Raw genomic sequence first — 53,840 nt, 5'->3', positions numbered from 1 at the left:
GTGGTGTCCGACGAGCATCCGGCGGCCGGCCTCCCGGTGGTGCGGGCGGCCGATCTGGATCGGGCTGCTCTGCGTCTGCCGGCCCGGGAGGAGGACCCGGCGTTGCACGACGCGGTCACCTCGGCCCTGAACCGGGTCGGTGGGGGAGGGTTGGGTCGGTCGGGCGGTTCGATCCTCAGCGTCTTGATCGAGGTGGGCGGTGGGCAAGGGGCTTGGACGTTGCTGACCGCGGAGCAGTTGGCCGGGTTCGCTGCGCGGCGGGTTCGTGCGTTGCCGCTTGATCCGCCGTTGAGCATCGACGGGCACATCATCGCGTCGCTGCGGACACCGCCGGACTGCGTGTCCTCGTTCGTGCGGGCGTTCACCGACACCCCCACCCCGGAAACCGAGACATGACGAGACGAGCCCAACACGCGCTCAGCGGCCCGGGCGGATATTCGGGGGAGATCACCGAGTCAGAGTGAGCAATTCGTCGATCGCCGAATCTGAACCGTCATTCGTGAGGTACGCGATGGCGAACATCGGTGCGATCACCCAAGCACGCCTTCGGGTCGATCGCGACCAGGCCGCGCGACGGACCGCCGTCCAGGACGTTGCCGAGGTGTAGATCTCCGTGCAGCAAAACGATTCTGGCCTGAGTGTCCAGCAATGCTTCACAGCGCTGGATCGCTCGCTGCCACGCGCGCCGGCCGATCCGCGCCCCGATGGCCGGTTCGGACAGTCTCCGGCCGATCCGGGCGAAGGCCTCGTCGCACCGGCCGCGCAGATCTCGCGACCAGAACGCGGGCGCAGGCACGCCGTGCAGAGCGGCAAGCAGCTCGCCCCACAGGCGCGGCAACGACTCCGGTGGCAGGTCCTCGGCCTCGGTGCCCGGCAGGATCTCTTCCAGCACCATCGCCCCGGCTTCCGCGTCCGCGGACAACACGGCCGGTACCCGGCCCGAAGCCGCGAACACGCGCAGCATCTCCACCTGCTCGGTCAGCAGCGCTCGATCCGGGCTGAGCTTGAGCACTGCCGGCGTTCCGTCACGCCATCGACAGCGCAGGACGACCGACGAGGCCCCGCTCGCGAACAGGTCCCCGAGCACGAGGCCCCACCGGGAGGCCAGCCGCGCGGCGAGGGCCGGGACGTCGGCCAGCCAGCCGGCAGCACCGGGGCCGAAACGATCCACCAACCGCGCGCCGGCGTCTCCGATGTCCACCTCGGCAGTCTGCCCCCGCGCGTGTCGGCACGTGCGTGCGCTGCGGTCGGCGCCACGAGAGGACGCCAGGCAGGGCTGCCCGTCACCGTCGGGTAGTTCCGGAGCGCGGTACTACCTGCCGGGGCGACGCGGCGCGTGGTCGAGCAGGGTTTCGGCGGCCTGGCGGGCGTGACGGCCGTAGTCGGGGTCGTTGAGCACCATCGCGCGGCTCGCGGCGCCGTCGGAGAGGGTGACGAGCTGCTCGGCCAGCGGTTCCGGCTCGTTGATGCCGAGTTCGTCCAGCAGGCCGGTCACCAGGGTGAGCATGAGGATTTTCTGCTCGCGCGCGAAGGCGTGCACGCGGCCGGCGGGGTCGGGGTGCTCGACCGCGGCGTGGATGAACGGGCACCCGTGGACGGTTCCGTCCGGCCACGGGTGCACCGCGAACATCGCGAGGAGCCGGTCACGCGGGGGCAGGTCGTCGCGCCTGAGGGTTTCGAGCAGCGAGTAGCCGGAGCGCAGGAGGTGGTCCAGCTGGGCCAGGACGAGGTCCTCCTTGGTGGGGAAGTGGGCGTACAGGGTCCGCTTGGACACCGGGGCGTGGGCGGCGATGTCCTCCATCGTGGTCGCGGTGATGCCGCGCGCCGCGAACAGGCTGATCGCGGCGGTCACCACGCGTTCCCGGCCGCCCCGGCCGGCTCGGCGTGCCGGTTCGTCGTTCATGCCGCCAACTATACGTCAGCGTTTACATAGCGCGGGATGTTCGCTACGGTCACCCAGGTAAACGTAATCGTGTACTTGAGGAGGAAGCGTGGCGACGGTGACGAGCTTGGCGGAGCGGCTCATCCGGGGTCGGCGCGCGACCAGGGCGTTCCTGCCCGACCCGGTTCCGGACGAGACGATCGAAGCTGTCTTCCGCCTGGCCGGCGCGGCGCCGTCGAACTCCAACGCGCAGCCCTGGCAGGTCGAGGTGGTCAGCGGAGCCGCGCGGGACAACCTCGCCGAAGCGCTCGTGGCCGCGGGCCGGGCAGGCCGGCAGACCGTCGATTTCCCTTACAGCGACGGCATTTACTCGCCGACGCACCAACGACGTCGCGCGGAGTTCGGTGCCGTGGTCTACGAGGCGCTCGGCATCGGCCGCGACGACCGCGAGTTGCGTGCCGCGTATGACACGAAGAGCTTGAGCTTCTACGGCGCGCCCCACGTCGCCCTGCTGTACGCGCCGGAGTCCGGCGACGCGCGGCTGACCGCCGACGTCGGCATGTACGCGCAGACACTGCTGCTGGCCATGGCGGCCTACGGGGTGGCCAGTTGCCCCCAGGCTCTGCTGAGCTTCTACGCCGACACGGTGCGCGAGACGCTCGACGTCACCGGCGGGAAGCTGTTGTTCGGTGTCGCGTTCGGCTACGCCGACCCGACGGCGGCGATCAACTCCGTGACCGTCGGCCGCGAGCCGTTGGAGAAGACGACACGCTTCCACCGCTGACCGTGGCCGCGGCGGTCACAGGGGGTCGTATTCGTCGCCGTTTTCGTGAGCACGTAGTCGGGCGACAGTTCGGCCAGGCACCTGCTCAGGGACGCCAGTAGTTTCCTCGACGGCGATCGAGGAACGACAGACCAATGCGCCACCGGGAAAACCCGGCGTGCCGGGACGCGCCCGCTCACCGGCGCAAGCGGACGTTGGCGTCAGTCGTCGTCGCCCATTACGTCCAGGAGCAGGTCACCCGGTATCGCGAGCAGCCGGCGAAGAAGCGGCCGGTCGAGCTCGATGGCGTGTTCGGTCGCATGTGATGCCGCCAAGCAGAACCAATCAGCCACGTACCCCTGACCGGTCAGCTGCCACAGGGCGTCGGCCTTCGGTTCAAGCCGGTCGAGAAGACGATGAAGATGATCGGCGAGCTCGCCGCCCGGCGGTAGGTCCGACGACAACAGCCACAGCGATCCCCGGCGGACAGCTCCCGAGCGGCGTCCTACCCGGTCCCCGGCTTCGAATTCGTGCGATGGCTTCAGGCCGAGGAGCCGGGTCACGGCTGCGGCGCTTCCGCCGTGATCGCCGGCGAGCCGAAACGTCGCACCGGTCCACACCAGGCCATCATGGCGCGCCAGGCCCCTCCACCGCGAGGCAAATACGGCGGACTTTCGCCGAAGACGTGGGCCGGGTGGAGAATGGGTCGGCGGGGTGTTGTTCCTGCGCCGGGAGGGATGGACGTGGACGACGGCGAAGCGGTGGCGGAGCTGATCGCGGCTCGGCTCCTGTCCTTCGGTGGCAGGGGCTTCACCGGAGCCGTCGACTCGAGTACGGTCGCCTACCGGCACCTGGGCGGCTGGGCGCACGCGCGCTCCCGCTGCTCGACCGCGTGATCGAGGAAGGGACGCCGGCAGGTCGGGCGTACGCGGCGACGCTGGTGAGCGAACTGGATGACCGAGCGGGCCGCGCGGCGTGGGAACGGCTGGCCGACGAATCCGGCTTGATCCGGTACTACCGGGGCTGCGTGTGCGAGGAACTGCCGCTGGGCGAGTACGCCCGTCGCCGCCTTCGGGCGTGCTGACCGGCGCACCCGGATCCTTCAGCCGGGGAAGTCCGCGGACTCGGCGTTCGGTCCGTACAGCGCGATTTTGACCGCTTCCAGCAGCTCCTCGAGGCCGGCCGGCGTGGCGACCCCGTCCGGGCCGGTGAGGGTCCAGGTGCCGGTCCAGGTGACCGTGTACACCTCGTGCCGGTAGTTCTCGAACTCCACGAACAGGTCGTCCCGGCCCTCGCCCCGGGTCACCGTGCCGACCATGGATTTGAGCCCGGCGAAACCGCGTTTCGCCTGGACGGAACCAGTGGCGCCGCGGTAGCGGTATTTCAGGTACGGGGACGGCGGGCGGTCCCAGCGGGTGCCGCGGATGCCGGCGCCGCGACTGTAGCGGTATTCGGCGTCTTGGAGGCTCTCGTCGCCGGCCACCTCGCAGCGGTAGACCGGGATGACCGCCCGGACGGCGTCGTTCATCTCGGCGTCGTCCGGGTACAAGCGGTGCAGGGGCGGGGCGGCCGCGGCTACCGCGTCGAAGCCGTATCCCGGAGGGGAGAAGCCTTCGGCAAGGGTCAGCGGGGCGTCGGTGGTCAGTTCGGTGCTGTGCGAGCGGGCGAAGGACAGCAGCGCGACGGCCAAGCCTTCGTCGTACGAATCCAGTGCGTATGCCTCGAACGCACGCTTGCCGTCGGCATACAGGGCCGCGCTGGAATCGAAGCCGGGGGCGGCCGCCCAGTGCCAGGCGTCGGGCAGGTCGTCGAGAGCGGTGACGCCGGATATCGCCGCGTAGGTTTCGCGTGGGTCCACTGTTCGCCTCCCGATCTGCCTTTGTCAGTGCAAGGTACACGGATGCCGAGGTCCCGGCTCCGTCTCCGCGTAACGGTCGGTGAGCTGCGCGCCTTCGGACGAGTTCTGCGATCGGCCCATGGCTTCCATGTCGTCGGTGTTGTTGTACCAGGCCTTGCGTTCCTCGTCGGTCATGTTGTGGCCCTCGTCGCGCCAGTGCTCCACGACCGGCGGAACGTGCTCGTAGGTCAGGTTCCGGTTGCCGTTCGCGTCGTAGTACGGAATCGGGCGTCTCTGTGCGTCGACCCAGCTCAGCTGGTCGTGTGGAATGCGGGCGCCGCTCGCGTCCCGCGGGACGCCGCCGAGGGCCCGGCCCTCCAGAGTCCACTTGGTCGCCATTTCGTCGTGTGTGGACTGCCAATAGCCGCCGGGGTATTCGGTGCCCCGGTTGTGGACGTGGTCGGCGGGCGGCAGCGCGGGGTCCCTGGCCCATTGCTGGCTCGCCGGGTCCCGGTAGCCGGCCAGGCCCAGTGGGTCGGCGACCGCCAGCGGGTTCGGGACGTAGGTGTAGTGGTTCGCGGACGGGGCCAGCCCGATCGGGTCCGGCGACAGGTAGCGCGCGGTGTGCGGGTCGTAGTAGCGGTGGACGTTGTAGTGCAGCCCGGTTTCGTCGTCGTGGTACTGGCCCGGGAAGCGGAGCGGGCAGCCCGTTCCGTCCGAAGTGGACATGACGATGGTGTTGCCCCACAGGCCGCTGGTCCGGTACCAGGCGACCCGGCCGGACGCGTCGACCAGTTCGGTCGGTGCGCCGATCAGGTCGGCGACGATGGCGTGGAAGCGGGTGTCGACGACCTCGGCGGGCGCGTCCGCCAGCCAGGAGCGGGTGGTTTGCGCGATCGGCTCGGCCGAGCCGCCGCGGTAGTCCCAGGACGTGACGGTGGTCTGGCCGTCGACGGTACGGACGGCTTCGGCCAGGACGCTGCCGTCCCAGGAGAACGTGGTTTCCTCGGCGACGCCGCCGTCGGGGGCGAGGCGCTGCTTGGCGATCCGGCGGCCGAACGGGTCGTAGCGGTACCGCCAGCGGGTGCCGTCCGGCGTGGTGACGCCGATCAGCTGGTCGCGGTCGTTCCAGGCGTACTCGCGGATCCGGCGCCGGCCGGACAGGCTGCGCCGGATTTCCCGGACGACCCGGCCGGCGGCGTCGTACGAGTAGGACGTCCGGCCCGCGCTGCGCAGCAGCACTCCTTCCACCACACGGGGACCGGCCACGTCCGAGGCGTCCTCAGTGGACGGACCGGGTTGTGCGGAGACCAGGTTTCCCAGCGCGTCGTAGGCGTACTGTTCGGTCCAGCCGGCGGCTTGCACGCCGGTGACCCGGCCGCCCGGGGTGAGCGCGAAGGCGCGCGGGCCGTGCACCCGGTCGTCGATCGCGAGCACCTGACCGTCGGCGCGGTAACGGAAGCCGCGTTCCTGCAGCGCGCGATCCGGTTCGCCGGCGGAGAAGAGCGTTTGACCGGTGAGCCGGCCCAGTTCGTCGTGCGTCTGGGCCAGGCTCGCGTTTTCGCCGAGGCGGCGGAGCACCTCCCGGCCTTCCCGGTACTCGAAGGCGACCGTTCCGGCGGTCCCGGTCATCGCGGTTTCCCGGCGCAGCTGGTCGTAGTGCCACCGCGCTTCGACGCCGGACGGGGTGATCCGGCGGACGCGGCGGCCGGTCAGGTCGTACTCGCTGAGCAGCTCCCGGCCGTCGACGGATTCAGCGACCGGGCGGCCGAGCAGGTCGCGTTCGTAGCTCACTTCGACGGCGTCGCCGGCGACCCGCCGCAACCGGCCGCCTTCGTCGTACTCGTAGGCGATGGCCGTTTCGCCGGACGCCTGCCGGATCACCCGGCCGCGGACGTCGCGGGTCAGTTCGGTCACCGCGCCGCCCGCTTCCGCGCGCGAGATCATCGCGCCCATGGCGTCGACCCGGTATTCGAGCGCGCGGCCGGTGAAATCCTGTTCGCCGACCAGGTTTCCGGCGGGATCGTAGCGGTAGGACCAGGTCTGCCCGGCCGGGTTGCGGACGCCGGTGAGCCGCAGTTCGGTGTCGTGGGTGAAGGTGTGCCTGCTGCCGTCCTGGCCGGTGCGCGCGGTGAGCAGGCCGAACGGGCCGCGTTCGAACACCGTGGTCGCGCCGGTGGCCGAGCGGGCCCGGACCAAGCTGCCTTCGAGATCGTAGAACCGTTCCTCGCGGTCGCCGTTGGCGGCGACGTGCCAGGCCAGCGCGCCTTCGCGGGTCCAGCCGTACCGGGTGGTGCGGCCGCGCGGGTCGGTCGCTTCGACCGCCCGGCCGAAGCCGTCGAGCCGGAACGTGGTGGTTTCGCCGTCGGGCGAGGTGATCGACAGCGGGCGTCCGGCGTCGTTGCTGGTGTAGGTCCAGCGGGCGCCGTCCGGTTCGACGGTGGCGGCCAGGTGGCCGCGCTCGTCCAGTTCGCTGGTCGCCACCGCGCCCAGCGGATCCACTGTGGACACGATACGGCCGGCGTCGTCGTAGGTGTGCCGCCAGACCGCGCCGTTCGGCTGGGTCACGGTGACCGGCAGCCGCCAGCGCGGGTCGTACTCGATGGTGAGCGCGGTGCCGTCGGGGTAGCTGATCCTCGTCGGGTCGCCGTTTTCGTCGCGTTCGTAGCGGGTGACCGCCCCGTTCTTGTCCGTGAACGACAGCAGCCGGTGGAACCGGTCGAACTCGGGGCGTTCGGCGCCGCCGTTCGGGTCGACGACCGCGCTGATGTGGTTGTGCTCGTCGTAGTGGTATTCGGTGCGCCGGCCGAGGCTGTCGGTGACGGTGGTGACCCGGGCGGCCAGGTCGTAGCCGAAGGTCGCGTCGAGGTAGCCGTCGAGGCCGGCGCCGCGCACGACGCGTCCGTCCGGGCCGTAATCGTAGGTGTAGCGGTAGCCGGTGCGGTCGGTCCAGGCGACGATCCGGTCCGCGTCGTCGTAGTCGTACTGGTAGGGCGCACCGGTCGAGTTCACGATGCCGGAGAGCCGGCCGCGCCGGTCGTAGCGGAACGACACGATCGGCACGTCTTCGCCGTTCTCACCGCCGCCGAGCAGGCGGTATCCGGCGATGCGGAGACCGTCCGCGCCGTCGACGGTGTCGACGGCGACCCGGTAGCCGCCGGAATGCGTGACCGCGAGCGGCCGCCCGGTTTCGTCGCGCCGGTAGTCGACGCGGTGCCCGCTGCGGTCCGACAGCGAGGCGATCTGCCATTCTCCCGGCACCGTGGGGTGCGCGGCGAACCGGCGGGTCCAGCCCGATTCCTCGTCGACGAGCAGGTAGGTTTCCGCGGCGGCGTCCCAGCTCAACGGCCAGCGGGCGCCGAAGCTCGGCAGCACCGGAGAGCCGTCACGGGCCGGGTGGATGTAGCTGAGCACTTCCGCGTCCGCGCCGTAGTACCGGACGAAGTCGTCGGTCAGCACCAGTCGCTGGTCCACTGTGGACGCCCAGCCGGGGCCGAAGGACCGGCCGTCGGCGTAGCCGGAGGCGTACGCGCGGTTCAGCACCAGCGGCAGCAGCCCGGGCAGCTCGACGTCGGTGCCCGCGGTGATCATCTGGCCGGACACCGTGTCGACCGGGTCGCCGCCCTTGCCGTCGCAGCCGCCGGTGCCCTCGGACTTCTGCCCGCCGGCCGCCTCCGGATCGTGCCCGCCGGGCGCGTTCGGGTCGGCGCCGTGGTTTCCGGGCGGCGCGCCGTCGGGGACGCCGCCGTCCGGCTCCGGCGCGGACGACGGCGAGGTGCTCTCGTGCGGGGCGCCCGGTTCGTGCGGGGCGGCGTGCCCGGGTTCGGCCGACGAGACGTGCGTGCCGCCTTCGCCGGGACGTCCGTGCAGCTCGGACATCACCTTCTTGACCGCGGCGAAGATCTCTTCGAGCTTCGACATCAGCGGCCGCAGCTTCTCGACCGAATTGATCAGCTTCTTGACCAGCGCGCCGATCTTCTCGATCCACGCCGAGACCTGCTCGACCACCTGCGCCACCACGACCGGCGTGCCGAGCCCGAGCGAGCAGACCTCCTCCAGCGCGTCCTGGATGAAGTCGCCGACCGCCTGGGTGATCATGTCGCGGACCATGGCGCGCACCGCGGCGGTGAGCACCCCGACGATCTCCACCACGGTGCTGATCCCGCTCGCGCAGGTCGCGGCCGCGTCGAGGTGGTCGATCTTGTTCTTGACGTTCGCGCGGTAGGCGTCCGCGGCCTGGCCGGTCCAGTGCGCGGTGTCCTTCCGCACGCTGTCGCCGAGGTCTTTGGCCGCCTTCTCCACGGCCTTGGCGATGTTGCCCCAGGTCTGCGCGTAAGCGGTGATCTGGTCGGCGTCGCCGGCCAGCTGGTTCAGCGCGTCCTGCAACGGCTGGACGTGCTCGATCAGCCAGTTGAGGCCGTAGGAGATGAGCGTGCCGACCGGGTTCATCGCGATGGTCAGCAGGTCCATCGCGGTGCCGAGCGCCGCGATGCCGCCCTCGATCCACGAACCGGACTTGATGCCGTCGTAGGCGCCGATCGCGTCGTCGAGGACGTTGACGCCGGTGTGCCAGGTCGTCGAGTCCTGTTTGGCGGCGACCAGCGGATTGCTCACGCCAGGTCCTTGCCGAGCCCGGTGATCCGCTGCGCGTGCGCCTGTTCGGCGTCCCGGTAGGTCTTCGCCGCCTGCCGGATCGACTGCGACAGCGTGCCCATGGCCTGCTGCGCGGCGCCGAGGGTGAGCAGGCCGGGAGCGCTGACCCCGAGCACCATCGGCACGAAGAGCGGGCCGCAGATCAGGCCGTACGCCTGCACACCCATGGTGACCTGCTCGGCCGCCGCGAGCGCCTGCCCCAGGGTCTGCCCGACCTGCTCCACCGCTTTCGCGTGGGTGAGCAGTTCGTCCGGGCGGACTTGGTAGCCGCCGCCGTTCGCCGCACCGTCCGGCATGGTCGCCTCCCCGTTCCGGCTATTCGCGGATCATGACCGGGCCGCCGAAGCCCTCGTCGTCATCGTCGGGCGGGGCCTTCGGGCGCGGCCGCGGTGGTGGCGGCGTGGCTTCGGGCTCGTCGGCGAGCCGGCCGAGCCGGGCGGCCGGCTCCGGCGGAGTCTCGTCCGGCTCGGGTTCCGGCTCCGGGAACTTCGCCCGGTAGCTGCCGACGATGGTCTCGCGGGTCTGCGGATCGTCGCCGATGGTGTCCGCCATGACCTCGCCGAGCCGGTCCGGCAGCTTCGCCTGCGCGGTGCGCAGCGCGGACAGCACGGCCTTCGCGACCTGACCGCCGGACATTTCCCGGACGCGGTCGGTGATCCGCAGGTCGGTGACGTTGCCGGCGGAATCGACGGTGACCGTGGCGGTGCCGTCCTTGCTGGCCGCCGAAACCGAGACCTGCTCGACGGCCTGCTGCATCGCGCGGTAGCGCTGCGCTTTCAGCTTCGCTCGCGCGACCAACTGGTCGACGCGAGCCTCCGCATTCTCCGCATTGTCCGATATCGGGTCGCTCATCCGGTTGTTCCCCCGCCGTCGCCGAGTCGGGTACGAGGTAACCATCGAAATCGAACCGGCGTGCGGCGGATGTTCCGGAATTAAGCCGAATGGCGCACGCGGAACGGGCGATGACTCCTTGCTCGATCGACGTCGAAAGTCCATTGCGCACCGTCTCGGCGGAGTGCGCCGAACTGCGGTTCAAGCGTTCGCTGGAAGGGCCACGCTTCGAGCGGACCCCGTGACTGACGGCGGGCCGTCTCCCCCGAACAGGGGAGACGGCCCGCCGGTGGGAACTCCGGGCTCAGCCGCGGGCCGCGGCCACCGCGGCCGCGGCCGGCTGGTCGGCGGCAGGCGGCATCAGCTTCGGGTACTCCTTCTGGAACTTCTCGATCATCGTGGCGGACGGGACGATCCGGTTCGGGTTGGCCTGGCTCGTCGCCTGCTTCTCGCCCCAGGCGCCGGCGGCCTTGCGCTGGTCGGGGGTGCCGTGGCTGTGGAAGCAGTCGCCGATGGAGGCGTCCAGGTAGGTGACCTCCTGCTGGGTGCGGGCGTCCCACCCGAAACCCTTGGCGTGCGCGACGAAATAGCCGCCGTAGGCGTCGGGACCCATCTCGGAGGACTCGTTGCGCGGGTAGTTGTCGTGGGCGAAGTCGACCTGGTGGCCGTACTCGTGGCCGACCACGGACTCCACCGAGACGTCGACGAACCCGAGGATGGCGACGGTGTCCAGCAGGCCGTCACCGAGCGCCACGCGCTTGCCGCCGAGGCTGCCGGCCGGGGCGGAGAACGCGTTCAGGGTGAGCAGCGGGTTGCGGCCGCCCTGCAGGGCCGGCACTTCGTAGAGCACCTTGGTGGCGAGTGCGGCGGCGTCCTTCACCTTCGCCGGCGCGAGGCCCAGGCCGAAGGTCTGCGCCATCTTCGCCTGGCTGCCGAGATCGGTGCCCTTCCAGGCGACGAGCTGGATGTTCCAGCTCTCGATGTCCCAGAAGGCGCGCAGCTTGTCGATCGTGGCGGTGGCGCGCGGGGAGTACTGGCCGTCGGTGCCGAAGACCTGCGGGGTCTTGTCGGACGCGACGCCCTGGACGTAGAGCTGGCTGAGCCCCGAAAGCGCGTCGAGCGCCCGCCCCTCGAGCGGGGTGAGCCGGGACGCGAGGTTGTTCGCGTAGGTCAGCAGCGAGCCCTCGGTGCAGCCCGGGATCGGGCCGTCCGCGGCCTGGCTCTGGGGGCCGATCTTCGGGATGGGCGACTCGATGAGCCGGTCGACGTCGCGCAGCGCGCTCGCGGGCAGGCCGTTGTAGAGGTCGATGACGTCCTGGTACAGCTGCGCGACGTCCTGTTCGACGGTGGATGGCGCGGCCGCGGCCGCGGGAACGGCCGTGGCGAGCGCGAGCGCCGCCACGGTGCCCGCTGCCATGAACGTTCTGCCGAGGAATCCGGTCCGGTTGGGCAAGGTGGTCCCCTCTTCTGTTCCGGTTCAAGATCACGAAGCACCGCCACAGTAGGGCGGTCGTTGACGGTGAAACCGGCGCCGGGACAGGAACCCCGAAATGGCTCACGTCTTTCGGAGGGTTTTCGCCGCGCCGGCATCGGCCGAAAGTACTAGGAGCGGCCGCGTATTGCGGTGGCTCGACTACCTCGCCGCAGGCCGGACGCTGGGGAAACGCGTCTGCCACGAAACAATTTCTGCCAGATCCATGGTGCGGCCGCGGAAACCGATCGCGCCCTGAACCGCTCGGCCCGGGTCGACGTCGAATTCCCTGCCCGGCGGTCGTTTCCCTCGCCCGGCTGGTGCCGGGTCGCCGGCTGCCGACCGGCCGCGCGGCAAAGCTCGCTCACTCCGGGACGCGCGCCGCCGCGGTGCACCTGGCCCGTTCGCACGGCAAACTGCGGAGCCAGGCGCGCGACGAGCGGCGCGCGAGCACCGGCTAGGGTGACCGCGTGAGCGTGCCTCGGCGTCCTTCGGCCCGGGTGGCCGACTTCCCGATGTTCCTGATCGAGAGCCACGGTGACGAGGCGGACGCCGGTGCCCGGGACACGATCGGGGGCCACCCGATCCTCCCGGCCACCGAGAGCTGGCCGACGTGCCGGTGCGGCGAGCGGATGGTCCTGTTCTTCCAGGTCGACATCCCGCCGGACGTCCCGGATTTCGGCGGTGACCACCTTCTGGTGTTCCAGTGCCCCTCGGACAACGAAGCGGTCGGGGTCGAGGGCGGCCGTGACCGGCTTCCGGAACGGTACTGGGACGTTCCGCCGGTCTGGGGCGAGCCAGGAGCGTTCTGGCGGATCCTGCTGCACCGGGACGGGACGGAGCCGGCCGGCGATGCCGAACCGCACCTTCGGCCGTACCGGCTCTCCCTCCGTCCCGGCACCGAAGAGGTCACCGTCTGGAAACCGGAGTCCGACCCCGTCGAGCGCCGGGTCGGCCGGTCCGAGTTCAAGATCGGCGGCGTCCCGAGCTGGGCGCAGGACCCGGAGTCCTATCGGTGCGCCTGCGGCGCCGAACTGGTGTACCTGTGCCAGATCCCGCTCGACCAGGGCTTCGAAAAGCACGCGGACCAGCCCGAGCAACCCGGCACGTTCAGCTCCGAGCACTACGGGCTGTTCCTCGGCAACGAGGTCTACGTCCTCGCCTGCCCGGCGCACTGCCACCCGGCGGCGGCCTGGCCGGTGACGCAGAACTGATCCCCGGGCTCGCGGGACCGGCTCCGAGAGATCGGATCGTTACGCAACTTCGCATGGGGGTAGGACGTCTTGGAGGGCGTGAGAGTGATCCGCATCGCCGGGCTCGGCCTGGTGGCCGTACTGCTGGCCGCATGTAGTGGACAAACCGAGACCGGGGGGACCGCACAGGCGGTCGGGGCCGTCGGCGCGGCCGGGACGGCGACACAGCCCGGGGTACCCGCCGCGACGGTGGCGTTCGGGGGCGGCGACCAGCTGAGCCCGAAGGACCCGATCGTCGTCAAGGCCTCAGGTGGCACGTTGCAGGCGGTCACGGTCACGAACCCGCAGACCGGCAACGCCGTCAAGGGCGAACTCTCGGCGGACAAGACGACCTGGACCAGCAACGATCGCCTCCGGTACGGGGCCACCTACCAGGCGGTCGCCACCGCGGTGAACCCGGCGGGCGCGGCGAGCGAGCAGCGCGGGGAAGTCCACACGCTCAAGCCGTCCGGGGTCGCCACCGCTTCGCTGTTCCAGCCGTCGTCGGGCGATTTCGGCGTCGGCCTGGTCCTCGGCCTGAAGTTCGACCACGACATCACCGACAAGGCCACGGTGGAGAAGTCCTTCAAGGTGACGTCTTCGCCCGCCCAGGACGGCGGCTGGTACTGGGTGGGCAAGCGCGAAGTGCACTTCCGGCCCAAGGAGTACTGGAAGGCCGGCTCGACCGTGAAGCTCGAGACCACGACCTTCGGCATGCCGATCGGGGGCGGCGTGTACGGCGGCCAGGACGTCTCGGCCACCTACAAGGTGCACGACTCCTGGATCGCCAAGGCGGACGGCAAGACGCACCAGATGAAGGCGTTCCACAACGGGCAGCTGGTGAAGACCGCGCCGATCAGCATGGGCAAGACCGTCGACACCCCGCCGCGGGGCCCGACGCCGACCTTCAACGGCACGCACACCGTGCTGTCGAAGGTGGACCACACGATCATGGACTCCTGCAGCTACGGCGTGTGCGAGGGCGACCCCGGCTACTACAAGGCGCCGGAGAACTGAGACGTCCGGATCTCCAACGACGGCGAGTACCTGCACGAGAACCTGAAGACGGTCGGCGTGCAGGGCAGCGACAACGTCTCCAACGGCTGCCTCAACATGAACACCGAGAACGCCAAGTGGTTCTTCGACAACTTCAACGCCGGCGACGTCGTCGAGGTCACCAACTCGGGCGGCCCGCAGCTGTCGATCAACAACGGCCATGGGGACTGGGCCATCAGCTGGAGCGCCTGGCAGGCCGGCAGCGCCCTGCGCGGCTGAGCCGCGACCACCGCCGCGGCGGTGGTCGCGGTCACCTTCACCTGACCGCCGGAACTCAGAGGCCCATGCCGGCGCCGAGGCTGTCCAACGCCTTCTGGACCAGGGCCTGGGCGTTGGCGTTCAGGGCGGAGTTCGCGCCGTTCACGACCCACGACGAGCCGGAGAAGATCACCACGGTCACGCCGTTGTCGACGCCGCCCGTGGTGCCGCTGCTGGGGATGCCGAGCGACGAGGCCGCCTTCACCGACGCCTCGCCGAGTTCGCGGGAGTCGTTGTCCGAAGTGGTCTGGTCGTTGCCCGTCTGGGTGTCGCCGAAGATCGCGCCGATCACCTTGCTCTTGTAGAACATCAGCGCGAACTGACGGCCCTTGATGCCGTGCTCCTTGTAGAAGAAGTGCGGGCACGGGCTCTTGCGGTCGTAGCAGTCGTCACCCAGGACGTAGAACGGCACGTGGTGCGCGGCCAGCTGGGCGCCGTTGCTGTCCTGGAAGGTCGTCTCGTCCTGGTGGTCCGGGTCGGAGTCGGGGTCACTGCCGTCGTCGTCCACGGCCAGCGACGAGCTGTAGGCGTAGACGCCCGACGACACCTGGAACACGTTCACGTTCTGGGACCGCGTCATGGTGTTGATGTGGGGCTTGGAGTTGACCTTGTGCGCGGTCGTGCTGTTCTTCTGGACACCGGCCAGTACCTCGGCGGCGGTGTACGTCTTGTCCGCCGTGGCCGGGGAAGTGGTGGCCGCGTCGGCGGCTTTGACGCCGAGCGGCGGCGCGATGAGCGTCAGAGCCGCGGCGGCTACCACGGCGAAGCGCTTGCGGGATGACATGGGCGGGACCCTCCACTCTTAGTTAGGAAAGTTACCTAACATAGGGAACCACCTGTGAGCCCGGACACGTGAGATTTTTACCAACATTTTGGAGAAATGTTCCGCTCTTCGGGGCACGCAGGCGCTTCCGGGTAGCCCGCGGGAATTCGGGTATCCGTCCGGCATGACTTCCCAAGAAGAGCGCCGCCCGGGTGACACCGGTATGTCCGAAGAAGACGAATCCGCCGAGCACCGGACCCTGGACCGGGGCCTCGCCCCGCCATCGGTGGAACCCGAGATCACCTCGACCGAGCCGCTCGACCGGGGGCTCGCCCCGCCCGACGAGGACCCGGTCGAGTAGGGATTCTCTTGTGGTGCACCGCAACGGCACCACGGGCACGTCCGGAGCGACGCGGTGGCGGTCACCCCGGCTGGGGTGACCGCACGCAGAACTCGTTGCCGTCCGGATCCGTCAGGACGACGGTGCCGTCTTCGCGGGCGTCGAGGCGAGCAGCGCCGAGGGCGATCAGCTCGTCGACCACTGCCCGCTGGTCGCCGTCCGCCGGGAGCAGCTCGAAGCGCGGCCGGTTCGGCTCCACGGGCGCACTATCCCACGTGTCCCATGCGACTTTCGTGCCGCCGCGCGGTGACTGGATGGCGGTCTGCTCGCCCCGGTCCCACACCAGGGGCCAGCCCAGCGCCCTGCTCCAGAACAGGCCGGCCTGCCGGGTGCCGGCGCAGGTGAGCTCGCCCAGCGGGCCGCACCCGGCGAGGTAGCCGTTGCCGGGCGCGATCACGCAGAACTCGTAGCCCGCCGGGTCCGCCAGGACGACGTGTCCCTCCTCGGGCCGCTGCCCGACGTCGACGTGGCGGCCGCCGAGCCTGACCGCCGTGGCCACCGTGTGCCGCTGGTCGTCGAGGTCGGCGCTGGTCAGGTGCAGGTGCATCCGGTTCGCGCCGAGCCGGCCCGCGCGGCCCGGGACGAACCGCAGGCCGAGCTGGGTGTCCCCGCCCGGTAACAGCACACCGCCGTCATCCTCGACGACCTCCCGGCCGAGCAGGCCGGCCCAGAAGCGTGCCGGCCCGGCCGGGTCGTCCGCCTCGAAGGTCACCGCCAGCAGTCGCGAACGCATCATCGGAACATAGACACCGCCCCGGTGGGCGGCAAGGCGATATCGAACGGGCGGAAAAGCGCTCGGCGGGCCTGAGCGGCTATCCGCGCTGGGCCAGCAAGAGGTCCCGGGTCAGTTCGAGGTGCCCGCGGTGCTGGGCGAGCTCTTCGTAGACGTGCAGCAGCGCCATGCCCTGGTTCGCGCCGATCGGGGTGTCGCGGTACTTCGGCGGGGCGTCCCGGCGGCACGGATCCGGCGGGACGGCCGCCGCCACGTCGTCCGCGAACCGGTCGCGGACGGCGTGCAGCCGCTCGAGCAGTGCGGAAACCGTTCCGGTGGCGGTGAACTCCGCCGCACGGTCGCGCGGCACGTCGCGGCCGCCGACGATCTGGCCGCCCCAGAAGGACATCACGCCGAGGCAGTGGTTGACGATCCCGTACGGCGAATTGGCGCCCGGCAGGTCCGGGCGCCGGTTCGCCAGGTCGTCGCCGAGGCCGGTGAGCACGGCGGCCATGCCGTCCAGCGCGCGGTCGACGAAGTGCAGGTACCCCTCCGCGGTGATCACGCGGGGGAGCGTACCGCCGGGTGGCCCAGCACCTCCGCGACAGCCGCTTCGACGACGGCAAGGTCCTGCTCGCCGGTACCGCCGCTCGCGCCGATGCCCCCGGTGACCACGCCGTCCTCGACGATCGGCAGGCCGCCCCGGCCGAGCATCACCCGGCCGCCGGTGGCCACGCTGATCGACGTCGTGAACTGGACCCGGCCGTCGAACACCGCGGCGACCTCGGCCGACGGGCGCGCGAACGGGGTGCCGTCCGCCTGCGCGAACGCCACCAGCGCGCCGCCGGTGTCGACCACGGCGATCGCCATCGGCACCGGCGCTTCCGCGCGGGCCGCTTGCACCAGCGCCAGCGCGACTTCGAGGCGCACTCCGGTCATGACGCGCTCCTCGTCAGGCCGCCGTCGACGTAGGTGGTCGTGCCCGTCACGTACGAGGCCCGCGGCGAGGCCAGGAACGCGGCGACGTCGGCGAACTCCCGGACGCTTCCCCAGCGCCGCAACGGAATCTCCGCGGCCAGGTGCGGCGGCACCCCGTCCGGGTACACGACGTCCCGGCGCGGGGTGGCGATGCGTCCCGGCGCCAGGGTGTTGACGGTGATCCCGTCCGGTCCCAGCTCGGCCGCCAGCGTCTTCAGGTACCCGTGGATCCCGGGCCGGACCGCGTTGGAGGCGGCCATCCGCGGGGTGGGCTCCCGGACCCCGTTCGTGGTGATCGCCAGGATCCGGCCGCTCGGACTGCGCCGCAGGTGCCCGACACCCGCCTGGACCAGGCGGACGAGCGGGAGCAGCACCAGTTCGGCGGCCTCGACGACGAGCTCGGCCGTCAAGCCGAGTGCGTTGACCGGACGCGGGCCGCCGCTGTTCCACAGCACTATGTCCAGCCCGCCGAACCGCGCCACGGTCTCCGCGACCACGCGCGCGGGTTCGTCCGGCCGGCTCAGGTCCGCCGGGACCGCGTGCGCGCCGAGCCTCGCGGCGTGCCCGGCGAGGACGTCGACGCGTCTCGCGGTCATGACGACGTTGGCGCCCTCCGCCGCCAGGACCTCCGCGACGCCCAGGCCCATTCCGGACGACGAGCCGCTGACGAGGGCGGTCTTGCCCGTCAGTTCCAGGTTCACGGCGCTTCTCCTTCGACCCGCTCCCTCATGCGGGCGAAGGTATCTTCGGGAGGTCGGTATCTTCAACGAAACCCGGAGGAACCAGGCATGGGCACAGCTCACGACCTGCTCGCCGCCCGGTGCCCGAGCCGGGACGTGCTCAACCGGGTCGGCGCGCGCTGGGTGCCGACCGTGCTCACCGCCCTGGAGCCCGGGCCGATGCGGTTCACCGAGCTCAAGAAGGTCGTCGAGGGCGTGACCGCCAAGGCGCTGACCGAAACGCTGCGGGCCCTGGAGTGCGACGGGATCGTCGACCGGGTCGAGACCCCGTCGGTGACACCGCCGAAAGTGGACTACTCGCTGACGCCGCTCGGGCGTTCGCTGCTCGAAGCGCTGGACCCGGTGCGGGACTGGGCCGAGCGGCACGCCGGCGACATCGCCGAGGCGCGCCGCCGGTATTCGCAGTCGGCGGTTCACCCTCGGTAATCCCGTGGTCGTCGCGGCGGATCGCGGCCACCATAGGGCGGCATGGCGTTCACCGAACCACCTGATCCCGGCCACGCCCGCACGCTGGCCGAGCTCATCACCCGGTTGCGGCTGCTCAAGGCGTGGGCGGGCGGCCCGTCGTACGCCCAGATCGCCGACGGCGTGAACCGGCTCTGGACGGCGGCCGGGCGCCCGCCCGCCGAGCGGACCGCCCGCACGACCGTCGCCGACTGCTTCAACACCGGCCGCGCGCGGCCCAACACCGATCTGCTGCTGGCCGTCGTCGAGGTGCTGAACCCGGACCCGGGTTACGTCGCGCACTGGCAGGACATGCTGCGGGTGGTCCGCAGCCGCGCGGAGGCGGCGACCTTCGTGCAGGCGCAGCTCGGCCTGCCCGAAGCGATCCCGCACTTCACCGGGCGCCGGGCGGAGCTCGCGCGGCTGTGCGCGGCGCTCGGCGACGCCGCGGGCGGGCAGGCGTCGGCGATCGCGGGCATGGCCGGGGTCGGCAAGACCGGGCTGGCCGTGCACGCCGGCCACGAGCTGATGCGCGCCGGCCGGTTCGACAACGCGCTCTTCGTCAACCTGCGCGGCTTCCACCCGGATCCCGGGCAGCCGCCGGTGGATCCGGCCGCGGTGCTCGACTCCTTCCTGCGGCTGCTCGGGGTACCCGGGCACGCCGTGCCCGCCGACCTGCCGGGCAAGGAGCGGGTGTACCGGGAGCGCTCGGCCGGGCGGCGCCTGCTGGTCGTGCTCGACAACGCGCACAGCGAGGACCAAGTCCGGCCGCTGCTGCCCGACGAGCGGGGCGGGCCGGTGCTCGTCACCAGCCGGCTGGTGCTGGACGGGCTGGCCGGTGCGACGCACCTGCGGCTGGACGTGCTGAGCCCGGACGAGGCGCTGGCCTACCTGCGCCTGACCGTCGGCTCGGAGCGGGTCGAGAAGGAGCCCGGCGTGGCCCGGCGGATCACCGCCGAGCTCGGCCGGCTGCCGCTCACGCTGAACCTGGCCGCGTTGCGGATGACCGCGCCCGCCCACCGGTCGTGGCTGCTGGCCGACCACCTGGAGCGGCTCGAGCAGCGGCGGGCGCACCTGCGCCTGGACGACGCCGTGGACGCGTCGATCAGCCTGTCCTACGACCACCTCGGCGAGCCGGAACGGCGGGCCCTGCGGCTGCTCGCGCTGGCTCCGGGCGCGGACCTGGACGTCCACGGCATCGCCGCGCTCACCGGCACCGGCCTGGCGGAGGCGACCCGGACCGCGGACCGGCTCGTCGCGGCGAGCCTGGTGCGGCGCCGCGAGGCGGACCGGTTCGAGCTCCACGACCTCATCCGCGCGTTCGGGATGGCGCGGGCCGAGGACGAGGACGTCTCCTCCGGCCGGCGGGCCGCGTTGGCGCGGCTGCTCGACTACTACGCGTTCGCCTCCGCCACCGCGATGGACCAGTACGCGCCGCGCGTGCGGGACCACCGGCCGCGCGTGCCCGACCCCGGCCTGCCGATCCCGCCGCTGACCGACCGCGGGTCGGCGGCGGCGTGGCTGGAAGCCGAACGGGCCAACCTGGTCAGCGCCGGGCTGCACGGGGTGGCGTCGGGCCACGCGGGACTGCTGTCGCGGATCCTGTTCCGGTACCTGCAGACCGGCGGTTACATCCGGGAGGCGCTGGCGCTGCACACGAGCGCGATGGAGTCGGCGGACCCGGTCGCCCGCGGGCACGCGCTGGTGAGCCTCGGTGCCACCCACAGCCAGGTCGGCCGCTACGACGTCGCGAGGCGGTTCGCCGAACAGGCGCTGGACTGCTTCCGCGGCGCCGAAGACCGGTCCGGCGAGTGCCGGGCGCTCGGCACGCTGGGCGCGATCGCCTCCTGGAACGCCGACTTCGCGCGCTCGGCGGGCTTCCTGCGGGGAGCGCTGAGCCTGGCCCGCGAGATCGGTGCCCGGGCGGGCGAACGCACCGCGCTCACCAACCTCGGTTACGTCTACGGCCGGCTGGGCCGGTACGCCGAGGCGCTGGAGAGCCACACGAAGGCGCTCGCCATCGACCAGCAGACCGGCGACCTGAGCGACATGGGCCGCACCCTGCTCAACATCGGCGACACGCACCTGCGCACCGGCCGGCACGAGGAGGCGTGCGGCTTCTTCCACCGCGCGACGGCCATCGCCGAGCAGGCGGCCGACCGGGACCTGCACCTGGAAGCGTTGCTGTGCCTCGCGGACGTGTCCCTGGAACTCGGCCGCCCCGCCCACGCCCGGACGGCGCACGAGTCCGCGCTCGCGATGGCAGCCGACCTCGGCATCCTGCACCAGGCCGCCCGCGCGCACCTCGGCCTGGCCCGGGCCCTGACGGCGATGAGCGACCCGGCGCAAGCCCGGCACCACTGGCTGACGGCCCGCGAGCACCACCGCGAGCTGGGCCTGCCGGACCCGGAGGACCTCACCGCGGACACCGGCCGCCCGGTCACAGCCGGCGGCTGAGGCCGCGACGACGACCTCCCGCCGCGGCTCACCTCGACGACCCTCCCGGCCCACCGCCACCGCCCGCCCCACCGACCCCCAACCCGCCCCGGCCGGACGCCACACGTACCCGACTGGACGACACACGTACCCGCCTGGACGACACGTGTACTCGGCCGACCGACATGCCCGGCCTGGCCGGACGACACGGTGCCTGGCCGGGGCGACTCGCATACCCGACTGGACGACTCGCGTACCTGGTTGGACGACTCGCGTACCTGGTTGGACGACACGCGTACCTGGCTGGACGACACGCGTGCTCGGCCGACCGACATGCCCGCCCTGCCGGACGACAGGGGTGCCTGGCCGGGGCGACTCGCGTACCCGACTGGACGACTCGCGTACCTGGTTGGACGACTCGCGTACTCGGCTGGACGACACGCGGGAACCTCGGTCGGGGCGTCGTGTCGTCCACCTGGGTGCGCGTGTCGTCCGGCCAGGTACGCGTGTCGTCCGCGGGGGTACGGCGAGGGGCGTGGGCCGGTCGGGTGGCTGGGCGTCGGTGGTGACCACCAGGGCGGTGAGGCCGGGTGGGCGTCCGGGTTCGTCCGGGATTGCTGCCGTCAGGGGGCAGCGGCGGCGATGCTCGCGGCCGGTGCGGGACGGCCGGAAGCGGCTCCGCACCTGGCCGGACATCCACTCCTCGAAGGGAGACACCATGCGGCGCCTCGTTGACCGCGTGCTCGACCGGATCGTGCCCAACGCGCAGGCCTCCGCCTGCGCGGGCGGCTACTTCTGCAACAGCGCGGGCCACCCCGGGTACTGGTACCGGTTCTGCTGCCCGCAGACCGGCTGCGAATGGTCCAAGGTCCGCAGCACCTGCTGACCCGGTCCCGGACGCACCGGGCGGTGCCCGCGACAAGCGGGCACCGCCCGGCGAGGGAAGGAGTGACATGGAGTACCTCCGTGCGGCCTGCGCGGCGCTGGTCGCCGTGGTGTTCGCCGTCTCTTCGGTGTCGAAGCTCCGGGACTTCCGCGGGTTCGCCCGGTCGGTGCCCGCGCTGGTGCCGATGCCCGCGTACGCGGTCCTGCCCGTGTCGGTGGCCGTCGTGGGCGCCGAAGCGGGCGCCGCGGTGCTCGTGGTCGTGCCGGCCACCGCCACCGCGGGCTTTCTCCTCGCTTCGCTGCTGCTACTGGCTTTCGCCGCCGCCATCGGCACCGCGCTGCGTCGCGGGCGGCCCGCGGCGTGCCGCTGCTTCGGCGCGGCCGACACCCCGGTCGGCCCGCGCCACCTGGCCCGCAACACCCTGCTGCTCTGCTTCGCCGTCCTCGGTGCGCTCGCGCCGGGGGGCCTGCCCTCCGTCGCCGGGGCCGCCGTCGCGGTCGCGGCGGGCGGGGTGGCAGCCGTACTCGTCATCGCGATGGACGACATCGCCGTCGTGTTCGCAAGGAGTTCCTGATGCCCGTCGTCGTCGCCGCCCTGGTGCTGGTCGGCCTGGTGTGCCTGCTGAACCTGTTCCTGACCGTCGGGATCCTGCGCCGGATGCGCGCGCAGGCCACCGCGGGGTCCGGGTCGCTCTTCGCGCTGCGGCCCGGTTCGGCCGTCGGCGAGTTCGCCGCCACCACGACCGAAGGCGAGACCGTCACCGCCGCGGCGCTGGAGGGCACGGTCGCGTTCTTCTCCGCCGACTGCCCGGCCTGCCACGACACCCTCCCGGACTTCCTCGCCTACGCCCGCGAACAGGGCCGTGACCGCGTCCTGGCCGTCGTCGGCGGGGACGACGCCGACACCGTGCGCGCGCTCGCCGAGGTCGCGCGGGTGGTGCCGGCGGAGCTGGACGGCGGCCCGGTCGCCGCCGCGTTCCGCAACACCTGGACACCCGCGCTGTACGTCGTGGCCGGCGGGCGGGTGGTCGCGACCGCGGGCCGGGTGCACGAGCTGACCGTGCCCGCCGGCCGGTGACGGTGCGCGAGCCGGACCGGCGGATCGGCGCGGGCCAGGTGCGGGCGGCGGGCGCGGCCGCCGCCGCGCTGCTGTGGCGGTCCGGCCCGGCGCGGCTGACCGGGCTGCTGGTCATGACGGCGGCCGCGGCCACGGCGCCGATCGCCACCGCCTGGCTGACCAAGCTCGTCCTCGACCGGCTCGTCTCGCGCACCGGCGCGGTCGGCGGCCTCGCCGTGGCGCTGGCGTTCGCCGGGCTCGCCGTCGCCGCGCTGCCCGTGGTGGCCCACTTCGTCCGCGCGCAGATCGGCCGCGCGGCGAGCACCGTGGCCACCGACGGGCTGTTCGCCGCGCTGGGCCGCCAGGTCGGGTTGCGCACCTTCGAAAACCCCGCCTACCAGGACCGGTTGCGGCTGGCCCAGGAGAGCTGCGGCCGGATGCCGGAGATCGTCGACGGCGTCGGCGGCACGCTCAGCGGGTCACTTTCGCTGGTCGGGTTCCTCGGGTCGCTGTTCGTGCTGAGCCCGGCGATGACCGGCGTGGTGCTGGCCGCCGCGATCCCCGCGCTGCTCGCCGAGCTCCTGCTGGCCCGGCGCCGCGCCGCGGTGGAATGGCGCGTCGAGCGGTTCGCCCGGCGCGAGTTCTTCTACAGCCAGCTGCTCACCGGCATCCCCGCCGCGACCGAGATCCGGCTGTTCGGCATCGGGGCGTTCCTGCGCGCCCGGCTGATGGACGAGCGCCGCAGCGCCAACGAAGCCCAGCGCCGCATGGACGAACGCGAGCTGCGGACCATGGGCGGCTTGACGGCGCTGAGCGCGGCGGTCGCCGGTGCGGGGCTGTGGTGGGCGATCACGTCGGCGCGTGACGGGTCGCTGAGCGCCGGCGACGTGTCGATGTTCGTGGCCGCCGTCGCCGGAGTGCAGGCCGCGCTGGGCACGCTGGCGTCGTCGATCGCCAACGGCCAGGCCCGGCTGCTGTCGTTCGCGCACTACGTCGCCGTGGTCCGCGCGGAACCCGACCTGCCGAGCGGTTCCGGGAACGCGGCACCCGCGTTGCGGCAGGGGCTCGAGCTGCGCGACGTGTGGTTCCGGTACAGCGACGACCACCCGTGGGTGCTGCGCGGGGTGGACCTCACCATCCCGCACGGCGCGGCGGTCGCCCTCGTCGGGCTCAACGGCGCGGGCAAGAGCACGCTCGTGAAGCTGTTGTGCCGCATGTACGACCCGACGCGCGGGCGGATCCTCTGGGACGGCGTCGACCTGCGCGACATCCCGCCCGCCTTGCTGCGCGAGCGGATCAGCGCCGTGTTCCAGGACCACATGAACTACGACATGACCGCGGCCGAGAACATCGGGCTCGGCGAGCCGGCCGCGATGAACGACCGCGCCCGGCTGGTGGACGCCGCGACGCGGGCGGGCGCGCACGACCGGATCGCCGCTCTGCCACGGGGTTACGACACGCCGCTCACCCGGATCTTCGAGATCGGCACCGACACCGAGGACGCGGCGACCGGGGTGGTGCTTTCCGGCGGGCAGTGGCAGCGCCTGGCGCTGGCCCGCTCGCTCGTCCGGGAGGGACGCGACCTGATGATCCTCGACGAGCCGAGCTCCGGTCTCGACCCGGAGGCCGAACACGAGGTGCACGCGCGCATCCGCGAGCACCGGCGCGGCCGCACGAGCCTGCTCATCTCCCACCGGCTGAGCGCGGTGCGCGACGCCGACCGCATCGCCGTGCTCGAGGACGGCCGGGTCGGCGAGCTGGGCACGCACGACAGCCTGCTCGCCGACGGCCGCGGCTACGCCCGCCTGTTCCGCCTGCAGGCCGACGGTTACCAGGCCGTGCCGTGAAGGTGCTGGTGCTCCTGGGACTGCTGGCGGCGGGCGGCGCCGTCGCCGCGCGCCGGGGGCTGATCCTGACCACAGTGGACGGTGCGAGCATGGCCCCGGAACTGGCGTCCGGCGACCGGGTCCTGGTGCGCCGGACCCGCCGCCCGCGGCGCGGCCAGGTGGCGCTGCTGCGCTACCCGCGGTTGCCGAGCGGAGCGCCGACGGGGGAGCAGCTGCTGCTCAAGCGCGTGGTGGCGGTGGCGGGCGACCGCGTCCCGGCGGACTGGGCCGACCCGGACGTCCACGGCCTCGCGGGCGCGGTGGTCCCGCCGGGCTGCACGGTCGTCCTGGGCGACAACCGGCCGACCAGCTGGGATTCCCGGCACTACGGGTTCGTGCCGCGGGACCGGCTCGTCGGCGTGGTGCTGCGGCAGGTCTCCCGTCCGTGACGGAAGGCCTTGACTCTCAAGCCACTTGAGACCCCATAGTGGCGAGCGTGAACGAGCTCTACTCCATCGGCGACGCCGCCCGCCGCACCGGGCTGAGCGTCAGCGCGATCAGGTTCTACGCGGACGAGGGCGTCGTCGCGCCGACCGGCCTGACCGAGGGCGGCTTCCGGCAGTACGACGTGCACGCCATCGCCCGGCTCGAACTCGTGCGGACCCTGCGCGACCTGGGCGCCGGCCTGGACGAGATCCGCCGCGTGCTGGCCGCGGAGACCACCCTGCGGGACCTGGCCGTCACGCACCTGCGGCTGGTCGAGGACCGGCTGCGGCAGTTCCGGGCCCGCCGCGCCGTGCTGCGGGTCATCGTCCGGCAGCACACCACCACGGAGCAGGTGAGCCTGATGCACAAGCTCGTCTCGATGTCCGACGACGACCGCGAGCGCCTGATCAGCGAGTTCTGGGCCTTCGTGACCGACGGGCTGGACGTCCACCCCGCGTACGTCGAGCAGCTGGGCAAGCGGCGGCCGAGCCTGCCCGAGGAGCCGACCGGCGAGCAGCTCGAGGCGTGGATCGAACTGGCCGAACTGGTGCGGGACGAGGAGTTCCGGACGGCGTTGCGTGACTTCCTGCACCGCACCTTCACCACCGAGAAGGGCAGGCTGATGGCCACGCCGGAGATGCTGGCCCGCGCCGAGCGCCGGGCGGAACTGTTCAAGGAGGCGGAGACGGCGCAGCGGGCCGGGGTGCCCGCGGATTCCCCGCGGGCCAAGGACATCGCCGAGCGCATGGTCGCCGACACGGCCGATTTCGCCGCCGCCATGACCGGGCAGCACGACGCCGGCAAGGCCCGGCGCAGTATGGTCGATTTCGACCAGGACCGGGCCGCCGAGGTGCGGAGCCGGATGCCCGGGCTGGCGCTGCTGACCCGGTACCACGCCCTGGTGGCGACGATCAACGGCACACCCCGCCCGGACCCGGGCCGGGCGGCGGTGGTCCAGGAGTGGCTGGCCGCCGCGCTGCGCCCGGACGCCCCGTGACGGCCCCGTGCCGGACCGGCTCGGGGTGACCGGTCCGGCACGGGGAAGTGTCGGTCAGGCGCGGATTTCCTTGCGGTCGCCTGCGGTGCCGCCGATCTCGATGCGGCGGGGCTTGGCCTTCTCGGCGATCGGGATGCGCAGGGTCAGCACGCCGGCTTCGTAGTCGGCGGCGATGCGCTCGGTGTCGAGGGTGTCGCCGAGGAACAGCTGGCGGGAGAACACGCCCAGCGGCCGTTCGGAGACCTGCATCTGGACGTCGTCACCGCCGGGCTGCGGCCGTCGTTCGGCCTTGACGGTGAGGACGTTGCGCTCGACGTCGAGCTCGATGGCGTCCGGCGAGACGCCGGGCAGGTCGAAGCAGACGACGAACTCGTCGCCGGCGCGGTAGGCGTCCATCGGCATCGCGGCGGGCTTGGACCAGGTGCCGGGACCGCCGAAGACCTGCTGGGCGAAGCGGTCGAACTCGCGGAACGGGTCGGTGCGCATCAACATGGGTTCCACCTCCTGGGGTCGTGAGTGCTGGTGTCAACACGCCCCCTTGTTCTAACATGTCATCGAAACGATGACAAGAGGTACGTCGTCGAAGGGATGACGAATGGTGGACGGTGACCCGGCCCGGGTGGTGCAGGGCGTGCAGAAGGCGGTGACCGCGGCCCGCCGTGGTGACGTGCCGCCGGAGGAGCTGCTGGCGGCGCTGGCCGCGCTGCGGTCGGTGCGGGAGCAGCTCGCCGGGTGGGAGCCGGAGCTGATCGCGGCGGCGCGGGCCGGCGGCGCGAGCTGGGCGGTGCTGGCGCCGGCGCTGGGCGTGGCGAGCCGGCAGGCGGCGGAGCGGCGGTTCCTGCGGCTGCGGCCGTCGGTGACCGGGGAGGCGACGGGTGAGGCGCGGGTCGACGCCGAACGTGACCGGCGTGCGGGCGATCGCGCGGTCGCGGACTGGGCGCGGCGCAACGCGGGGGTGCTGCGGCAGCTGGCGGGTCAGGTCAGCGCCCTGGACGACTTGGACGCGGCGGGCCGCGAAAGCGCCGACCGGCTCGGGGCGGCCCTGGGCGAGGACGACGTCACGAGCCTGCTGTCGCCGCTGGCGGCGGTGCGGGGTCACCTGGAGCGTGACCACGCGGGCCTGGCCGGCCGGCTCGGTGACATCGGCGACGAGACGGCGCGGCTGCGCCGGGACGCCGCCGGTCACCGTCGCGGTCACACCACCTGAACACCGGCCGAGGTCGCCGGGGAGGGCCGCCCGCGGCTAGCGTGACCGGCATGGACCTCACCATCCACACGACCGTGCTCCCGCACGACGACCCCGACGCCTCGCTGGCGTTCTACCGCGACGTCCTCGGCTTCGAGGTCCGCAGCGACGTCGGGCGGGGCGCGATGCGCTGGATCGCCGTCGGCCCGCCCGGGCAGCCCGGGACGTCCATCCTCCTGGCGCCCCCGGCCGCCGACCCCGGTGTCACCGAGGACGAGCGCCGCACCATCGCCGAGATGATGGCGAAGGGCACCTACGGCTGGATCATGCTCGCCACCCCCGACCTCGACGCCACCTTCGGCAAGGTGCAGGCCGCGGGCGCCGAGGTCGTCCAGGAGCCGATCGAGCAGCCCTACGGCGTCCGCGACAGCGCGTTCCGCGATCCCGCCGGCAACCTGGTCCGCATCCAGGAAGTGCGCTGAGCGCACCTCCTCAGGTGGTGATGAACTCGCGGGCGAACGTCCGCAGCGTGCCGGGGTCGAGCGCGTCGTGGAAGCCGACGATCAGCTCGTCCACCCCCGCTTCGCGGTAGCCCTCCAGGCGCTCGCGGATCGTGTCCACGGTGCCGATCAGGCCGTACTCGGCCAGCTCGCCCGGGAACACCAGCGGCGCCCAGGGCGGGATCGCCGCGCGGGCCTCCTCGTCGGTGCCGGCGATGATGCAGTAGCTCGTCGACGTCTTGGTGATCGTCGAGTAGTCGCGGCCCACCTCCTCGCAGTGGCGCGCCAGGATCCCGTACTTGCGGCGCACCTCGCCGGGGGACTCCTGCACGTTGCACAGGTCGCCGTAGCGGGCGACCAGCCGCAGCGTCACCTTCTCGCCGCCGCCGGCGATCATCACCGGCGGGTGCGGCCGTTGCACCCCGGTCGGCTGGTTCACCGCGCCGTCGGTGCCGTAGTACCGGCCCTCGAAGGTGACCGGGTTCCCGGTCCACAGCGCGGTGATGATCCGCAGGGCCTCTTCCAGGCGCCGCAGGCGTTCGCCCGCGCCGGGGAAGTCGTAGCCGAAGGCGTGGTACTCGTCTTCGTACCAGCCGGCGCCGATGCCGAAGGTCAGCCGCCCGCCGGAGACGACGTCGAGGGTGGAGGCCATCTTGGCCAACAGAGCGGGGTTGCGGTAGCCGTTGCCGGTGACCAGCTGACCGAGCCGGGCGGTGCCGGTCTCGCGGGCCAGCGCGGCCAGGGTGGTCCAGGCTTCGAACACGTACGAACCCGACGGGCCGAACGGGATGAAGTGGTCCGGGGCCCAGATGGTGGCGAACCCGGTCTCGTCGGCGGCCTTGGCCAGTTCGACGACCTTGCCGAACGCGGCGATCGGGTCGGTGTGGCCGGCGAACTCGTGGGTCGTGCCGGTGGGCAGGTAGTAGCTGAGCTTCATGACCGGTCAGACCGCCGGCCGCCCGGAAAGGAATCGGTGCGGAAAAGATCTTCGAAAAAACTTCGGCCGCGCTGTCGGATCGGGCCGGGGGTCTTCGTAGCAGGGGTGAGGCCGCCCGCACGGGGCGGCGCCGAGGCGAAGGAACCGCGATCATGAAGCTCACGACCGTGACCCAGCTGACCATCGACGGAGTGACCCAGGGCAACGGCGGCGCGTCCGAGGAGGACCGCCGGAACGGGTTCGAGCGCGGTGGCTGGGCCCCGGGGGCGGGCGACGACGACACCCGGGCCTTCATCGCCCGGACCTACCAGCGCGCCGACGCGTTCCTGTTCGGACGGCGGACCTACGACCTGTTCGCCGCCACCTGGGGTTCGGTCGAGCAGATGCGCGCCCACCCCATCGGCGTGGCGTTGGACGCGGCCCCCAAGTACGTCGCCTCGACCACGCTCACCGAACCGGGCTGGGCGGGCACGACCGTCCTGTCCGGCGACCTCGAAGCGGCCGTCGCGGACCTGAAGGCCAAGCCGGGAGGCGAGCTGCAGGTGCACGGCAGCAGCGTCCTGGCCCGGTGGCTGCTGGCGCACAGCCTGGTCGACGAGATGATCCTGATCGTCGTCCCGGTGATCCTCGGCCAGGGCGCGCGGCTGTTCCCGGACGCCGGCCCGGATCTCGCGCTCGACCTGGTCGAGTCGCGAGTGGACTCGAAGGGCGTCACGATCCAGGTGCTCCGGCCGGCCGGGCGCCCGAAGTACGCGGGAAACTGACGGACGACGACCAGCGGAGAGGAAGTTCGGATGCGGTACCTGGTTTCCGTGATCGACGACAAGGACAACCCCGGCAGCACGGACCGGCAGCCCGATATCGGCGTGTTCAACGAACGCCTGATCGCCGACGGCCACTGGGTCTTCGCGGGCGGGCTGGCGGACACCACCACGGCCACCGTCGTCGACAACCGCGGCGCGGAGGCGGTGGTCACCGACGGGCCCTTCCTCGAGTCCAAGGAGTACCTCGCCGGCGTCTGGGTGTGGGAGGCCCCCGACCTGGACGTGGCGCTCAAGCTCGCCACCGAGGCGTCGAAGGTCTGCGACCGCAAGATCGAGGTGCGGCCGTTCCAGTGAGCGACATCGAGGAGGCGATCACCCACGCCCACCACGAGGAGTGGGCCCGGGTGGTCGCCGCGCTGGCCCGCCGCTTCGGTGATCTCGACGTCGCCGAGGAGGCGGCCGCCGAGGCGTTCGCGACCGCCGTCGAGCGGTGGCCCGCCGACGGCGTGCCCCCCAATCCCGGCGCCTGGCTGACCACCACCGCCACCCGCAAGGCCATCGACCGGATCCGGCGTGAGAACAAGCGCGACGACAAGCACCAGGAGGCTCAGGTGATCCACGACGACGACCCGCCCGAGCCCCTCGGCGCCATCGACGACGACCGGCTCCGGCTGATCTTCACCTGCTGTCACCCGGCGCTGGCGATGGACTCCCGGCTGGCGCTGACGCTGCGCATGGTCGGCGGCCTGACCATGCCCGAGATCGCCCGCGCCTTCCTGGTCGCCGAAAGCGCCATGGGACAGCGGATCACCCGCGCGAAGGCGAAGATCAAGGCGGCGCGCATCCCGTACCGCGTGCCGTCCGCCGAGGATCTCCCGGCCCGGGTGTCCGGCGTGCTCGCCGTCCTGTTCCTCGTGTTCAACGAGGGCTACCTGGCCACCGGCCCGGACACGGACCCGGTGCGGCACGAGCTGACCGCCGAGGCGATCCGGCTCACCCGCCTGATCCGCGGCCTCCTGCCGGCCGACGGCGAGGTGGCCGGGCTGCTGGCGCTGATGCTGCTCACCGAGGCCCGGCGTACCGCCCGCGTCTCGGCCGGCGGCGAGCTGGTCACCCTCGACGAGCAGGACCGCGGGGCCTGGGACCCGGCGCTGATCGCCGAGGGGCACGGGCTGGTGCGCGAGCGCCTGGCCGCCGGGGTGGCCCCGGGCCGCTACCAGATCCTCGCCGCGATCAACGCCGTGCACACCTCCGCCCGCGACATCCGCGACACCGACTGGTCGCAGGTCGTCGCCCTCTACGACCAGCTCGTCCGCGTCGACCCCTCGCCGGTCGTCGCCCTCAACCGGGCCATCGCGGTCGCCGAGCTCGACGGCCCGGACGTGGCGCTGGCGGCCGTCGACCGGCTCGAGGACAAGCTGGCCGGCTACCACGCCTTCCACGCCACCCGCGCCGATCTGCTGCGCCGGCTGGGCCGGAGCAGCCAGTCGCGCGCGGCGTACGACCAGGCCATCGAGCTGGCCGGCAACACCGCCGAGACCGCCGCGCTGACCCGCCGCCGCGACCGGCTCGGGTAGCGCCCGCGCGTCGCTGCTCGCGCCGGACGCGGCCACCTGACAGGGTGGGCCGATGCTGAAGCAGGTGGCCGACGGCGTTTGGGTCCGGCAGAGCGAGTGGGTGTGGAGCAACGCCGTCGTGGTGCGCGGGGAGGCCGGGCTGATCGTGGTCGATCCCGGCATCAGCGGGGACGACCTGAGCGAGCTGGCCGACGAGGTGGACCGGCTCGGGATCCCGGTGGTGGCCGGGTTCTCCACCCATCCGCACTGGGACCACCTGCTCTGGCACTCCCGGCTCGGTGACGTGCCGCGGTACGCCACCGCCGCCAACGTCCGGATCGCCGGGGAAGCCCGCGAGCGGGCGCAGGCGATGGCGGAGCAGACCGCGCCGGGCATTCCGCTCGAGCTGATCGCCCTTCTCACGCCGTTGCCCGCGGACGGGGGACCGATCCCGGGCGAGATCCTCGAGCACGACGCCCACGCCGCCGGCCACGCCGCGATCCTGCTCGCGGACCGCGGCGTGCTGGTGGCCGGGGACATGCTGTCCGACGTGCTGATCCCGTTGCTCGACGCCCGCCGTCCCGGTCAGGTGGACGCCTACGAGGCCACGCTCGACCGGTGGGAAACGGCGCTGCGGCAGGTCGACGTCGTGGTGCCGGGGCACGGCGCCGTCGCCGTCGGGCCCGAGGTGGCGGCCCGGCTGGCCGCCGATCGCGCCTATCTCGACGCGTTGCGGCGGGGCGTGGAGCCGGCGGACGCTCGTCTCGAGCAGGACTGGCTTTCCGTGCCCCACAAGGCGAATCAGGAGCAGGCCCGGGCACGGTCTTGAGCGGCCGCCGGCTCCCGGAGCCCGGGTTCGCCGGCGGGCGAGCTGGGCGCCGCCGACGAGGACGCCGACGTCCAGCCGCTCGAAGCCTCGCCGGCCTCCATCGGGTAGCGCGCCCGCCTGGTCGGCTGAATCCAGGATGTGGTGCGGCGGCCCGGATCGCACTGGTGGGGCGCCGTTGTTCCGGACCCTGCGGTGTGACGGCGGTCACGATCTGCCGATGTCGAGATCGGGTCGCGGGCTCCGTCCCAGGAGCATGAGCGGCCACGGTGGGTGGGCCGTGCGACACCAGGAGGAAGCATGACGATCCGCCGCATGGACCACACCGGCTACGTGGTCGGGGATCTGCCCGCCGCGGTCGCGTTCTTCGTCGAGCTGGGCCTGGAGCTGGAGGGCAAGACCACGGTCGAGGGGGCCTGGGCGGACCGGCTGATCGGGCTGGACGGCGTCCAGGCGGACATCGCCTTCCTGCGGACGCCGGACGGCCACGGGCGGGTGGAGCTGTCGGCGTTCCAGTCGCCCGTGACCACCGTGGCCGCGCCGAGGGCGCCGGTGAACGTCCCGGGCATCCCGCGCCTCACGTTCGTCGTCGACGCCCTCGACGACGTCCTCGGCCGGCTGCGCCCCCACGGCGGCGAGCTCGTCGGCGAGGTGGCCCGGTACGAGGACTACTGCCGGTACGCCTACGTCCGCGGGCCCGAGGGCGTCATCATCGGCCTGGTCGAAGAACTCTCCTGAACGACTCCCACCGGAAAGGACCGCCGCCATGGCCGTCGCCGATGATCTCGACCGCGCCAGCGACTCGACCTGGGACTGGGTCGCCGAGCAGACCCGCACCTACCTGGCCTCCGGTGGCACCGAGGGACACGAGTCGAACGGCGTCTACACCCTCATCCTCGCCACCACCGGCCGCCGCAGCGGCGAGCCGCGCCGCACCTGCCTGATCTACGGCACCTCGGGTGACGACTTCGTCGTCGTCGCCTCCAAGGCCGGCGCCGACGAGGACCCGGACTGGCTCACGAACCTCCGGGCCGACCCGAGCGCCGGGGTCCAGGTCGGCCCCCGCCGGTTCACCGCCCGCGCCCGGGTCGCGTCCCCGGCCGAGCGCGAGACCCTCTGGCCGCGGATGGTGGAGATCTTCCCGCTCTACGACGAATACGCGCGGAAGACCGACCGGGTGATCCCGGTCGTCGTGCTCACGCCGCAGGACTGAGGCGCGTCAAGGGAGCAGGACGATCCGGCCGGGTGCGTGCCCGTCGGCCAGCGCGCGCTGGGCTTCCGCGGCTTCCTCGAGCGGGAACGTCCGCGCGACCCGCACCTTGAGCTTGCCCGTCTCCGCCAGCCCGCCGACCGTGCGCAGGTCGCCGGGGACGAGCCGGGCGAACACCGGCGTCACGCCGGGGACGTTGAACTCGGCGATCGACGCGACCCGGGTGCCGAGGTCCGGGGTCGCCGCCAGGGTGCCCCGGCCGGCGGTGTCCAGCACGGCGTCGACGCCGTGCGGGGCGAGTTCGCGGACGCGGGCGGCGAGACCCTCGCCGTAGCGGACCGGTTCCACGCCGAGGGAACGCAGGTAGGCGTGGTTCGCCTCGGACGCCGTGCCGAGCACCCGGGCGCCGCGGCCGAGGGCGATCTGCGCGGCGAGCGAGCCGACACCACCCGCGGCGGCGTGCACCAGCAGCGTCTCACCGGGTTCCGGCGCGAGGGTGTCGATCGCCTGCAGCGCGGTGAGCCCGGCGAGCGGCAGGCCGGCCGCCTCGGCCCAGGGCATCGCGCGGGGCTTGGGGACCAGGGTGCGGACGTCGGCGGCGACCAGTTCGGCGTAGGCGCCGTTGCGGTGTTCGACTTCGCCGCGGACGTAGCCGATCACCTCGTCGCCGGGGGCGAACTCGGGTGCCGCGGGCCCGGCGCGCTCGACCACGCCGGCGACTTCCCAACCGGGTACCACGGGGAAGTAGGACTCGAGCATCCCGGCCAGCGCCCCCGACTGCACCCCGAGGTCGGCCGGGTTCAAGGCGGCGGCCCGCACCCGCACGAGCACGCCGTCGAGATTCACCTTCGGTTCGGGCAGTTCGGCGATCTCCAGCACCTCGGGACCGCCGAACCGGTGGTAGACGACGGCTTTCACGGCTGCGTCACCCGCATCGGCAGGTCGCCCAGCGCGTGGTGCCGGACGATCTTCCACTCGCCGCCGATCCGCCGCAGCTCGGTGTCGTAGTACCCCGATTCGACGGCTTGGATCGAGCGTTCGGGCGTGGTCCGGACCTCGAAGACGACGAACTGGGCGTTGAGGTGGGCGGTGTCGCCGTCGACGGTGATCAGGTGGTCGGCGGTGACGTGGTGGCTCGACCCGCCTTCGGGGTGCGGCGCCATGAAGTTCTCGACGGCGTAGCGGACGCCGTCGCCGCCGACCAGCGGCTCGCCGACCGGCTCGTACCGGTCGGGGCCGGCCTTCTGGAAGATCCGGACGTCGGCGTCGTCGGTGAACAGCGCGCCCTGGGCGGCGCCGTCACGCCGGTCGGTGGCGCGGACGTAGCGGGCCAGTACTTCCTGGACCGCGCGTTCGTCGTGCATGGGATGGCCTTTCTCCTCAACGGTTCCGGTGCTTCCAGCGAACTCCCGCGTGACCGGCGGAACGATGCCGATCCGGCCGCCGATCATTACCCTGGCGGTATGGATCGACTGGAGACGCGCGAGCTGGCCTACTTCGTGGCCGTCGCCGAGGAGCTGCACTTCGGGCGCGCGGCCGAGCGGCTCGGGATCGCGGCACCGCCGCTGTCGCGGGCGATCGCGCGGCTGGAACGACGGCTGGAGGTGCGGTTGTTCGACCGGACGAGCCGCCGCGTGTCGCTCACCGACGCCGGGCGCGTCTTCCTCGCGGACAGCCGCTCGGCGCTGGCGGCGGTGGACCGGGCGGCGCGGCGTGCCCGGCGGGCGGGACGTTCGTCGCCGCTGACGGTCGCGGTGCGTTCGGGCACGGCCGCCGGTGTGCTGTCCGAGCTGGTCGAGGCGTTCGCCCGCGCGCACCCGGTGGAGCTGCTGTTCACCACCGACCAGGTCGGCGCGGTCCGCGGCGGCGCCGCCGACGTCGCCCTGCTCTGCGCGAGCAACGACCTCGCCGGGTTCGTGACGACGGACGTCGCCGAAGAGCTGCCGATGGCCCTGGTCCCGCTGTCGCACCCGTTCGCCGGCCGCTCGGCGGTCTCGATCGCCGACCTCCGCCGCGAAGACGCGTTCCGGGCGGAGTGCCCGCAGCTGCCCCTGGACGAGATCGTGGACCGGGTCGCGGTCGGCGAGCTGCTGGCGGTGGTGGGCCACGGCGCGGTGAGCCGGGCGGGCGACACCGTGACCGGCGTCCCGGTGGCGGACTGCCCGCCGACGCGGGTGGTGCTCGCCCGCCTGGCCGGAACCCCGAGTGCCGAGGTGAAGGCCTTCGAGCGCACGGCAAAGGACGTCGCGGCCCGAAGGCTCGCCATGGCGGCGACCGCCTAGCTGCAGCAGGGCCGCTCAGCAGCGGGTCAGCGTCGTCCGCAGCAGGTTCGGGTCGGTCTGCGTGAGGTAGGCCGCGCTGAACACGTAGACCTCGTTGCCCCGCAACGCGATCGACGTCGGGTTCTGCAGTCCGTCGGCGGCGTCCAGCACCGTCGACGCCACTCCGTCCGCACCGATCCGGACGACCTTGTTCGGGCTGTCGAGCGCGGCGAGGACCTCGTCGCCGCGGCCGGTGAACGCGAAGTCGTCGATGCCCGGAACGCCGGTGGCCTCGACGCGCGGCGCGCCCGCCCGGCCGTCCGGCCGGATCGGGATGCGGAGCACCGTGCCGCGGTCGAGGTTGGTCACCCAGAGGGCGCCGCCGTGGAGCTTGGCGCCGTTCGCGCCGAGGAAGCCGGCCGGGGCCAGCTCCGCCGCGGAAGACCAGGATTTCGCCGTCCCACCAAGGAACGGGACTGTCCACACGGTACCGAGCACCGAATCGGTGACGTAGAACCGGTGGCCGTCGAACGCCAGGCCGTTGGGCAGCCCGGCCCCCGGCAGGGCGGCGATCCGCTCCGGTGTGCCGCCCGGCCGCAGCCGCCACAGACCGGTCAGGTCGTCGGTGCCGGTCGCGTAGAGGACGTACAGGCTGCCGTCGGACGTCCGGACGATGCCGGTCGTCAGCGGGAAACCCAGTGCGGGAGCGCCGCCGCCACCGGCCGGAGCGGGCAGCGTCGCCAGGATCCGGGTCCGGCCCGCCCGGTCCACGCGGGCGACCTGACGCGCACCGGCGAAGGTGACGTCGGCGGCACCGTCGGGCTCCAGGGCCACGTTCTCCGGCTGCTGCCCGGCGGCCAGGTCGAAGTGCACGACGGTGCGTGACGCGGCGGACGCCGGCGTGGCGGTGGCGACGGTCGCCAGAAGGCTGAGGGTCACGAGTGTTTTCTTCATGGTTCCTTCGTTGTCGGTGAAAAAGGTCAAAGCCGGGTGACGGGCACCTCGGCCGTGACGTCCCGGGCCAGCAGTAGCAACGCGTGGGCGGACGCCGAATCCGGCTCCGCCGTCGCGACCACGACCTTCTGCCCCGGCTCGGTGTGCAGGGTCTGCTGGGTGACCGTCATGGCGCCCACGACGGGATGGTGCATTTCGTGGATCCCGACGTCGCAGGCGCGGACGCGGTGATCCGACCACAGCGCGGCGAACTCCGGGCTCTTCATGGAGAGTTCGCCGATCAGCGACGCCAGCAGCGGGTCGTCGGGGTGCTGCCCGGCCGTCAGGCGCAGGTTGCCGACGACGTCGCGGGCCTTCGCCGCCCAGCCGGGGTACAGCTCGCGGGTGTGCGCGTCGGTGAACACCAGCCGGGTCATGTTGGGCCGGGCGGCTTTGTCCTCCGGTGAACCGAATTCGAGGTGCCCGGCGTGCAGCGCGTGGCCCGTGCGGTTCCAGGCGAGGACGTCACCGCGCCGGCCGAGCACGACGACCGGCACCTCCCCGAGCGCGGCGACCAGCTGCTGCGTCGCGGGAGCCAGCCGTTCGGGCGCCGGCCGGCGCCGTCCGGGCCCGCGGCGAGGGGCGGCCAGGTTGTGCAGGTGACGGCGTTCGTCGTCGTCCAGCCCGAGCGCCCCCGCGAGCGCGTCGAGCACCTCGGCCGAGGCGTTGAGGGAGTAACCCTGCTCCAGCCGCGCGTAGTACGAGGCACTGACGCCCGCCAGCAGCGCGAGCTCCTCGCGGCGCAGGCCCGGCACCCGCCGCCGCTCGCCGTACGGGGTGAGCCCGGCGGCCTCGGGGCTCACCTGCGAGCGCCGGGTCCGCAGGAACTCCCCGAGCTGCCGTCGTCCGTCCATGGCTCCAGTGTCGAGCCCGGTGAGAACCCGAGCCACACCCTGGCACGGGGACCCTTGTGGAACCGACGTCGTTCAGGTATCCAAGCAAGCGTCACATTTATGTTCTGTGTTCATGTGTATGAACGGAGTAGCAGTGTCGCCACTCGGAACCTTCCGCCGTCTCGGTGTCCTGACCCTGGTGACGGCGACCCTCACCCTGCCGCTGTCCGGGGTCGCCTCCGCGGCGCCGGCCACGTCCACCGGGGTGTGCGCGCTACCCGGGATCGAACGGCTCTGCCCGCCGAAGACCGTCGTGCTCGACGGGAACCGCCTGCTGCTGAACAAGCTCGCGCTGCTCGTCGGCGACCGGACCGTCAAGACGTCGCTCGGGAACCTGATCAAGCAGGCCGACGTCGCCGTCAAGGACGGCCCGTGGACCGTCGCCGACAAGGAGCGGGTGCCGCCCAGCGGGGACAAGCACGACTACCTGAGCCTCGCGCCGTACTGGTGGCCCAGCCGGCCGAAGACCGACGCGAACCCGCTCGGCTGCCCGTACGTCCAGCGCGACGGCGTCCTCAACCCCGAGACCACCGCCGTGTCCGACAAGGCCGAGCGGCTCAAGGCGTTCAGCTCGATCTACCAGCTCTCGCTGGCCTGGTACTACACCGGCAAGGCGGACTACGCCCGGCGCGCGGCGCTCGACCTGCGCACCTGGTTCCTCGACGCCGCGACGAAGATGAACCCCAACCTGAACTTCGCGCAGGGCATCCCGTGCAAGAACGACGGGCGCGGGATCGGCATCATCGAGTTCTCCTACACCTTCACCCAGGTGCTCGACGCCGCCGCGATCCTGAGCACCGGCGCGCCGGGCTGGTCGAAGGCCGACGAAGGCGCCTTCAAGGGCTGGTCGGGCGAGTTCCTGACCTGGCTGCGGACCAGCCAGTACGGCAAGGACGAGGCCGCGGCCCAGAACAACCACGGCACGTTCATGGACATGCTCACCGCCGGGATCGCGCTCTACACCGGGCAGGACGCCGTCACCCAGGACATCCTCGAGAAGGCCAAGGCGGGCCGGATCGACCACCAGATCGCCGCCGACGGCAGCCAGCCGGAAGAGGTGGCGCGCACCCGCACGTTCCACTACTCGACGTTCAACCTGGTCGCCCTGACCCGGCTCGCGCAGATCGGCCGCCACGCCGGCGTCGACCTGTGGAGCTACCGGAACCCGCAGGGCGGCAGCATCTCCAAGGCCGTCGACTTCCTGCTCCCGGCGGCCACCGGCGGTGCGGCGCAGTGGCACTACCCGGACCTGAACTTCACCCAGTCCGCGGCGCTGGACAGCGTGCACGCCGCCGCGGACGCCGGTGACCGGCTGGCCCGCGCGGCGCTCCCGAAGATCCCGGCGCCGCCGGGCGGCGACCTCTACCCGGTCCGGCCGGCGGCCGAGCAGCTGGACGACATCTCGACGACCGGCTGAGCGCTCAGCCGGACAGCTCCGTGATCGCCGCGGTGGGGACGAACTCGTCCGCCACCGCGGCGAGCCCGGGGTCGAGGGTGACGAACCGGTCGGCCTGCAGCTTGGCGACGGCCAGGTACTCGGCCATCCCGACGTCCGGCCAGTCCAGCCGCGCGGCGATCTGCCACGCCGTGGAGCGCGACACCCGGTCGCCGAGCAGGCGAATCTTCAGGCCCGCCAAGCGTTCCAGCAGGACGAGGCCTTCCTTGTCCGTCCGCTCGCCGCGCCGGACGCTCCGGTAGAGGTGCTCCATCGCGTGCGACCGCAGCACGTTCGGGCCGACGAGCCGGTGTTCGGACGCCACCACCACCTGGCCCTCGGCCAGGCGTAGCGCGGTAAGGGCGTCGATGCCGAACCTGGTCATGCCCCAGGATAACCGGCCCGCAATTTGTCTGGACCAAAAATCGGACAATCGTTGACAGTCGACCGGTTCGGGGCTCAACCTGAAACCGGTTCACCGCCGGGCCCGGGCGGGTTCTCCCCGTCCCCAGTGATCTTCACGCGGATCTCGTGTTCAGCGAGGAGTTCGTCATGCCCGGTATCTGGTTTTCCGTCGTGCTCACCGCCGCGGCACTCGTGGCCCCGCCGCCGACCGCGACCCCGGCCGCCCCGGCCTCGGCGCTCGCCACCATCTGCAACAAGTACTGCGACGCCGCCGATCCGGCGAACTCGCCCGGCGACCGCCGTCCGGTTTCCTCGACCTTGTTCTCGCGGACGATCGCGCTGCACTTCGACGACAGCGACGCGATGGGCTGGGCGACGATCGACAACGGCAGCCCGGGTGACGAGGTGTGGCTCGACCGCTCCTTCGACGGCGGCCGGTCGTGGGCCTCGGGCAGCAGGCTCGGCGCCACCGCCATCCCCGCGAACAACCGTGGCTGGCGCACCCTGATGTACAACGTGGACGACTGGAACAACACCGGCGTCGGCGCGCTGCGGGCGTGCGGGAAGGCCGTGGACCGGGCGGACATCGCCTGCACGGCGTGGGCCCGCACGACCTGGAACGCCGGCGAGCGGCGGACGGCCGCGGCCACCGCGCAGATGATGTTCTACAACAACTCCACGGGCTTGTTCGACACCACCGGCTGGTGGAACTCGGCGAACGCGCTCACCGCGGTGATCCGCAACGTCCAGGTCACCGGCATGCCCAGCTACCGCTACGCCATCGCGCGCACCTACGACAAGAACATCAACAGCGCGCTGGGGCAGTTCCGCAACGACTACCTCGACGACACCGGCTGGTGGGGCCTCGCCTGGGTGCTGGCCTACGACGTCACCGGCGACAGCCGCTACCTGAACACCGCCCGCGCCGACGCCGACCACATGGCTTCCTACTGGGACGGCACGTGCGGCGGCGGGGTCTGGTGGAGCACCGCGCGGACGTACAAGAACGCGATCGCCAACTCCCTCTACATCCAGCTCAGCGCGGCGCTGCACAACCGGATCGGCGGCGACAGCGTCTACCTGAACCGGGCGAAGAGCGGCTGGAGCTGGTTCCAGGGCACCGGCATGGTGAACGGCTCGTCCCTGGTCAACGACGGTGTCGACCTGGGTACCTGCCGCAACAACGGCAGCACGGTCTGGTCGTACAACCAGGGTGTGCTGATCAACGCGCTGACCGAGCTGAACCGGGCGACCGGCGACGCCGGGCTGCTGACGACGGCACGCCGGCTGGGCGACGCCAACGTGAACTCGTCGTCGCTCAACACGTCCGACGGCATCCTGCGTGACCCGTGCGAGGGCGGGGACTGCGGCGGCGACGGCCCGTCCTTCAAGGGCGCCGACGTCCGCGGGCTGGCCGCGCTGAACGCGGCGCTGGCCGACCACCCGTACACGACCTACCTGCGCCGCCAGGCCGACCGCGCGTACTCGGCGGACCGCAACGCCCTCGACCAGTACGGCCTGCGCTGGTCCGGCCCGCTCGACAAGATCGACGCCGCCCGGCAGCAGAGCGCGCTCGACATGGTCAACGCGGCGTCCTGAATGGGGTACGCCGCCGGTGGGGCGTGGTCGCCGGACCCTCTTGGGACGCTCGTGAACCACGGCGTGGCGCGCGCCGAGGCGATCCGGCTGGCGTCGCGGGGAACGGGCTCGTACTGGCACGCGGTTCTGGCCTTGATGTACGCGGGCGAGGCCGGTCTCGCCGCGGCGGAATGCGCGCGGGCGCCGGACCGTGCCGCGACGGTGCTCCGCGCGCGGCTGGCCTGGCTGACGGGCGCGCCGGCGGAGGCGGCCGCCTTGCTGAGCGAGGGCGATGTCGACCCGCGGCTGCGAGGTCTCGCCGTGGCGTGGCTGGTGGCGGCGATGACCGACCTCGCCGACCTCGACGGCGCCCGGACGGTGCTGCTCGACCACGGTTTCGGCGGCGCGCTGGCCGGCGTCCCGGACGCCCCGGAACTCCTGGCGGCCCGCGGCGAGCTGCACTTCGCCGCCGGACGCTTCGTGCTGGCGCGCAACGACTTCCGCGAGTGCGGCCGCCTGCTCACCGCGCACGGGGTGGTCAACCCCGCGGTGCTCCCGTGGCGGTCACGGCAGGCCGTCTGCGAGTCCGTGCTGGGCCGCACCGAGGTCGGCGCCGCACTGGCGGCCCAGGACTTCGCCGCGGCCCGGCGATGGGGAAGCGCCCGCGCGCAGGGCATCGCGGCACACGCGGTCGCGATGACGTCCGGCCGGGATCCCGCCCTGCTGCGCACCGCCGAAGCCTTGCTGCGCCACGGCGACCGGTTGCGCTGCCGGTACGACCTGGCGCTGGCCCTGGACGAGTCCGGCGACCGCTTGGGCGCGCGGACCCTGCTGTCGGACCTCGGCCGGACGGCCCGGGAGGCGGGTTACGCGCTGGTGGCAGCGGAGGCGGAAGCCGCGGCCGGGCGGCTGTGCGCCTTGACCCGGCGGGAACGCAAGATCGCCGGCCTCGCGCGGGCGGGCTGGACCAACCGGCGCATCGCGCAGCGGGAAGCGGTGACGTTGCGGACCGTCGAGTTCCACCTGACGAGCGTTTATCGCAAGCTGGGTGTCGGTGGCCGGCGTGAATTGGTGGCGTTGCCGGGGTTTCCGCGATGACCGGGTGTGCGGGTGGCGCGTCGGTCGAGTTCCATCGGACGACTGCCTACCGGAAGCTCAGCGTCGGTGGTCGACGTGAACTCGTGGCTCTGCGGGGGTTCCCGCGGTGACCGGGTGTGCGGCGGGCCGGGCGTTCGCCCGGGTCGGGGTGGGTGCTTTCGGTGCGGGAGGCGGTGGCGTTGCCGGGGTTCCGCGTTGGCTGGGTGTGCGGCGTTCCGGGCGTTGGCCGGTGTTGGAGCGGGGGGCGGCCCGGGTGTTTTCGGTGCGGGAGTTGGTGGCGCTGTGGATTGTGGCGTTGGCGGGGTTTTCGCGGTGATAGGGAGTGCCCTGGATCGGGCGTTCGCTCGTGTCGGGCGGGAGCGGATTGGGTGCTTCGGTGGCAGAAGGTGGCCTGCGGGGGATTCGTTGCACTGTCGGGGTTTCCGCGGTGAGCGGGTGTGCGGCGTTCCGGGCGTTGGCCGGTGTCGGAGCGGGGGCGGCCCGGGTGTTTTCGGTGCGGGAGTTGGTGGCGCTGTGGATTGTGGCGTTGGCGGGGTTTTCGCAGTGATCGGGAGTGCCCCGGATCGGGCGTTCGCTCGTGTCGGGCGGGAGCGGATTGGGTGCTTCGGTGGCAGAAGGTGGTCTGCGGGGGATTCGTTGCACTGTCGGAGTTTCCGCGGTGAGCGGGTGGGCCGCGGACCGAGCGTTCGTCCGTGTCGGAGCGGGGGCGGACCGGGGCCTTCCAACGCAGGCGGCGGTTGCGCTGCGGACCATGGCGTTGCCGGGGTTCCCCCGGTGACTCGGCGTGCCGCGGACCGGGCGTTCGCTCGTGTCGGAGTGGGGGCGGACCGGGCACTTTTGGTGCGGGAGGCGGTGGCGCGGCGGTGACCGGGTGTGCGGCGGACCGGGCGTTCGCCCGGGTCGGAGCGGGGACCGACTGGGCGCTTTCCGTGCAGGAAGCGGAAACCGCGCTGTCCTCGGGGAAATGCCGCGCCGAGTGCGTCCTCCGGGCCTCCGCGGCTCTCGTGCACGCCGGTGAACCGGCCATGACGTACTTCGCCGCCGATGCGGCCGACCCGCGGTTGCGGGTGCTGCGGGCCTACAGCTCCTGGCTCGGCGGCCGGCTCGACCGGGCCTGGGCGCTGACCCGCTCGGTGCTGGCCGACCCCGGTTGCCGGCAGGCCGGGCTGGCGATCGGCGTCCGCGTGCTGCTCGACACCGGGGCACTCGACCGCGCCGCGGACGAAGCCCGCCTGCTCAAGGGTGACGGTCCGCTCCGCTGGGACGCCCAGGGCGCCTTGGCCATGGCCGAGGGTGACTTCGTCGCAGCGGAACGCGCTTTCCTTGCGTGCGGACGGGAACTGGCCCGGCGGGGGCTGGCGAACCCGGCCCTCCACTTCTGGCAGGGCCGGGCGGCGCTGGCGGCGCACGCCGGTGGCCGGGTCGAGACCGCCGAGCGGCTGGCCCGCGCGTCGCACGCCGCGGCGGTCGCGTGGGGCGCACCCCGGGCGGTGGGCCGCGCGATGCTGGTCTCGGGCGTCGTGGCGGCGGACGTCGAGTTGCTGACCGGCGCCGTCGAAGTGCTGGAGGCCCCGGCGGAGCTGGCGGAGGCGCGGTCCCGGCTCGGCGCGCTCCACCTCGGACGCGGCGCGGCCGGGAAAGCCCGGCGGCAGCTGGAAACGGCCGTCGTCCTGGTCCGGGACCTCGGCGACGAAACCCGCGCCCGGCGGCTCGAGGCGATGCTGCGGCGCCTCCGGTGCCCCGGCGAAGCGGCGCTGACCGGCCGCGAGTCGCAGGTCGCGCACCTGGCTTACGCGGGCTGCACCACCAAGGAGATCGCCGCGCGGCTGTTCCTGGGCGTGCGCACCGTCGAATACGACCTGACGCGCGTGTACGCCAAGCTGGGCGTCGCCGGCCGTGAAGAGCTCGCCGACGTCCTGGGGGAGGGGCTGATCACGAGCCGCCGTGGAAGGTGACGGTGAAGCCGCGGCACGAGCCGCACTGGTACACCGTCTGGTTCCCGGGCTCGGTGTCCTGTTTGGACCAGGCGTACGCCTTCGGGCAATGCGCCTTGACGGTGTCGCTGTAGTTCGTGGGCGCGTCGCGGTTCGGGTTGACGCAGTTGACCGGCGAGCCGTCCGGCCCGCGTTGGACGTACTCGGCGGGGCAGAACGGCAGGATGTCGTCCGGGCAGCCGGCCGTCCCGCAGGACGCCGAGCCCGGGGGCACGGTCGCGCCGACCGGCTCGATGGTGACCGGCAGGGAGAAGGAGTTGACGTAGCTGACGTTGTACCAGGGCGCGAGGCTGTCGGCGCTGTCGAAGTTGAACTCGGCCAGGCTCGCCGGTTGTTCGCCGGTCGCGCAGTGGTCGGCGAAGACCCCGCAGTCGCCGACCAGGCAGTGGAAATCCCGACCGGAGGTGCCGGTGCACCCCTGGCGCCCGAAGAACTTCCCGCGCCAGTGGCCCGGCTCGGCCGACTCCGGGATGGTCACCGTCGCCGACTGCCCGTCCGCCAGGGCCGGCAGGCCGGTGAAGTTCACGGACCCGTCGGCGTTCACGGTGCTGCCCACCCACAGCGTCTGCCCGGACCGGTTCACGAAGGTCACGGTGTGGTCGGTCGCCGCGGTGCCGGCGCTCAGCGTCGACAAGAGAGCCACGGCGACCAGAAGAAGACGTTTGACGGCCATGGAAATCACGCCGCCCGGTACGCGACGCCGCTCGCGTTCGGTGTGGTTCCCGTGTAGAGCCCGGTCTGGGTGGTGGACGTCGACAGCGAGAACCAGGCGTAGCGCTCGACGAACGACAGGCCGTTGAGCATCGACGTCGACCGGCTGACGAAGTCGGCCTGCTGGGCCGAAGACGGGTACCGCGGTGTCGACCCGGAGAAGTCGATGAGCGCGTATTCGGTGACCCAGATCGGGCGGTGGTAACGGTTGTAGACCGCCTGCACGTACGACTGCAGCTGCCCGGCCGCGGCCGTCGAGAAGTCGCCGCCGTACCAGTGCAGCGGGATGAAGTCGACGCGGTAGCCGCGCGCCGCCGCGCCGCTCATGAACCGGTCGAGCCAGCCGCCCGGGGTGTCGCCGCCGTAGGCCACCGCCGGGGCGCTCAGCCGCATCCCGGTGTTCTGCAGCTGGGGCCACAGGTTCAGCGCGGTGTCGACGGACATGTTCGCCTGCCCGGCCAGGTCCGGCTCGTTGAACGCGAGCAGCGTGGTGCCGGACGCCTTGGCCTTCGCCAGCTCGGCCGCGGTCACCGAGCCGCTGCCCCAGATCATCGGGACGAACTCCGTGCCGGACGGCGCGGTGACGCCCCGCGGGTCCGAGGCCCAGGTGTAGAACCACCGGGCGCCGACGTCGCTCAGCGCCGTCGTCACCCCCGAGAACGCGGCGGCGCTGACGCCTTTCTTGGCACTGGCGGCGGTCGCGGGCGCGGACAGGCCGCCGAGCGCGACGGCGACAACGGCCGCGATGGTGAGGATCTTCCTGAACTTCACGGGGTCCTCCGGGGTCAGGAACGGACGAACGACCAGGTCACCGGGATGTTTCCGAGGCCGGTGTCGGCCAGCTGGGCGAACGCCGGGGCGCTGAGGTCGATGTGCGTGCTGTCGCAGGTCGGGCACTTGTCGACGACCGGCACCGTGACGCTCCGGCCGTTGTAGGACACCTGGACGGACACCCCCTGGCACAGCGGGTCGTTGTTCGGGTTCGCCGTCGTCCAGTACGCGGCCGGCGCGGCGGCGAGCAGCTGCGACGAGGCGTCGATCGGCGTGCCGCAGGCGCCGTAGCCCGCGTCGGTGTAGTAGGTGGCGTTGCCGGCGATCGGCTGGCCGTAAGGGATGTCGGCCCAGGCGGTGCCGACCGGTGTCAGGGCGAGCGTGGCGGCCAGCACCCAGGTTCTCCGCATTCCGGCTCCCTTCCCGCGTGCCCCGGATCGTCCCAGGGTTTCCGGCCGCGATCACTGTGGCCGGCCCGCAAACCTTTGTCCGGACAGGAACCGCCGCGGCGGTTGACACCGTCTCCGTGGCCTGTTCACGCTGAACGGAACCGGCTTCCGGAGGTTCCCTTGATGCGCCGCCTTTTCGTCGCCGCCGCCCTGCTCGCGTCCAGCGTCGTCGTGGTGCCGGCGGCGTCCGCCGCGGCGCTCGGGCCGGCCGTCCGGATCATGCCGCTCGGGGACTCGATCACCTGGGGCGTCGGCAGCGCCACGACGTCGTCGTACCGGGCGCCGCTGTCGCGGATGCTGGACGCGCAGTCGCGTTATGCGCCGCGGTTCGTCGGGACGCAGGCGTCGGGAAGCCTGCCGGGGCCCGCCAACGAGGGCCACAGCGGCTACACGATCGACCAGCTCACCGCCGGGATCGACGGCTGGGCCGCGTTCGCCCGCCCCGACGTGGTGCTGCTGCACGTCGGGATCAACGACCTCAACCGCGGCATCGACGTCGCCCATGCGCCGCAACGGTTGCGGACGCTCGTGGACCGCGTTTTCGCGGACCGCCCCGGGGTCGCGCTGCTGTTCCTGGGGCTCATCCCCACGACGCCGGGGCTGGAGAGCGCGACCGCGTCGTTCAACAGCCAGGTGAAGGCGATGCAGGCGAGTGAACAGCAGGCGGGACACCGGTTCCGTTACGTCGACCCGCCGGCCCTGACGTCCGCGGAGATGGCCGACGGCCTGCACCCGAACGACGCCGGCTACCAGCGGATGGCCCAAGCCCTGTACGGACCGCTGGACCAGGCGTACAGCGACGGCTGGATCACGACGCACCCCGCGCTCGGCGCGGCGTCGGAAGCCGGAGGCGCGGGCAAGGTGCGCTGGGCGGACTTCGACGGTGACGGCCGGGCCGATTACCTGACGATCGCGAGCAGTGGTGCGGTGTCGGCGTACGTGAACCGGGGTGGTGACGGCCGCGGCGGCTGGCTGAACCTCGGTCAGGTCGCGACCGGCACGACGACGGATCCGGCACGGGCGCGGTTCGCGGATTTCGACGGTGACGGCCGGGCCGATTACCTGACGATCGCGAGCAGTGGTGCGGTGTCGGCGTACGTGAACCGGGGTGGTGACGGCCGCGGCGGCTGGCTGAACCTCGGTCAGGTCGCGACCGGCACGACGACGGATCCGGCACGGGCGCGGTTCGCGGATTTCGACGGTGACGGCCGGGCGGACTACCTGACGATCGCGAGCAGTGGTGCGGTGTCGGTATACCTGAACCGGGGTGGTGACGGCCGTGGCGGCTGGCTCGGCCTGGGCCAGGTCGCCACCGGCACGACCACGGATCCGGCACGCGTCCGGTTCGCCGACTTCGACGGCGACGGCGCGGCCGACTACGCGGCGATCGCCGATTCCGGCGCGGTCACCCTGTACCTGAACCGCGGCGGCGACGGCCGCGGCGGCTGGTGGCAGTACGGCCAGGTCGCGACGGGCCTGACGACGACGGCCGACCGCGTCGCGTTCGCCGACTTCACCGGCGGCGGCACCGCGGACTACACGCTGACCGACCCGTCGACGAACGCGGAAACGGTCTATTCATGGCAGGGCGGCGACGGCCACGGCGGCTGGGCCGACCTCGGCCAGGTCGCCGCCGGCGTCCCCGTCGGCTAGGGCCTCCCGCAGCCGTTCGAGGTGGTGCGGCGGTGACTCCAGCAGCGGCAACCGCACCGTCGCGTGGGGGATGATTCCCCGCTGCGCCAACGCCGCCTTGGCCATGATCGCGCCCTGGGACGTGCGCATGATCGCCGCCGCCAGCGGGAGCAGCGACGCCTGGATCGCCCTCGCCGTGCCCAGATCACCGTCGCGGACCGCGTGGATCAGGGCCGCGTTGCGGTCGGCGAAGACGTTGCCCACCACGCTGACCACGCCCCTCGCGCCGGCCGCGAGGTACGGCAGGTTCAGCTCGTCGATGCCGCAGTAGTAGGCCAGCGACGTGCCGGCCATGACCGTCATCGCCTCGAACAGGTCGCCCTTGGCGTCCTTGACCGCCTGGATGCGCGGGTGACCGGCCAGCTCCAGCAAGGTCGGTACCTCGAAAGCGACTCCGGTGCGCGCGGGGACGTCGTAGAGCATCACGGGTAGCGACGTCGCGTCGGCGACCGCGACGCAGTGGGCCACCACCCCGGCCTGAGTGGGCCGCGAATAGTAGGGGCAGACGAGCAGCAGCGCGTCGGCCCCCGCGGCCTCGGCTTCGCGGGCGCGGCGGATGCTCGTGGCCGTGTCGTAGGTGCCGATCCCGGCGATCACCCGCGCCCGGCCCGCCACCCGCGCGGCCACGGCGCGGACGAGCCGGGCCGGCTCGGTGCCGGTCAACGTGGGGGATTCGCCGGTCGTCCCGCCGACGACCAGGCCGTCGCAACCGGTGGCCAGCAGGTGGTCGACGAGGCTCGCGAGCCCGGGTTCGCTCAGCGCGCCACCGGGGTCCATCGGGGTCACCACGGCGACGAGGTTGGTGCCGAAAGGCGTCATGGCTCCGACTGTCCCGCGCTCGACTGCAACGGTCCAGCGATGCTTTTTCGCCAGTATTGAGTAGCGTGGCTTCATGATTGACGTCGATGCGCTGCGCGCGCTGCGGTCCGTGGCCGCGCTCGGGACGCTGGTGCGGGCGGCCGACGAGCTCGGGTTCACGGCCTCGGCGGTGTCGCAGCAGCTCAAGCGGCTGGAACGGCAGCTCGGCGTGGCCGTGCTCGCCCCGGCCGGACGCGGGGTCGTGCTCACCCCGGCCGGGCGGGCCCTCGTCGACGCAGCGCCCGAGGTGTTCCAGGCCCTGGAGCGCTGCGCCGAAGCCGCCCAGTCGGTCTCGTCGGGCGCGCCGCGCGGCACCCTCCACGTCGTGGCCTTCTCGACCGGCATCCGCGGGCTGCTCGCGCCCGTCCTGGCCGGGCTCTCGGCGCGCTGCCCCGACCTGCGCGTCCGGATCACCGAGCAGGACCCCGACGAGGCCCTGCACAGCGTCGACGCCGGCACCGCCGACGTCGCCCTCGTCCACGACGCCGACGGGCTGCCCGTTCCGCTGCGCCCGTCCCTGACGCGGCGCCACCTGCACACCGACGTCGGCGACGTCGTGCTGAGCCGGGCGCACCCGCTCGCCGCGCACGGCGAGCCCCTCGACGAAGGGGATCTCGCCGGGCACGCGTGGGTGACAAGCCCGCCCGGCACGGTGTGCCACCAGTGGTTCCGGCGGCTCGTGCCCGAGGAACCCGATGTGCGGCACCTCGTCGACGATTTCGCCACCCAGCTGGCGCTGGTCGCCGCGGGCGGCGTCCTGGCGCTGATTCCCCGGCTGGCCCGCCCGTCGCTGGGTGGCGAGCTCGTCTCGCGAACCCTGCGGCGGCCACCGAAACGCGAGGTCGACGCCGTGTGGCGCCGCAGCGCGGACGCCAGCCCGGCGATCCGGGCGCTGCTCACCGAACTGTCCACATGGGACAAGGAGGGCCTCAACGCGCGCGCGGACCCCGGGGCGGAGATCATAGGGCCATGACCGGTTCCCCGCCCGAGGGCCGCATCGGGCCCGGCGTCATCGGGCGCAGGCTCGTGCAGTTCTTCCTGGACGAGATGCTCGTCTTCGTGCCGATGCTGCTGCTCGCAGTGCTGGTGGTGGTGCTGTTCCGCCCGAGCGGGCTGGTGGCGCTGGTGACGTTCCTCAAGGTCGTCCTCATCACCATGATGGCGCTGGACTTCCTGGGCCTGTGGTTCGTCACGACGTGGTGGCCCTACCGGCACGGCGGCCAGACGCCGGCGATGCGGTGGCTGCGGCTGCGCGTCGTCATGCTCGACGGCTCGCACCCGCCGTTCCGGCTGTTCTTCGTGCGCCAGCTGCTGATGCTCGTCGACGGCTTCGCGTGGGGGATCGCCGGGGTCGTCGTGATGCTGTGCACACGGCGCCGCCAGCGCTTCGGGGACGTCGTGGCGCGCACGGTCGTCGTCCGGGTGCCCAAGCGGGCGAAGTCAGCGGACGAGGCCGCTTTCCCAGGCCCAGATGGCTATCTCGGTGCGGTTGCGGGCCCCGAGCTTGCGCTTGGCCGCGCCGATGTGCGTCTTGACGGTGGGCAGCGACACCACGAGTGAGCGGCAGATCTCGTCGTTCGTCGCACCGCGGGCGACGGCGCGCACGACGTCGAGCTCGCGCGGGGTCAGCGGGCTTTCCGGCGCGGTGGCACGGCGGGGATCGCGGTGCGCGAAGTGCTCCAGCAGCCGCGTCGTGATCGCCGGCGACACGAGCGCCTCACCGTGGGCGGCCGCGTGCACCGCCTCGATGAGCAGGCTCGGCCCGGCGTCCTTGAGCAGGAACCCGCAGGCACCGGCGCGCAGGGCCGCGTGGACGTTCTCGTCGAGGCCGAACGTCGTGACCATCACGACGTGCAGCGGGTCGGGCACGTCCGGCCCGGCGAGCAGTTCGGTGGCCCGCAGCCCGTCCACGCCGGGCATCCGGATGTCCATCAGGGTCACGTCCGGGCGCAGCTCCCGGGCCGCGCGCACGGCCTGCTCGCCGTCGGCCGCTTCGCCGACGACCTCGATGTCCGGTTCGCCTTCGAGGATCAGCCGGAACCCCGCGCGGACCATCGCCTGGTCGTCGGCGATCAACACTCGCGTGGGCAACCGTTCCCTCCTCAGCCGGGTCCCAGCGGCAGCCGCGCGGCCACCCGCCAGCGCTGCCCCTCCACCGGGCCCGCGTGCACCGTACCGCCCACCGCCGCGACCCGCTCGGCCATCCCGAGCAGGCCGTAGCCACCGCGGCGGGCGGGCCGGGCGGCGCCGTCGTTGACCACCTCGACCCGCAGCTCGCCGCGGGGTTCGTGGCGCACGAGCACCCGGACTTCGGCGGCGTCGGGCGCGTGCCGCCGGACGTTGGTGAGCGATTCGGTGAGCAGCCGGTGCGTGGTCGTCACGACCTCGGGCGTCACCGGGAGGACCGCGAGGTCGTCGCTGACGTCGAGGTGGATGCGGGTGTCGTCGGGCACCGCGCGGTCGACGGCGGTGGCGAGGTCGGCGGGCGGCACGAAGAGGTCCTCGCCGTCGGTCCGCAGCGCGCCGACGAGCCGGCGCATCGCGGAAAGCGCCGCCGCGCCCGCGGATTCGAGCTCGGCGAACGTCGCGGTGTCGCCGTCGGTGCGTTCGGCGACGCGGTGCGCGGCCTGCACGCGCACGACGATGCCGGTGATCTGGTGCGCGACGAGGTCGTGCAGCTCCCGGGCCAGCCGAAGCCGTTCGGTGGTGCGGATTTCGAGGACGTCGGCGCGGTTGCGGGCCTCGGCGTCGCGCAGGACCAGCCCGACGGCGAGCGCGCCGCCCCACAGCAGCGCGGCCACGGCGGAGAAGAGCGCGGCCGGGGTGCCGGCGCCGTAGCGCAGGATCGGGGCGAGCGTGGTGGCCGCGCCTCCCAGGATCGCCAGGGCGGCGGCGGGCCGCGGGGCGAGGCGGTGGCAGCAGGCGCCGACCAGCAGCGCGATGGCGAGCGCTTCGGCCGCGCTGGGCAGCGGCGGCAGGCGCTGGCCCGCCGCCCCGATCACCGCCGTGATCGCCGTGCCCAGCAGGGAAAGCCCGGACACGGCGGCCGCGAGCGCCGCGGTGTGGTCGGGGAACCGGCGGCGCAGCACGGCCAGCAGCGCGACGACCGGGCCGAGCCCGGGGGCGAACTCGAGGGTGAGCGTGGCGAGGTTGCCCTGGGCCGGCCCGGCGCGGATGGCGAGGGTCATGTCGAGCAGCACCAGCGCGCCGAGGACGACCGCCTCGGCCACGAGCGGGCCGCGGCGGCCCGGCAGGACGAGCACCGGTCGCGCGGAGGTCATGCGCCGATCGTGCCCCACGCGGCGGCGTCGCGCCGCGTCGCCGGCGCGATCTCATCCCTGGGTACGAGACGGCGAACGCGAATTCGTACCGCCGGTTGATCGCTTTCCCGCCGCGGCTGGCCAGACTCGGGACGGAAGACGAAACGAGACGGAGGGATTCCGATGCAGGAGACCGCTTTCGTGCCCGGCCCGCGGCCGGTGAACGGGAAGATCACCGGCCTGCCGGGCTGGTACTTCGTGCTGGTCGGCCTGCTCGTGGCCAGCAACGACCTGAGCACCCAGTTCGCGGACCGCTACTCCTGGGTGGCGTACCTGCCGCTGGCGCTGGTCGCGGTGCACGTCGTGCTGTGGTTCACGCTGCTTTCGCAGCGCCGCCGGTACCTGCGGGCCGTGTGGCGCAGCAAGCAGGCCCTCGGCCTGGTCGCCGTGCTGTTCGCGGTGCGGCTGGGACTGCAGCTGGGCCTGGCCGCGCTGACCGACAGCGTCGCGCCGCTGCACAGCTACACGCACCTGATCATCGGGCTCGTCATGCTGGTGCTGACCACGGCCGGGGCCTGGTTCGACCAGTGGCTCGTGCTGCGGGTGGTGAACAAGCAGCAGCACCCCGGGTTCTGAGCGTCAGATCTTGCGGAACCGCGCGTCGAAGAGCGCGAACACGCCGAACACGGCGATGCCCGCGGCGAGGACGAGCAGCAGCGGCTGCCCGTACGGCTGGACGGCGAGCGTCTTCAACGCGGGATCGAGGCCGGCGGCCTTGGCCGGGTCGTAGTTCACGGCGGCCAGCACGAACATCACGCCCACCACGGCGTAGGCCACCGCGACGGCGCACCAGCCCACCTGGCCGAGGCGCTCGGCCGACCGCCGGACGGTCCGGGTGGCGCCGCCGAACTCGAGGTCGTGCAGAAACGTCTTGCGGAGGCCGCGGTGGACAAGGAAGGCCGCGACGCCGAGCACGCCGATCCCGGCGGCGATCACGACGACGGCGCCCCACGGCTGGGCGAGCAGGCCGGCAACCAGGGATTTGCCCTGGCTCGGGGCCCCGAGGGCGGTCTTGCCCGCGCTGTAGGCGACGAGGGCGTACAGCGCGACCTCGATCCCGCTGGTCACGCGCCGCAGCACCCGGCGGCGGCCCTTCGCGTGCCGGTGGCCGGCGACCGCCTCGGTCAGCTGCCAGAGGGCGAGCACGCCGGTGCCGGCCGTGACCAGCCACAACAGCCAGACGCCACCGCCTTCGGCGACGAGCTGGAGCGCGCCGGCCTTGTCGGCTTTTTCGTTGTCGCCCAACGCGACTTGGGCGGCCAGCCAGGCCACGACGAGGTGCACCACGGCGTAACAGGCCAGCCCGACTCGGGCGATCAGGGCGAACCCCTTGAAATCGGGCATCCGCCGATCCTGGTCCACCGGGGCCGGAATGACCAGCACGGTTTTCGCCGGCCGGTTTTTGTCGGTGGTGGTGAGTACGGTCGAGCCGACCGAACGCACCCGACCGGAGGACCCCATGCCCTTCGCCGACGAACTGATCGGCACCCCTGCGGCCCGCGCCCTGACCGCGGGGCTGCGCGCGGCCGCACCGAAGGCGCGGCTGACCGCCTTGCGCGCGGCCGAGGGCGCGCTCGGCCCGCTGTCCCTGCGCGAACGCAGCGACCTCCTGCGTGACGCGCTGCTCGCGGACCTGCCGGGCGACTACGCGTCACTGGCGGCCGTGGTGCGGGCCGCGGCCGCGGCGTCGCCGTCGTTCACCGGCTGGCTGATCTGGCCGGTCACCAGCGCGATCGCGGTCAAGGCCGGTTCCGACGGCGGCGTGGAAGCCTTCGACGACGCCCTCGCGCTCCTGGCGGAGCTGACACCCCGGCTGACGGCCGAGTTCGCCCTGCGCGTGCTGCTGAACCACGATCTGGACCGGGCGCTGGGCGTGATCCGGGGCTGGACGGCGTCGGACAGCCCCGACGTGCGCCGCCTCGCGTCCGAGGGCACCCGCCCGATGCTGCCGTGGGCCGTGCGGGTGCCGGGTGTCCTCGCGTCGCCGAAAGCGACCCTGCCGATCCTGGACGCGCTGTACCGCGACGAGAGCGAGTACGTCCGCCGCTCGGTCGCCAACCACCTCAACGACCTGAGCCGCCGCGAACCCGACCTGGTCGTCGAGACGGCGTCCGCCTGGCTGGCCGAACCCGGCGACGACCCGGCCGCCACCACCCGGCTGGTGCGCCACGCCCTGCGCACGCTGGTGAAACAGGGCCACCCGGGCGCGCTGGGCCTGCTGGGGTTCGCCCCGGCCCGCGTCGACGTGACCGGCCCGCTGCTCGCGTCGGACACGGTGGTGATCGGCGAATCCCTGGCGTTCACGGCCTCGGTCCGCAACCTCGAACCGGAACCGGCCCGCCTGGCGATCGACTACGTGGTCCACCACCGCAAGGCGAACGGCACGTCGACGACCAAGACGTTCAAGCTGACCACCCAGCTCGTGCCACCGGGGGAGACCTACGAGCTGACCCGCGAGCACTCGTTCCGGGTGATCACCACCCGCCGCTACCACCCGGGCCCGCACGCGGTGGAGCTGCAGATCAACGGAGTCCGCGCGGGCCGCGCGGACTTCGACCTCGTGACCGGGTAGCCCAGCCTGGATCCAGCGCGGCAGCTGCCTGGTTCCGCTCTCCGGCCGGGCCGGGGTGCCCAGCCTGGATCCACCGATCGTGCTGGGGCAAGACCTGACGCACCCAATGTGGCGGGGGGGGGGG

58 protein-coding genes and 2 pseudogenes (1 of these 60 running past the window's edge) are annotated in these 53,840 nt (G+C 72.5%); 33 read left to right on the top strand and 27 right to left on the bottom strand.

Going from position 1 to position 53,840, the window contains the following annotated elements; genetic code table 11:
• A protein-coding gene (locus ACGFMK_RS29395; RefSeq protein ID WP_392769809.1) for a LysR family transcriptional regulator crosses the window boundary here: on the top strand, nt 1-396 show its 3' end. 486 nt of this gene lie to the left of the window's left edge; only the last 396 of its 882 coding nucleotides appear in the window; its start codon lies off the left edge, out of view; the stop codon is at nt 394-396.
• Nucleotides 397-526: 130 nt separating this feature from the next.
• Here the strand turns inward: ACGFMK_RS29395 and ACGFMK_RS29390 are convergent.
• Both ACGFMK_RS29390 and ACGFMK_RS29385 read right to left on the bottom strand, forming a co-directional pair.
• Nucleotides 527-1,201, bottom strand: a pseudogene (locus ACGFMK_RS29390) (phosphotransferase); the annotation flags it as partial.
• Nucleotides 1,202-1,312: 111 nt separating this feature from the next.
• On the bottom strand, nt 1,313-1,903 hold the full coding sequence (locus tag ACGFMK_RS29385; RefSeq protein WP_392769807.1) for a TetR/AcrR family transcriptional regulator: 591 nt from the start codon (nt 1,901-1,903) through the stop codon (nt 1,313-1,315).
• Between the two features lie 88 nt (nt 1,904-1,991).
• On the opposite strand from ACGFMK_RS29385, the gene ACGFMK_RS29380 reads away from it, so the two are divergent.
• Complete coding sequence (locus tag ACGFMK_RS29380) at nt 1,992-2,666, top strand: nitroreductase (RefSeq protein ID WP_392769804.1); 675 nt, start codon at nt 1,992-1,994, stop codon at nt 2,664-2,666.
• Between the two features lie 200 nt (nt 2,667-2,866).
• On the opposite strand, the gene ACGFMK_RS29375 is transcribed toward ACGFMK_RS29380, so the two are convergent.
• Nucleotides 2,867-3,265, bottom strand: coding sequence for a DUF4279 domain-containing protein (locus ACGFMK_RS29375; RefSeq protein ID WP_392769801.1), 399 nt, complete (start codon nt 3,263-3,265; stop codon nt 2,867-2,869).
• A 117-nt stretch (nt 3,266-3,382) separates the two neighbouring features.
• Here ACGFMK_RS29375 and ACGFMK_RS29370 point away from each other — a divergent pair, with 117 nt between their 5' ends.
• Together ACGFMK_RS29370 and ACGFMK_RS29365 are read left to right on the top strand one after the other, a co-directional pair.
• A complete protein-coding gene (locus ACGFMK_RS29370; RefSeq protein WP_392769799.1) occupies nt 3,383-3,541 on the top strand; it encodes a hypothetical protein in 159 nt (52 codons plus the stop codon).
• A gap of 44 nt (nt 3,542-3,585) precedes the next feature.
• On the top strand, nt 3,586-3,729 hold the full coding sequence (locus tag ACGFMK_RS29365) for a hypothetical protein (RefSeq protein WP_392769797.1): 144 nt from the start codon (nt 3,586-3,588) through the stop codon (nt 3,727-3,729).
• Nucleotides 3,730-3,747: 18 nt separating this feature from the next.
• Here ACGFMK_RS29365 and ACGFMK_RS29360 read toward each other — a convergent pair whose 3' ends face one another.
• From ACGFMK_RS29360 to ACGFMK_RS29340, 5 genes are all read right to left on the bottom strand, one after another.
• Nucleotides 3,748-4,503 carry a hypothetical protein gene (locus tag ACGFMK_RS29360; protein ID WP_392769794.1) on the bottom strand — a complete coding sequence of 252 codons (756 nt, stop codon included), beginning with the start codon at nt 4,501-4,503 and terminating at the stop codon, nt 3,748-3,750.
• Between the two features lie 24 nt (nt 4,504-4,527).
• Entirely contained in the window at nt 4,528-9,096 is a 4,569-nt protein-coding gene (locus tag ACGFMK_RS29355; RefSeq protein WP_392769791.1) for an RHS repeat-associated core domain-containing protein, read from the bottom strand.
• Nucleotides 9,093-9,431 (bottom strand): type VII secretion target, encoded by a 339-nt coding sequence (locus tag ACGFMK_RS29350; protein ID WP_392769790.1) that lies wholly within the window; start codon nt 9,429-9,431, stop codon nt 9,093-9,095. Before ACGFMK_RS29350 ends, ACGFMK_RS29355 begins: the two co-directional genes overlap by 4 nt.
• Before the next feature lie 19 nt (nt 9,432-9,450).
• A complete protein-coding gene (locus tag ACGFMK_RS29345; RefSeq protein ID WP_392769787.1) occupies nt 9,451-9,987 on the bottom strand; it encodes a YbaB/EbfC family nucleoid-associated protein in 537 nt (178 codons plus the stop codon).
• Between the two features lie 283 nt (nt 9,988-10,270).
• A complete protein-coding gene (locus ACGFMK_RS29340; RefSeq protein WP_392769785.1) occupies nt 10,271-11,419 on the bottom strand; it encodes a hypothetical protein in 1,149 nt (382 codons plus the stop codon).
• A gap of 488 nt (nt 11,420-11,907) precedes the next feature.
• On the opposite strand from ACGFMK_RS29340, the gene ACGFMK_RS29335 reads away from it, so the two are divergent.
• Both ACGFMK_RS29335 and ACGFMK_RS29330 read left to right on the top strand, forming a co-directional pair.
• A complete protein-coding gene (locus tag ACGFMK_RS29335) occupies nt 11,908-12,651 on the top strand; it encodes a hypothetical protein (protein ID WP_392769782.1) in 744 nt (247 codons plus the stop codon).
• Nucleotides 12,652-12,735: 84 nt separating this feature from the next.
• Nucleotides 12,736-13,944, top strand: a pseudogene (locus tag ACGFMK_RS29330) (Ig-like domain-containing protein).
• 55 nt (nt 13,945-13,999) lie between these two features.
• Here ACGFMK_RS29330 and ACGFMK_RS29325 read toward each other — a convergent pair.
• The gene (locus ACGFMK_RS29325) at nt 14,000-14,767 is read right to left on the bottom strand and encodes a glycoside hydrolase family 75 protein (RefSeq protein ID WP_392769779.1); all 768 of its coding nucleotides are present in this window, start codon (nt 14,765-14,767) and stop codon (nt 14,000-14,002) included.
• Between the two features lie 163 nt (nt 14,768-14,930).
• On the opposite strand from ACGFMK_RS29325, the gene ACGFMK_RS29320 reads away from it, so the two are divergent.
• Nucleotides 14,931-15,107 carry a hypothetical protein gene (locus tag ACGFMK_RS29320; RefSeq protein ID WP_392769776.1) on the top strand — a complete coding sequence of 59 codons (177 nt, stop codon included), beginning with the start codon at nt 14,931-14,933 and terminating at the stop codon, nt 15,105-15,107.
• A gap of 61 nt (nt 15,108-15,168) precedes the next feature.
• Here ACGFMK_RS29320 and ACGFMK_RS29315 read toward each other — a convergent pair whose 3' ends face one another.
• The 4 genes from ACGFMK_RS29315 to ACGFMK_RS29300 form a co-directional block, all read right to left on the bottom strand.
• The gene (locus ACGFMK_RS29315) at nt 15,169-15,879 is read right to left on the bottom strand and encodes a VOC family protein (protein WP_392769773.1); all 711 of its coding nucleotides are present in this window, start codon (nt 15,877-15,879) and stop codon (nt 15,169-15,171) included.
• Between the two features lie 79 nt (nt 15,880-15,958).
• Nucleotides 15,959-16,423, bottom strand: coding sequence for a DUF664 domain-containing protein (locus ACGFMK_RS29310; RefSeq protein WP_392769771.1), 465 nt, complete (start codon nt 16,421-16,423; stop codon nt 15,959-15,961).
• Nucleotides 16,420-16,797: a heme-binding protein gene (locus tag ACGFMK_RS29305; RefSeq protein WP_392769769.1), complete on the bottom strand. Its 378-nt coding sequence runs from the start codon at nt 16,795-16,797 to the stop codon at nt 16,420-16,422. The genes ACGFMK_RS29310 and ACGFMK_RS29305 overlap by 4 nt, the downstream gene beginning before the upstream one ends.
• Nucleotides 16,794-17,537, bottom strand: coding sequence for an SDR family oxidoreductase (locus ACGFMK_RS29300; RefSeq protein WP_392769767.1), 744 nt, complete (start codon nt 17,535-17,537; stop codon nt 16,794-16,796). Before ACGFMK_RS29300 ends, ACGFMK_RS29305 begins: the two co-directional genes overlap by 4 nt.
• 87 nt (nt 17,538-17,624) lie before the next feature.
• On the opposite strand from ACGFMK_RS29300, the gene ACGFMK_RS29295 reads away from it, so the two are divergent.
• The 8 genes from ACGFMK_RS29295 (at nt 17,625) to ACGFMK_RS29260 (ending at nt 25,707) form a co-directional block, all read left to right on the top strand.
• Nucleotides 17,625-18,002 (top strand): winged helix-turn-helix transcriptional regulator, encoded by a 378-nt coding sequence (locus ACGFMK_RS29295; protein WP_392769764.1) that lies wholly within the window; start codon nt 17,625-17,627, stop codon nt 18,000-18,002.
• A 42-nt stretch (nt 18,003-18,044) separates the two neighbouring features.
• The gene (locus ACGFMK_RS29290; protein WP_392769761.1) at nt 18,045-20,477 is read left to right on the top strand and encodes a tetratricopeptide repeat protein; all 2,433 of its coding nucleotides are present in this window, start codon (nt 18,045-18,047) and stop codon (nt 20,475-20,477) included.
• A gap of 697 nt (nt 20,478-21,174) precedes the next feature.
• Nucleotides 21,175-21,342 (top strand): hypothetical protein, encoded by a 168-nt coding sequence (locus ACGFMK_RS29285; protein ID WP_323331595.1) that lies wholly within the window; start codon nt 21,175-21,177, stop codon nt 21,340-21,342.
• 67 nt (nt 21,343-21,409) lie between these two features.
• The gene (locus ACGFMK_RS29280) at nt 21,410-21,916 is read left to right on the top strand and encodes a MauE/DoxX family redox-associated membrane protein (protein WP_392769758.1); all 507 of its coding nucleotides are present in this window, start codon (nt 21,410-21,412) and stop codon (nt 21,914-21,916) included.
• On the top strand, nt 21,916-22,419 hold the full coding sequence (locus ACGFMK_RS29275; RefSeq protein ID WP_392769756.1) for a TlpA disulfide reductase family protein: 504 nt from the start codon (nt 21,916-21,918) through the stop codon (nt 22,417-22,419). Before ACGFMK_RS29280 ends, ACGFMK_RS29275 begins: the two co-directional genes overlap by 1 nt.
• Nucleotides 22,416-24,245 (top strand): ABC transporter ATP-binding protein, encoded by a 1,830-nt coding sequence (locus tag ACGFMK_RS29270; protein WP_392769753.1) that lies wholly within the window; start codon nt 22,416-22,418, stop codon nt 24,243-24,245. Before ACGFMK_RS29275 ends, ACGFMK_RS29270 begins: the two co-directional genes overlap by 4 nt.
• Entirely contained in the window at nt 24,242-24,673 is a 432-nt protein-coding gene (locus ACGFMK_RS29265) for a S26 family signal peptidase (protein WP_392769751.1), read from the top strand. Before ACGFMK_RS29270 ends, ACGFMK_RS29265 begins: the two co-directional genes overlap by 4 nt.
• Before the next feature lie 47 nt (nt 24,674-24,720).
• Nucleotides 24,721-25,707, top strand: coding sequence for a MerR family transcriptional regulator (locus ACGFMK_RS29260; RefSeq protein ID WP_392769748.1), 987 nt, complete (start codon nt 24,721-24,723; stop codon nt 25,705-25,707).
• Between the two features lie 54 nt (nt 25,708-25,761).
• Here ACGFMK_RS29260 and ACGFMK_RS29255 read toward each other — a convergent pair whose 3' ends face one another.
• A complete protein-coding gene (locus ACGFMK_RS29255; RefSeq protein ID WP_392769746.1) occupies nt 25,762-26,199 on the bottom strand; it encodes an Hsp20/alpha crystallin family protein in 438 nt (145 codons plus the stop codon).
• A 106-nt stretch (nt 26,200-26,305) separates the two neighbouring features.
• Between ACGFMK_RS29255 and ACGFMK_RS29250 the strand changes: the two genes are divergently transcribed.
• Complete coding sequence (locus ACGFMK_RS29250) at nt 26,306-26,914, top strand: HSP18 transcriptional regulator (RefSeq protein ID WP_392769895.1); 609 nt, start codon at nt 26,306-26,308, stop codon at nt 26,912-26,914.
• A 50-nt stretch (nt 26,915-26,964) separates the two neighbouring features.
• Nucleotides 26,965-27,375: a VOC family protein gene (locus ACGFMK_RS29245; RefSeq protein WP_392769744.1), complete on the top strand. Its 411-nt coding sequence runs from the start codon at nt 26,965-26,967 to the stop codon at nt 27,373-27,375.
• 10 nt (nt 27,376-27,385) lie between these two features.
• Here the strand turns inward: ACGFMK_RS29245 and ACGFMK_RS29240 are convergent, their stop codons facing one another.
• Entirely contained in the window at nt 27,386-28,330 is a 945-nt protein-coding gene (locus ACGFMK_RS29240) for an LLM class F420-dependent oxidoreductase (RefSeq protein ID WP_392769741.1), read from the bottom strand.
• Between the two features lie 152 nt (nt 28,331-28,482).
• Here ACGFMK_RS29240 and ACGFMK_RS29235 point away from each other — a divergent pair, with 152 nt between their 5' ends.
• From ACGFMK_RS29235 to ACGFMK_RS29210, 6 genes are all read left to right on the top strand, one after another.
• Complete coding sequence (locus ACGFMK_RS29235) at nt 28,483-29,094, top strand: dihydrofolate reductase family protein (protein ID WP_392769738.1); 612 nt, start codon at nt 28,483-28,485, stop codon at nt 29,092-29,094.
• Nucleotides 29,095-29,124: 30 nt separating this feature from the next.
• Nucleotides 29,125-29,448 (top strand): YciI family protein, encoded by a 324-nt coding sequence (locus tag ACGFMK_RS29230; RefSeq protein WP_392769737.1) that lies wholly within the window; start codon nt 29,125-29,127, stop codon nt 29,446-29,448.
• Entirely contained in the window at nt 29,445-30,671 is a 1,227-nt protein-coding gene (locus ACGFMK_RS29225; protein ID WP_392769734.1) for an RNA polymerase sigma factor, read from the top strand. The genes ACGFMK_RS29230 and ACGFMK_RS29225 overlap by 4 nt, the downstream gene beginning before the upstream one ends.
• A 52-nt stretch (nt 30,672-30,723) precedes the next feature.
• Entirely contained in the window at nt 30,724-31,479 is a 756-nt protein-coding gene (locus ACGFMK_RS29220; protein ID WP_392769731.1) for an MBL fold metallo-hydrolase, read from the top strand.
• A gap of 297 nt (nt 31,480-31,776) precedes the next feature.
• Nucleotides 31,777-32,214, top strand: a complete 438-nt coding sequence (locus ACGFMK_RS29215; protein WP_392769728.1) for a VOC family protein — start codon at nt 31,777-31,779, stop codon at nt 32,212-32,214.
• A 28-nt stretch (nt 32,215-32,242) separates the two neighbouring features.
• Nucleotides 32,243-32,689 (top strand): nitroreductase family deazaflavin-dependent oxidoreductase, encoded by a 447-nt coding sequence (locus ACGFMK_RS29210; protein WP_392769725.1) that lies wholly within the window; start codon nt 32,243-32,245, stop codon nt 32,687-32,689.
• Between the two features lie 6 nt (nt 32,690-32,695).
• Here ACGFMK_RS29210 and ACGFMK_RS29205 read toward each other — a convergent pair whose 3' ends face one another.
• Entirely contained in the window at nt 32,696-33,604 is a 909-nt protein-coding gene (locus ACGFMK_RS29205; RefSeq protein ID WP_392769723.1) for an NADP-dependent oxidoreductase, read from the bottom strand.
• Nucleotides 33,601-34,050, bottom strand: coding sequence for a nuclear transport factor 2 family protein (locus ACGFMK_RS29200; RefSeq protein ID WP_392769721.1), 450 nt, complete (start codon nt 34,048-34,050; stop codon nt 33,601-33,603). The genes ACGFMK_RS29205 and ACGFMK_RS29200 overlap by 4 nt, the downstream gene beginning before the upstream one ends.
• Before the next feature lie 99 nt (nt 34,051-34,149).
• On the opposite strand from ACGFMK_RS29200, the gene ACGFMK_RS29195 reads away from it, so the two are divergent.
• The gene (locus ACGFMK_RS29195) at nt 34,150-34,968 is read left to right on the top strand and encodes a LysR family transcriptional regulator (protein ID WP_392769719.1); all 819 of its coding nucleotides are present in this window, start codon (nt 34,150-34,152) and stop codon (nt 34,966-34,968) included.
• Between the two features lie 15 nt (nt 34,969-34,983).
• Here ACGFMK_RS29195 and ACGFMK_RS29190 read toward each other — a convergent pair whose 3' ends face one another.
• Both ACGFMK_RS29190 and ACGFMK_RS29185 read right to left on the bottom strand, forming a co-directional pair.
• Nucleotides 34,984-35,901 carry an SMP-30/gluconolactonase/LRE family protein gene (locus ACGFMK_RS29190; protein WP_392769716.1) on the bottom strand — a complete coding sequence of 306 codons (918 nt, stop codon included), beginning with the start codon at nt 35,899-35,901 and terminating at the stop codon, nt 34,984-34,986.
• Nucleotides 35,902-35,927: 26 nt separating this feature from the next.
• Nucleotides 35,928-36,794, bottom strand: coding sequence for a helix-turn-helix domain-containing protein (locus tag ACGFMK_RS29185; RefSeq protein ID WP_392769714.1), 867 nt, complete (start codon nt 36,792-36,794; stop codon nt 35,928-35,930).
• 133 nt (nt 36,795-36,927) lie between these two features.
• Between ACGFMK_RS29185 and ACGFMK_RS29180 the strand changes: the two genes are divergently transcribed.
• Complete coding sequence (locus ACGFMK_RS29180; RefSeq protein WP_392769712.1) at nt 36,928-38,250, top strand: alginate lyase family protein; 1,323 nt, start codon at nt 36,928-36,930, stop codon at nt 38,248-38,250.
• A 4-nt stretch (nt 38,251-38,254) separates the two neighbouring features.
• On the opposite strand, the gene ACGFMK_RS29175 is transcribed toward ACGFMK_RS29180, so the two are convergent.
• A complete protein-coding gene (locus ACGFMK_RS29175; protein WP_392769710.1) occupies nt 38,255-38,653 on the bottom strand; it encodes a hypothetical protein in 399 nt (132 codons plus the stop codon).
• 176 nt (nt 38,654-38,829) lie between these two features.
• Here ACGFMK_RS29175 and ACGFMK_RS29170 point away from each other — a divergent pair, with 176 nt between their 5' ends.
• The 3 genes from ACGFMK_RS29170 to ACGFMK_RS29160 all read left to right on the top strand — a co-directional run bounded on the left by ACGFMK_RS29170 (nt 38,830) and on the right by ACGFMK_RS29160 (nt 43,304).
• A complete protein-coding gene (locus ACGFMK_RS29170) occupies nt 38,830-40,272 on the top strand; it encodes a glycoside hydrolase family 76 protein (protein ID WP_392769892.1) in 1,443 nt (480 codons plus the stop codon).
• A 51-nt stretch (nt 40,273-40,323) separates the two neighbouring features.
• On the top strand, nt 40,324-41,349 hold the full coding sequence (locus ACGFMK_RS29165) for a LuxR C-terminal-related transcriptional regulator (protein ID WP_392769709.1): 1,026 nt from the start codon (nt 40,324-40,326) through the stop codon (nt 41,347-41,349).
• Nucleotides 41,350-42,212: 863 nt separating this feature from the next.
• Complete coding sequence (locus ACGFMK_RS29160) at nt 42,213-43,304, top strand: LuxR C-terminal-related transcriptional regulator (protein ID WP_392769707.1); 1,092 nt, start codon at nt 42,213-42,215, stop codon at nt 43,302-43,304.
• Here ACGFMK_RS29160 and ACGFMK_RS29155 read toward each other — a convergent pair.
• Genes ACGFMK_RS29155 through ACGFMK_RS29145 form a run of 3 tightly spaced genes read right to left on the bottom strand, consistent with a single transcriptional unit; the run spans nt 43,282 to nt 45,235 of the window.
• The gene (locus tag ACGFMK_RS29155) at nt 43,282-43,986 is read right to left on the bottom strand and encodes a thaumatin family protein (RefSeq protein ID WP_392769704.1); all 705 of its coding nucleotides are present in this window, start codon (nt 43,984-43,986) and stop codon (nt 43,282-43,284) included. The two genes, ACGFMK_RS29160 and ACGFMK_RS29155, sit on opposite strands and share 23 nt — an antisense overlap.
• A 35-nt stretch (nt 43,987-44,021) precedes the next feature.
• Nucleotides 44,022-44,825 (bottom strand): glycoside hydrolase family protein, encoded by an 804-nt coding sequence (locus ACGFMK_RS29150; RefSeq protein ID WP_392769701.1) that lies wholly within the window; start codon nt 44,823-44,825, stop codon nt 44,022-44,024.
• A gap of 14 nt (nt 44,826-44,839) precedes the next feature.
• Entirely contained in the window at nt 44,840-45,235 is a 396-nt protein-coding gene (locus ACGFMK_RS29145; protein WP_392769698.1) for a cysteine/serine endopeptidase inhibitor, read from the bottom strand.
• 162 nt (nt 45,236-45,397) lie between these two features.
• Here ACGFMK_RS29145 and ACGFMK_RS29140 point away from each other — a divergent pair, with 162 nt between their 5' ends.
• A complete protein-coding gene (locus tag ACGFMK_RS29140; RefSeq protein WP_392769695.1) occupies nt 45,398-46,927 on the top strand; it encodes an FG-GAP-like repeat-containing protein in 1,530 nt (509 codons plus the stop codon).
• Here ACGFMK_RS29140 and dapA read toward each other — a convergent pair.
• Nucleotides 46,853-47,785: a 4-hydroxy-tetrahydrodipicolinate synthase gene (dapA, locus tag ACGFMK_RS29135; RefSeq protein ID WP_392769692.1), complete on the bottom strand. Its 933-nt coding sequence runs from the start codon at nt 47,783-47,785 to the stop codon at nt 46,853-46,855. The two genes, ACGFMK_RS29140 and dapA, sit on opposite strands and share 75 nt — an antisense overlap.
• Before the next feature lie 73 nt (nt 47,786-47,858).
• Between dapA and ACGFMK_RS29130 the strand changes: the two genes are divergently transcribed.
• Complete coding sequence (locus tag ACGFMK_RS29130) at nt 47,859-48,797, top strand: LysR family transcriptional regulator (RefSeq protein ID WP_392769689.1); 939 nt, start codon at nt 47,859-47,861, stop codon at nt 48,795-48,797.
• On the top strand, nt 48,794-49,384 hold the full coding sequence (locus tag ACGFMK_RS29125) for an RDD family protein (protein ID WP_392769687.1): 591 nt from the start codon (nt 48,794-48,796) through the stop codon (nt 49,382-49,384). The genes ACGFMK_RS29130 and ACGFMK_RS29125 overlap by 4 nt, the downstream gene beginning before the upstream one ends.
• Here ACGFMK_RS29125 and ACGFMK_RS29120 read toward each other — a convergent pair.
• Nucleotides 49,265-49,915, bottom strand: a complete 651-nt coding sequence (locus ACGFMK_RS29120; protein ID WP_392769685.1) for a response regulator — start codon at nt 49,913-49,915, stop codon at nt 49,265-49,267. The two genes, ACGFMK_RS29125 and ACGFMK_RS29120, sit on opposite strands and share 120 nt — an antisense overlap.
• Nucleotides 49,916-49,926: 11 nt before the next feature.
• The gene (locus tag ACGFMK_RS29115) at nt 49,927-51,105 is read right to left on the bottom strand and encodes a sensor histidine kinase (RefSeq protein WP_392769683.1); all 1,179 of its coding nucleotides are present in this window, start codon (nt 51,103-51,105) and stop codon (nt 49,927-49,929) included.
• Nucleotides 51,106-51,267: 162 nt separating this feature from the next.
• Between ACGFMK_RS29115 and ACGFMK_RS29110 the strand changes: the two genes are divergently transcribed.
• On the top strand, nt 51,268-51,720 hold the full coding sequence (locus ACGFMK_RS29110) for a hypothetical protein (protein ID WP_392769681.1): 453 nt from the start codon (nt 51,268-51,270) through the stop codon (nt 51,718-51,720).
• 3 nt (nt 51,721-51,723) lie between these two features.
• Here the strand turns inward: ACGFMK_RS29110 and ACGFMK_RS29105 are convergent, their stop codons facing one another.
• Nucleotides 51,724-52,488 carry a DUF1206 domain-containing protein gene (locus ACGFMK_RS29105; protein WP_392769678.1) on the bottom strand — a complete coding sequence of 255 codons (765 nt, stop codon included), beginning with the start codon at nt 52,486-52,488 and terminating at the stop codon, nt 51,724-51,726.
• Nucleotides 52,489-52,603: 115 nt separating this feature from the next.
• Here ACGFMK_RS29105 and ACGFMK_RS29100 point away from each other — a divergent pair, with 115 nt between their 5' ends.
• Nucleotides 52,604-53,716: a DNA alkylation repair protein gene (locus ACGFMK_RS29100; RefSeq protein WP_392769676.1), complete on the top strand. Its 1,113-nt coding sequence runs from the start codon at nt 52,604-52,606 to the stop codon at nt 53,714-53,716.
• Nucleotides 53,717-53,840 lie beyond the last annotated feature (124 nt).

The organism is Amycolatopsis sp. NPDC049252, assembly GCF_043197175.1.
Taxonomy (GTDB): Bacteria; Actinomycetota; Actinomycetes; order Mycobacteriales; family Pseudonocardiaceae; genus Amycolatopsis.
The sequence above is the reverse complement of the archived record's forward strand: the minus strand, read 5'-3'. Positions and strand labels throughout refer to the sequence as shown.

Excerpts from the sequence above, each read along its gene's own strand:
- ACGFMK_RS29275 (WP_392769756.1), top strand. The coding sequence starts at position 21,916 with ATGCCCGTCGTCGTCGCCGCCCTGGTGCTGGTCGGCCTGGTGTGCCTG.
- ACGFMK_RS29110 (WP_392769681.1), top strand. The coding sequence starts at position 51,268 with ATGCAGGAGACCGCTTTCGTGCCCGGCCCGCGGCCGGTGAACGGGAAG.
- ACGFMK_RS29255 (WP_392769746.1), bottom strand. The coding sequence starts at position 26,199 with ATGTTGATGCGCACCGACCCGTTCCGCGAGTTCGACCGCTTCGCCCAG.
- ACGFMK_RS29195 (WP_392769719.1), top strand. The coding sequence starts at position 34,150 with ATGGATCGACTGGAGACGCGCGAGCTGGCCTACTTCGTGGCCGTCGCC.
- ACGFMK_RS29280 (WP_392769758.1), top strand. The coding sequence starts at position 21,410 with ATGGAGTACCTCCGTGCGGCCTGCGCGGCGCTGGTCGCCGTGGTGTTC.
- ACGFMK_RS29215 (WP_392769728.1), top strand. The coding sequence starts at position 31,777 with ATGACGATCCGCCGCATGGACCACACCGGCTACGTGGTCGGGGATCTG.
- ACGFMK_RS29220 (WP_392769731.1), top strand. The coding sequence starts at position 30,724 with ATGCTGAAGCAGGTGGCCGACGGCGTTTGGGTCCGGCAGAGCGAGTGG.
- ACGFMK_RS29345 (WP_392769787.1), bottom strand. The coding sequence starts at position 9,987 with ATGAGCGACCCGATATCGGACAATGCGGAGAATGCGGAGGCTCGCGTC.
- ACGFMK_RS29385 (WP_392769807.1), bottom strand. The coding sequence starts at position 1,903 with ATGAACGACGAACCGGCACGCCGAGCCGGCCGGGGCGGCCGGGAACGC.
- ACGFMK_RS29130 (WP_392769689.1), top strand. The coding sequence starts at position 47,859 with ATGATTGACGTCGATGCGCTGCGCGCGCTGCGGTCCGTGGCCGCGCTC.
- ACGFMK_RS29140 (WP_392769695.1), top strand. The coding sequence starts at position 45,398 with ATGCGCCGCCTTTTCGTCGCCGCCGCCCTGCTCGCGTCCAGCGTCGTC.
- ACGFMK_RS29115 (WP_392769683.1), bottom strand. The coding sequence starts at position 51,105 with ATGACCTCCGCGCGACCGGTGCTCGTCCTGCCGGGCCGCCGCGGCCCG.
- ACGFMK_RS29105 (WP_392769678.1), bottom strand. The coding sequence starts at position 52,488 with ATGCCCGATTTCAAGGGGTTCGCCCTGATCGCCCGAGTCGGGCTGGCC.
- ACGFMK_RS29290 (WP_392769761.1), top strand. The coding sequence starts at position 18,045 with ATGGCGTTCACCGAACCACCTGATCCCGGCCACGCCCGCACGCTGGCC.
- ACGFMK_RS29235 (WP_392769738.1), top strand. The coding sequence starts at position 28,483 with ATGAAGCTCACGACCGTGACCCAGCTGACCATCGACGGAGTGACCCAG.
- ACGFMK_RS29125 (WP_392769687.1), top strand. The coding sequence starts at position 48,794 with ATGACCGGTTCCCCGCCCGAGGGCCGCATCGGGCCCGGCGTCATCGGG.
- ACGFMK_RS29305 (WP_392769769.1), bottom strand. The coding sequence starts at position 16,797 with ATGACCGGAGTGCGCCTCGAAGTCGCGCTGGCGCTGGTGCAAGCGGCC.
- ACGFMK_RS29100 (WP_392769676.1), top strand. The coding sequence starts at position 52,604 with ATGCCCTTCGCCGACGAACTGATCGGCACCCCTGCGGCCCGCGCCCTG.
- ACGFMK_RS29295 (WP_392769764.1), top strand. The coding sequence starts at position 17,625 with ATGGGCACAGCTCACGACCTGCTCGCCGCCCGGTGCCCGAGCCGGGAC.
- ACGFMK_RS29320 (WP_392769776.1), top strand. The coding sequence starts at position 14,931 with ATGACTTCCCAAGAAGAGCGCCGCCCGGGTGACACCGGTATGTCCGAA.
- ACGFMK_RS29285 (WP_323331595.1), top strand. The coding sequence starts at position 21,175 with ATGCGGCGCCTCGTTGACCGCGTGCTCGACCGGATCGTGCCCAACGCG.
- ACGFMK_RS29315 (WP_392769773.1), bottom strand. The coding sequence starts at position 15,879 with ATGCGTTCGCGACTGCTGGCGGTGACCTTCGAGGCGGACGACCCGGCC.
- ACGFMK_RS29245 (WP_392769744.1), top strand. The coding sequence starts at position 26,965 with ATGGACCTCACCATCCACACGACCGTGCTCCCGCACGACGACCCCGAC.
- ACGFMK_RS29185 (WP_392769714.1), bottom strand. The coding sequence starts at position 36,794 with ATGGACGGACGACGGCAGCTCGGGGAGTTCCTGCGGACCCGGCGCTCG.
- ACGFMK_RS29175 (WP_392769710.1), bottom strand. The coding sequence starts at position 38,653 with ATGACCAGGTTCGGCATCGACGCCCTTACCGCGCTACGCCTGGCCGAG.
- ACGFMK_RS29370 (WP_392769799.1), top strand. The coding sequence starts at position 3,383 with ATGGACGTGGACGACGGCGAAGCGGTGGCGGAGCTGATCGCGGCTCGG.
- ACGFMK_RS29190 (WP_392769716.1), bottom strand. The coding sequence starts at position 35,901 with ATGAAGAAAACACTCGTGACCCTCAGCCTTCTGGCGACCGTCGCCACC.
- ACGFMK_RS29325 (WP_392769779.1), bottom strand. The coding sequence starts at position 14,767 with ATGTCATCCCGCAAGCGCTTCGCCGTGGTAGCCGCCGCGGCTCTGACG.
- ACGFMK_RS29210 (WP_392769725.1), top strand. The coding sequence starts at position 32,243 with ATGGCCGTCGCCGATGATCTCGACCGCGCCAGCGACTCGACCTGGGAC.
- ACGFMK_RS29230 (WP_392769737.1), top strand. The coding sequence starts at position 29,125 with ATGCGGTACCTGGTTTCCGTGATCGACGACAAGGACAACCCCGGCAGC.
- ACGFMK_RS29145 (WP_392769698.1), bottom strand. The coding sequence starts at position 45,235 with ATGCGGAGAACCTGGGTGCTGGCCGCCACGCTCGCCCTGACACCGGTC.
- ACGFMK_RS29200 (WP_392769721.1), bottom strand. The coding sequence starts at position 34,050 with ATGCACGACGAACGCGCGGTCCAGGAAGTACTGGCCCGCTACGTCCGC.
- ACGFMK_RS29240 (WP_392769741.1), bottom strand. The coding sequence starts at position 28,330 with ATGAAGCTCAGCTACTACCTGCCCACCGGCACGACCCACGAGTTCGCC.
- ACGFMK_RS29350 (WP_392769790.1), bottom strand. The coding sequence starts at position 9,431 with ATGCCGGACGGTGCGGCGAACGGCGGCGGCTACCAAGTCCGCCCGGAC.
- dapA (WP_392769692.1), bottom strand. The coding sequence starts at position 47,785 with ATGACGCCTTTCGGCACCAACCTCGTCGCCGTGGTGACCCCGATGGAC.